Annotated in this window: 49 protein-coding genes (2 of these 49 only partly in view); 30 read left to right on the top strand and 19 right to left on the bottom strand. The window is 63.8% G+C overall.

The window, feature by feature from the left end; all coding sequences use genetic code 11:
* The 5 genes from L630_RS0106615 to L630_RS0106595 form a co-directional block, all read left to right on the top strand.
* Positions 1-852, top strand: partial view of a carnitine 3-dehydrogenase gene (locus L630_RS0106615; protein ID WP_024847485.1) — the 3' portion only. The gene continues 213 nt to the left of window position 1, outside the view; only the last 852 of its 1,065 coding nucleotides appear in the window; its start codon lies beyond the left edge, outside the window; the stop codon is at positions 850-852.
* A 3-nt stretch (positions 853-855) separates the two neighbouring features.
* Positions 856-2,019 (top strand): acyl-CoA dehydrogenase family protein, encoded by a 1,164-nt coding sequence (locus L630_RS0106610; RefSeq protein ID WP_024847484.1) that lies wholly within the window; start codon positions 856-858, stop codon positions 2,017-2,019.
* 16 nt (positions 2,020-2,035) lie between these two features.
* Complete coding sequence (locus L630_RS0106605; protein ID WP_024847483.1) at positions 2,036-4,111, top strand: acetate--CoA ligase family protein; 2,076 nt, start codon at positions 2,036-2,038, stop codon at positions 4,109-4,111.
* 2 nt (positions 4,112-4,113) lie between these two features.
* The gene (locus tag L630_RS0106600) at positions 4,114-4,896 is read left to right on the top strand and encodes a carnitinyl-CoA dehydratase (protein WP_024847482.1); all 783 of its coding nucleotides are present in this window, start codon (positions 4,114-4,116) and stop codon (positions 4,894-4,896) included.
* A gap of 83 nt (positions 4,897-4,979) precedes the next feature.
* On the top strand, positions 4,980-5,480 hold the full coding sequence (locus tag L630_RS0106595; protein WP_024847481.1) for a GNAT family N-acetyltransferase: 501 nt from the start codon (positions 4,980-4,982) through the stop codon (positions 5,478-5,480).
* Between the two features lie 3 nt (positions 5,481-5,483).
* On the opposite strand, the gene L630_RS0106590 is transcribed toward L630_RS0106595, so the two are convergent.
* The 7 genes from L630_RS0106590 to puuE form a co-directional block, all read right to left on the bottom strand.
* Entirely contained in the window at positions 5,484-7,142 is a 1,659-nt protein-coding gene (locus tag L630_RS0106590; RefSeq protein WP_024847480.1) for an ABC transporter ATP-binding protein, read from the bottom strand.
* On the bottom strand, positions 7,142-7,966 hold the full coding sequence (locus L630_RS0106585) for an ABC transporter permease (protein ID WP_024847479.1): 825 nt from the start codon (positions 7,964-7,966) through the stop codon (positions 7,142-7,144). The genes L630_RS0106590 and L630_RS0106585 overlap by 1 nt, the downstream gene beginning before the upstream one ends.
* 9 nt (positions 7,967-7,975) lie before the next feature.
* Positions 7,976-8,929, bottom strand: a complete 954-nt coding sequence (locus tag L630_RS0106580; RefSeq protein ID WP_024847478.1) for an ABC transporter permease — start codon at positions 8,927-8,929, stop codon at positions 7,976-7,978.
* Positions 8,930-8,936: 7 nt separating this feature from the next.
* A complete protein-coding gene (locus L630_RS0106575) occupies positions 8,937-10,529 on the bottom strand; it encodes an ABC transporter substrate-binding protein (RefSeq protein ID WP_024847477.1) in 1,593 nt (530 codons plus the stop codon).
* Between the two features lie 437 nt (positions 10,530-10,966).
* On the bottom strand, positions 10,967-11,467 hold the full coding sequence (locus L630_RS0106570) for an ureidoglycolate lyase (RefSeq protein WP_024847476.1): 501 nt from the start codon (positions 11,465-11,467) through the stop codon (positions 10,967-10,969).
* Positions 11,468-11,512: 45 nt separating this feature from the next.
* The gene (locus tag L630_RS0106565) at positions 11,513-12,340 is read right to left on the bottom strand and encodes a bifunctional allantoicase/(S)-ureidoglycine aminohydrolase (RefSeq protein WP_024847475.1); all 828 of its coding nucleotides are present in this window, start codon (positions 12,338-12,340) and stop codon (positions 11,513-11,515) included.
* Positions 12,341-12,352: 12 nt separating this feature from the next.
* Positions 12,353-13,786, bottom strand: coding sequence for an allantoinase PuuE (gene puuE, locus L630_RS0106560; protein WP_024847474.1), 1,434 nt, complete (start codon positions 13,784-13,786; stop codon positions 12,353-12,355).
* Between the two features lie 172 nt (positions 13,787-13,958).
* Between puuE and uraH the strand changes: the two genes are divergently transcribed.
* Genes uraH through xdhC form a run of 4 tightly spaced genes read left to right on the top strand, consistent with a single transcriptional unit; the run spans position 13,959 to position 18,989 of the window.
* Positions 13,959-14,324 (top strand): hydroxyisourate hydrolase, encoded by a 366-nt coding sequence (gene uraH, locus L630_RS0106555; RefSeq protein WP_024847473.1) that lies wholly within the window; start codon positions 13,959-13,961, stop codon positions 14,322-14,324.
* A 1-nt stretch (position 14,325) separates the two neighbouring features.
* On the top strand, positions 14,326-15,801 hold the full coding sequence (xdhA, locus tag L630_RS0106550) for a xanthine dehydrogenase small subunit (RefSeq protein ID WP_024847472.1): 1,476 nt from the start codon (positions 14,326-14,328) through the stop codon (positions 15,799-15,801).
* 1 nt (position 15,802) lies between these two features.
* Positions 15,803-18,160, top strand: coding sequence for a xanthine dehydrogenase molybdopterin binding subunit (xdhB, locus tag L630_RS0106545; protein WP_024847471.1), 2,358 nt, complete (start codon positions 15,803-15,805; stop codon positions 18,158-18,160).
* Between the two features lie 16 nt (positions 18,161-18,176).
* Complete coding sequence (xdhC, locus tag L630_RS0106540; protein ID WP_024847470.1) at positions 18,177-18,989, top strand: xanthine dehydrogenase accessory protein XdhC; 813 nt, start codon at positions 18,177-18,179, stop codon at positions 18,987-18,989.
* Between the two features lie 138 nt (positions 18,990-19,127).
* Here the strand turns inward: xdhC and L630_RS0106535 are convergent, their stop codons facing one another.
* On the bottom strand, positions 19,128-20,051 hold the full coding sequence (locus L630_RS0106535; RefSeq protein WP_024847469.1) for a LysR family transcriptional regulator: 924 nt from the start codon (positions 20,049-20,051) through the stop codon (positions 19,128-19,130).
* 146 nt (positions 20,052-20,197) lie between these two features.
* Between L630_RS0106535 and L630_RS0106530 the strand changes: the two genes are divergently transcribed.
* The 3 genes from L630_RS0106530 (at position 20,198) to L630_RS0106520 (ending at position 24,175) form a co-directional block, all read left to right on the top strand.
* Entirely contained in the window at positions 20,198-21,415 is a 1,218-nt protein-coding gene (locus L630_RS0106530; RefSeq protein ID WP_024847468.1) for a urate hydroxylase PuuD, read from the top strand.
* Positions 21,416-21,596: 181 nt separating this feature from the next.
* Complete coding sequence (gene guaD / locus L630_RS0106525) at positions 21,597-22,907, top strand: guanine deaminase (protein ID WP_024847467.1); 1,311 nt, start codon at positions 21,597-21,599, stop codon at positions 22,905-22,907.
* A complete protein-coding gene (locus tag L630_RS0106520; RefSeq protein ID WP_144708864.1) occupies positions 22,904-24,175 on the top strand; it encodes a glycerate kinase in 1,272 nt (423 codons plus the stop codon). The genes guaD and L630_RS0106520 overlap by 4 nt, the downstream gene beginning before the upstream one ends.
* Here L630_RS0106520 and L630_RS0106515 read toward each other — a convergent pair.
* From L630_RS0106515 to L630_RS0106500, 4 genes are all read right to left on the bottom strand, one after another.
* Positions 24,172-25,620, bottom strand: a complete 1,449-nt coding sequence (locus tag L630_RS0106515; protein WP_024847465.1) for a UdgX family uracil-DNA binding protein — start codon at positions 25,618-25,620, stop codon at positions 24,172-24,174. The genes L630_RS0106520 and L630_RS0106515 overlap by 4 nt on opposite strands.
* Positions 25,620-26,855, bottom strand: coding sequence for a putative DNA modification/repair radical SAM protein (locus tag L630_RS0106510; protein ID WP_024847464.1), 1,236 nt, complete (start codon positions 26,853-26,855; stop codon positions 25,620-25,622). The genes L630_RS0106515 and L630_RS0106510 overlap by 1 nt, the downstream gene beginning before the upstream one ends.
* A gap of 61 nt (positions 26,856-26,916) precedes the next feature.
* Positions 26,917-28,308 (bottom strand): glutamine synthetase family protein, encoded by a 1,392-nt coding sequence (locus tag L630_RS0106505; RefSeq protein ID WP_024847463.1) that lies wholly within the window; start codon positions 28,306-28,308, stop codon positions 26,917-26,919.
* A complete protein-coding gene (locus L630_RS0106500) occupies positions 28,305-29,669 on the bottom strand; it encodes an aspartate aminotransferase family protein (protein ID WP_034329570.1) in 1,365 nt (454 codons plus the stop codon). Before L630_RS0106500 ends, L630_RS0106505 begins: the two co-directional genes overlap by 4 nt.
* A gap of 109 nt (positions 29,670-29,778) precedes the next feature.
* On the opposite strand from L630_RS0106500, the gene L630_RS0106495 reads away from it, so the two are divergent.
* Positions 29,779-30,225 carry a hypothetical protein gene (locus L630_RS0106495; protein WP_024847461.1) on the top strand — a complete coding sequence of 149 codons (447 nt, stop codon included), beginning with the start codon at positions 29,779-29,781 and terminating at the stop codon, positions 30,223-30,225.
* 1 nt (position 30,226) lies between these two features.
* Here the strand turns inward: L630_RS0106495 and L630_RS0106490 are convergent, their stop codons facing one another.
* The 3 genes from L630_RS0106490 to L630_RS0106480 form a co-directional block, all read right to left on the bottom strand.
* Positions 30,227-31,201 (bottom strand): WD40 repeat domain-containing protein, encoded by a 975-nt coding sequence (locus L630_RS0106490; RefSeq protein ID WP_024847460.1) that lies wholly within the window; start codon positions 31,199-31,201, stop codon positions 30,227-30,229.
* Between the two features lie 127 nt (positions 31,202-31,328).
* Complete coding sequence (locus L630_RS0106485; protein WP_024847459.1) at positions 31,329-32,372, bottom strand: GTP-binding protein; 1,044 nt, start codon at positions 32,370-32,372, stop codon at positions 31,329-31,331.
* 69 nt (positions 32,373-32,441) lie between these two features.
* Positions 32,442-33,200: a creatininase family protein gene (locus tag L630_RS0106480; protein ID WP_024847458.1), complete on the bottom strand. Its 759-nt coding sequence runs from the start codon at positions 33,198-33,200 to the stop codon at positions 32,442-32,444.
* A 91-nt stretch (positions 33,201-33,291) separates the two neighbouring features.
* On the opposite strand from L630_RS0106480, the gene L630_RS0106475 reads away from it, so the two are divergent.
* The 5 genes from L630_RS0106475 to L630_RS0106455 all read left to right on the top strand — a co-directional run bounded on the left by L630_RS0106475 (position 33,292) and on the right by L630_RS0106455 (position 37,468).
* Positions 33,292-33,798 carry a MarR family transcriptional regulator gene (locus L630_RS0106475; protein WP_024847457.1) on the top strand — a complete coding sequence of 169 codons (507 nt, stop codon included), beginning with the start codon at positions 33,292-33,294 and terminating at the stop codon, positions 33,796-33,798.
* A 73-nt stretch (positions 33,799-33,871) separates the two neighbouring features.
* A complete protein-coding gene (locus L630_RS0106470; RefSeq protein ID WP_024847456.1) occupies positions 33,872-34,813 on the top strand; it encodes a DMT family transporter in 942 nt (313 codons plus the stop codon).
* 71 nt (positions 34,814-34,884) lie between these two features.
* Positions 34,885-35,904: a LacI family DNA-binding transcriptional regulator gene (locus L630_RS0106465; RefSeq protein WP_024847455.1), complete on the top strand. Its 1,020-nt coding sequence runs from the start codon at positions 34,885-34,887 to the stop codon at positions 35,902-35,904.
* A gap of 90 nt (positions 35,905-35,994) precedes the next feature.
* Entirely contained in the window at positions 35,995-36,981 is a 987-nt protein-coding gene (locus tag L630_RS0106460) for a 2-hydroxyacid dehydrogenase (RefSeq protein WP_024847454.1), read from the top strand.
* Between the two features lie 85 nt (positions 36,982-37,066).
* On the top strand, positions 37,067-37,468 hold the full coding sequence (locus L630_RS0106455) for a hypothetical protein (protein WP_024847453.1): 402 nt from the start codon (positions 37,067-37,069) through the stop codon (positions 37,466-37,468).
* 5 nt (positions 37,469-37,473) lie between these two features.
* Here L630_RS0106455 and L630_RS0106450 read toward each other — a convergent pair whose 3' ends face one another.
* Positions 37,474-38,244: a gamma-glutamyl-gamma-aminobutyrate hydrolase family protein gene (locus L630_RS0106450; RefSeq protein WP_024847452.1), complete on the bottom strand. Its 771-nt coding sequence runs from the start codon at positions 38,242-38,244 to the stop codon at positions 37,474-37,476.
* 269 nt (positions 38,245-38,513) lie between these two features.
* On the opposite strand from L630_RS0106450, the gene L630_RS0106445 reads away from it, so the two are divergent.
* Positions 38,514-39,614 carry a TRAP transporter substrate-binding protein gene (locus L630_RS0106445; RefSeq protein WP_024847451.1) on the top strand — a complete coding sequence of 367 codons (1,101 nt, stop codon included), beginning with the start codon at positions 38,514-38,516 and terminating at the stop codon, positions 39,612-39,614.
* A gap of 66 nt (positions 39,615-39,680) precedes the next feature.
* Here the strand turns inward: L630_RS0106445 and L630_RS0106440 are convergent, their stop codons facing one another.
* The 3 genes from L630_RS0106440 to L630_RS0106430 form a co-directional block, all read right to left on the bottom strand.
* Positions 39,681-40,319, bottom strand: coding sequence for an exopolysaccharide biosynthesis protein (locus L630_RS0106440; RefSeq protein WP_024847450.1), 639 nt, complete (start codon positions 40,317-40,319; stop codon positions 39,681-39,683).
* 77 nt (positions 40,320-40,396) lie between these two features.
* On the bottom strand, positions 40,397-41,788 hold the full coding sequence (locus L630_RS0106435) for a TRAP transporter large permease subunit (RefSeq protein ID WP_024847449.1): 1,392 nt from the start codon (positions 41,786-41,788) through the stop codon (positions 40,397-40,399).
* 7 nt (positions 41,789-41,795) lie between these two features.
* The gene (locus L630_RS0106430; protein ID WP_024847448.1) at positions 41,796-42,347 is read right to left on the bottom strand and encodes a TRAP transporter small permease subunit; all 552 of its coding nucleotides are present in this window, start codon (positions 42,345-42,347) and stop codon (positions 41,796-41,798) included.
* Positions 42,348-42,598: 251 nt separating this feature from the next.
* On the opposite strand from L630_RS0106430, the gene L630_RS0106425 reads away from it, so the two are divergent.
* The 11 genes from L630_RS0106425 to L630_RS0106375 form a co-directional block, all read left to right on the top strand.
* A complete protein-coding gene (locus L630_RS0106425) occupies positions 42,599-46,069 on the top strand; it encodes an indolepyruvate ferredoxin oxidoreductase family protein (RefSeq protein ID WP_024847447.1) in 3,471 nt (1,156 codons plus the stop codon).
* Positions 46,070-46,141: 72 nt separating this feature from the next.
* Entirely contained in the window at positions 46,142-48,454 is a 2,313-nt protein-coding gene (locus L630_RS0106420; protein WP_024847446.1) for an EAL domain-containing protein, read from the top strand.
* Positions 48,455-48,619: 165 nt separating this feature from the next.
* Positions 48,620-49,390 (top strand): hypothetical protein, encoded by a 771-nt coding sequence (locus L630_RS0106415; protein ID WP_024847445.1) that lies wholly within the window; start codon positions 48,620-48,622, stop codon positions 49,388-49,390.
* A 73-nt stretch (positions 49,391-49,463) separates the two neighbouring features.
* Entirely contained in the window at positions 49,464-50,138 is a 675-nt protein-coding gene (locus L630_RS0106410; RefSeq protein ID WP_024847444.1) for a Crp/Fnr family transcriptional regulator, read from the top strand.
* A 200-nt stretch (positions 50,139-50,338) separates the two neighbouring features.
* Positions 50,339-52,348: an AMP-binding protein gene (locus L630_RS0106405; RefSeq protein ID WP_186445305.1), complete on the top strand. Its 2,010-nt coding sequence runs from the start codon at positions 50,339-50,341 to the stop codon at positions 52,346-52,348.
* Complete coding sequence (locus L630_RS0106400) at positions 52,345-53,169, top strand: ABC transporter ATP-binding protein (RefSeq protein ID WP_024847442.1); 825 nt, start codon at positions 52,345-52,347, stop codon at positions 53,167-53,169. Before L630_RS0106405 ends, L630_RS0106400 begins: the two co-directional genes overlap by 4 nt.
* Positions 53,169-54,128: a branched-chain amino acid ABC transporter permease gene (locus tag L630_RS0106395; RefSeq protein ID WP_024847441.1), complete on the top strand. Its 960-nt coding sequence runs from the start codon at positions 53,169-53,171 to the stop codon at positions 54,126-54,128. Before L630_RS0106400 ends, L630_RS0106395 begins: the two co-directional genes overlap by 1 nt.
* A gap of 11 nt (positions 54,129-54,139) precedes the next feature.
* A complete protein-coding gene (locus L630_RS0106390; protein ID WP_024847440.1) occupies positions 54,140-55,216 on the top strand; it encodes a branched-chain amino acid ABC transporter permease in 1,077 nt (358 codons plus the stop codon).
* Positions 55,217-55,280: 64 nt separating this feature from the next.
* Positions 55,281-56,591, top strand: a complete 1,311-nt coding sequence (locus L630_RS0106385; RefSeq protein WP_024847439.1) for an ABC transporter substrate-binding protein — start codon at positions 55,281-55,283, stop codon at positions 56,589-56,591.
* Between the two features lie 52 nt (positions 56,592-56,643).
* On the top strand, positions 56,644-57,486 hold the full coding sequence (locus tag L630_RS0106380; RefSeq protein WP_024847438.1) for an ABC transporter ATP-binding protein: 843 nt from the start codon (positions 56,644-56,646) through the stop codon (positions 57,484-57,486).
* 103 nt (positions 57,487-57,589) lie between these two features.
* Positions 57,590-57,671, top strand: the 5' end (the start) of a protein-coding gene (locus tag L630_RS0106375) for an aa3-type cytochrome c oxidase subunit IV (protein WP_024847437.1). The gene runs 146 nt beyond the window's last position; the window shows 82 of its 228 coding nt (coding positions 1-82); it begins with the start codon at positions 57,590-57,592; its stop codon lies off the right edge, out of view.

The following is a 57,671-nucleotide window of genomic DNA, read 5'->3' as shown; positions in this document are numbered from 1 at the left end:
ATCGCCGAGGCGTTGGCCGATGCCGACCTCATTCAGGAGAGCGTGCCGGAACGGCTGGACCTCAAGCACAAGGTGCTGGCGGAAGTCGACCGGCATGCGAAGCCTGCCGCGATCATCGGCTCATCCACCTCCGGCATCAAGCCGACCGACATGCAGCCGGCCTTGGAGAAACATCCCGAGCGGCTGGTCGTCGGCCATCCCTTCAACCCGGTTTACCTGCTGCCGCTGGTCGAGATCGTCGGCGGCGAAAAGACATCGCCCGAAGCGATAGAGAAGGCGAAGAAACTTTATGCCTCGATCGGCATGAAGCCGGTGGTGATCCGCAAGGAGATCGACGCCTTCGTCGGCGACCGCCTGCTTGAGGCGCTGTGGCGCGAGGCGCTGTGGCTGATCAAGGACGGCATCTGCACCGTCGAGGAACTCGACGACATCATGCGCTACTCGTTCGGCCTCCGCTGGGCGCAGATGGGCCTGTTCCAGGTCTATCGCATCGCCGGCGGCGAGGCGGGCATGCGCCATTTCATGGCCCAGTTCGGGCCATGCCTTAAATGGCCGTGGACGAAGCTGATGGACGTGCCGGAGTTCAACGACGAGCTGGTCGAGCTGATCGCCACCCAATCCGACGAGCAGTCCGGTCGCTGGTCGATCCGCGAGCTGGAGCGGATCCGTGACGATAATCTCGTTGCGATTATGGAGGCGCTGGGCAGGCAGAACCGGGGCAGGGGCTGGGGCGCGGGCGAGCTGCACAACGGCTACGTGAAGCAGCTGTCCAAGCTAGCGGCTAAGCCGAAGCTGTCGCAGGCGGCGGAAAAGGCACGCGCGGCCAAGCCAAAACGACGGAAGGCGGCCTGAGTCATGGATTTCGGCCTGACGGAAGAACAGAAACTCATCGTCGAGACGACGCGGGCCTTCGTCGAGAACGAACTCTATCCGCACGAAGCGGAGGTCGAACGCACCGGCGTGCTGCGCCGCGAGTTGATCGAGGAGATCAAGGCGAAGGCAATCGAAGCTGGCCTCTACGCCGCCAACATGCCGGCGGAGGTCGGCGGCGCCGGTCTCGATACGCTAACCTGGCTGCTCTACGAGAAGGAGCTTGGCCGTGCCAATTACGCGCTGCACTGGACCTGTGTCGCGCGGCCCTCGAACATCCTGCTCGCCGGCACGCCCGAGCAGCGCGAAAAATATCTCTACCCTTGCATCCGCGGCGAGACCTGGGATTGCCTTGCTATGACCGAGCCGGGCGCGGGCTCGGACCTTCGCGGCATGAAGGCGTCGGCGCGGCAGGACGGCAACGACTGGATCCTCAACGGCACCAAGCATTTCATCAGCCACGCCGACATTGCCGGCTTTGCCATCGTCTTCATGGCGACCGGCGAGGAGGAGACTCCGCGAGGCAAGCGCAAGAAGATCACCGCCTTCTTCGTTGACAAGGGCACGCCTGGCTTCACGGTCCGCGACGGCTACAGGAACGTCTCGCACCGCGGCTACACCAACTCGGTGCTGGAGTTCGACGACTGCCGCATCCCGAAGGAACAGGTGCTCGGCGAGGTGCACAAGGGCTTCGAAGTGGCCAACCAGTGGCTGGGGGCGACGCGGCTGCAGGTGGCGGCGACCTGTCTCGGGCGCGCTGAGCGTGCGCTGGCGCATGCCATCGACTATGCCGCCACCCGCGAGCAGTTCGGCCAGCAGATCGGCAAGTTCCAGGGCGTGTCGTTCAAGCTCGCCGACATGGCGACGGAGCTGAAGGCGGCCGAGCTTATGGTGCTGGAGGCCGGCTGGAAATACGACGCCGGAACCGTCAGCGACCAGGACATGGCGATGGCCAAGCTCAAGGCCACCGAAATGCTCGCCTTCGTCGCCGACGAGGCGATCCAGATCCACGGCGGCATGGGCCTGATGGACGAGCTGCCTCTCGAACGTATCTGGCGCGACGCGCGGGTCGAGCGGATCTGGGAAGGCACCAGCGAGATCCAGCGGCACATCATCTCGCGTGCTCTGTTGCGGGCGGTCGGAGGGTAGCGGTGGGGGGGCATAGTTGAACCGGCTTGATCGGCTGCTGCGTCCCAAGACCATTGCCGTTGTCGGCGGGGGTGGATTTGCGCCGAAGGTCGTCAGGCAGTGCCTCAAGATGGGATTTGCTGGCGAAGTCTGGCCGGTGCATCCGTTGCGCGACGAGGTAGCGGGCGTCAGTGCCTTTGGCAGCGTTGCCGATCTTCCCGGGCCGCCCGATGCCGCCTTCATCGGCGTCAACCGGTACCTGACCATCGACATCGTTCGCGAACTCGCGGCACGCGGCGCGGGCGGCGCGGTGTGCTTTGCCGCCGGCTTTCTTGAAGCGGATGGCGATGATGCGGACGGTGCGCGGCTGCAGCGCGAGCTGGTGGAAGCGGCCGGTAACATGCCGATCATCGGCCCGAACTGCTACGGCCTGATCAACTATGCCGATGGGGCGCTGCTCTGGCCTGATCAGCATGGCGGCCAGCGTCTCGCCGAGGGCGGACGCGGCGTCGCGATCCTCACCCAGTCGTCCAACATCGCCATCAATATGACGATGCAGAAACGCGGGCTGCCGATCGCCTATGTGTTGACAGCTGGCAACCAGGCGCAGACGGGCCTCTCCCAAATGGCGCTCGGGCTGATCGAGGACGAGCGGGTCAGCGCGCTGGGCCTGCACATCGAGGCGTTCGACGACATCGCGGGCTTTGTCGAAGTGGGTCGCCGCGCCCGCGAACTCGGCAAGCCGGTCGTGGCGATGAAGGTTGGCCGCTCGGAGGCCGCGCGAACCGCCACCATATCGCACACGGCCTCGCTGGCGGGCTCAGATGCGGCATCCGATGCGTTCCTGCGCCGGCTCGGCATCGCACGTGTTAGCTCGATCCCGTCCTTCCTTGAGACGCTGAAACTGCTCCACGTGATCGGCCCGCTGAAAGGGCGGCGGCTGTCGTCGATGAGCTGTTCCGGCGGCGAAGCCTCGATCATGGCGGACGCGGCCGAAGGGCGGTGGGTGACGTTCCCGAAGCTCGACCCGGCACATGCCGAGCGGGTGCGCGCGACGCTCGGGCCGCTGGTCGCGATCGCCAACCCGCTCGACTACCACACCTTCATCTGGAACAACGAACCGGCGATGGCGGCGACCTTCACCGCCATGGTGTCGGGCCGCTTCGACCTCAACCTGCTGGTGCTCGATTTTCCCCGTGCCGACCGCTGCTCGGATGCCGACTGGTGGCCGACGGTGAACGCGTTCCAGACCGCGCTGAAAAGCAACGAGGCCAGAGGCGCCATCGTCGCCTCGATGCCGGAAAACCTGCCCGAGGAATACTGCGAGAAGCTGATCGCGTGCGGGATCGCGCCGCTGATGGGGATCGACGAAGCGCTCGATGCGGCCGAGGCCGCCGCCTTCATCGGCGAGGCCTGGGCGCGGGAGTGCGATTTTCAGCCGGCGGAGATCTTCACCGGGGCTTCAAACGGCCTGAATGGCAGCCATCCGGACGAGGCAGATACGAAGAAGCTGCTGCGCTCTGCCGGCCTGCCGGTGCCAGAAGGCATGCACGCCGCGAGCATCGCGGAAGCCGAGGAGGTTGCAACGCTGCTGGGCTATCCGGTCGCGGTCAAGGCGCTGGGCATCGCGCACAAGTCCGAGGCGGGCGCAGTGCGGCTCAACCTGCGCGATCCGGCGGCGGTGCGCACTGCCGCTGGCGACCTGCTGCCGCTCGGCACCGGGCTTTATGTCGAGCGGATGATCGAGGGTGCGGTGGCCGAACTCATCGTCGGCATCACGCGCGATCCGCTTTTCGGGCCGGTGATGACGGTTGGCATCGGCGGCCTGCTGGTCGAGCTCCTTAAGGACTCGGTCACGATCCTGCTACCGACTTCCTGCCGCGAAGTCGACGTTGCGCTGAAGGGCCTGCGCATGCACGCGCTGCTGGAAGGCTATCGCGGCCGCCCGGTCGCCGATCGCGAGGCGGCGGTCGCTGCCATCCTTGGCGTTGCCCGCTTTGCGCTCCAGAATGCCGGAACGCTCGAGGAACTCGACATCAATCCGCTGATCGTCTGCGAAAAGGGCAAGGGCGCCTGGATCGCGGACACGCTGCTGGTGACACGGAGGGAGTAAGCATGAGCGACGTGATCAAGACCCGCCGGGAGGGGGCGATCCTCGAAGTCACGCTCGACCGGCCGAAGGCGAATGCGATCGACCTCGCGACGAGCCGGCTGATGGGCAAGACCTTCGAAGCGTTCCGGGACGATCCGGAGCTGCGCGTCGCGATTGTGAAGACCGCCGGCGACAAGTTCTTCTCGGCCGGCTGGGATCTGAAGGCTGCGGCTGCCGGGGATGCGGTCGATGGCGACTATGGCGTCGGCGGATTTGGCGGGCTGCAGGAACTGCGCGACCTCAATAAGCCCGTAATCGCCTGCGTGCACGGCATGGCGGTGGGCGGCGGCTTTGAACTGGCGCTGTCCTGCGACCTCATCTACGCCTCGGACACTTCCTCTTTCGCGCTGCCTGAAATCAGGGCGGGAACGCTGGCGGATGCGGCGACCGTCAAGCTGCCCAAGCGCATTCCCTATCACGTGGCGATGGACCTGCTGCTGACCGGCCGCTGGATGGACGCGATGGAGGCGCATCGCTGGGGCCTCGTCAACGAGGTGCATCCGGCAAGCCAGCTGGAGGAACGCGTCTGGGACGTCGCGCGGCTGCTCGCGGCCGGCCCGCCGCTGGTTTTCGCCGCGATCAAGGAGGTCGTCCGCCGCGCCGAGGCGATGGAGTTCCAGGACGCGATGAACTGGATCACCAAGCGCAAGTTCCGCACGGTCGACGAGCTCTACGCGTCGGAAGACAATCTCGAGGGCTTCAAGGCGTTTGCCGAAAAGCGCGATCCGGTTTGGAAGGGGCGGTGAGGGCCCGCGACAGCCTGCAAAAAAGCGTGTGCCAGCGGTGACGGAGCGTTGACGGCGGCGGACGATCGGCTAGTGATCCGCGCATGTCTGATACTGCCCTTTCTCCCGTGCTGCCCGTCACTTCGGACGCGCTGCCTGCCATCCTCGAACTCAACAACGAGCACGCGTGTGAGCTCTCATGGCTCGAGCCGGAGCGGCTCGCGCATCTCGTCTCCGAGGCGTTCTGGACAGCGCGGGTGGGGGAGGCCGACGCCTTCCTGCTCACCTTCGATCAGGATGCCGACTACGACAGCCCGAACTTCCTGTGGTTCAGGGACCGCTATCCGCGCTTCGTCTATGTCGACCGGATCGTGGTGGCGAAGCATGCGCGTGGGCGCGGGCTGGCGCGAAAGCTTTACGAGCAGGTGTTCGCCAGGGCTCAGGCGGCGGGCCACTCCGTCGTCGGCTGCGAAGTCAACTTCAATCCGCCCAACCCAGAGTCGGACGCCTTTCACGCCGCGATGGGCTTCGAGGAAGCCGGCCTCGCCGACGTCTATGGCGGCGAGCGCACCGTACGCTATCTGATCCGCAGGCTCCAAGCCTGATCCTCAGTTGCCGGCGCTTGCCATGCGCCGGCCGGAAATCGCCCGCTCGAGCCAGCCCACCTCCATCTCTGGCACGGACGACAACAGCAGGTCCGTGTAGTCGTCGAAGGGCGGCGTCAGCACCTGCGACTTCGGCCCGTAGCGCACGACCTCGCCGCGATACATGACTGCGATGGAGTCGGCGATTGCTTTCACCGTTGCGAGGTCATGGGTGATGAAGAGGTAGGCGACGTCCTCTTCCGCCTGCAGGTCGAGCAGCAAGCGCAGGATGCCGTGCGCGACCAGCGGGTCGAGCGCCGAGGTGACCTCGTCGCAGATGATCAGCCTCGGCTTCGCCGCCAGCGCGCGGGCTATGCAGACGCGCTGCTTCTGCCCGCCCGAGAGCTCGGCGGGATAGCGGTCGGCAAAGCCCTTGCCCATCTCGATCTTATCGAGAAGCTCGGCAACTCGCGCATCGCGCTGGCGTCCGCGCATGCCGAAATAGAACTCAAGCGGCCGGCCGATGATCTCCGCCACCGTCTGGCGCGGGTTCATGGCGACGTCCGCCATCTGGTAGATCATCTGCAGCTCGCGCAGGTCTTCGCGCTGCCGGTCGGCAAGCCGGTTCGCCAGCGTCCGCCCGGCAAAGGTGATGGTGCCTTCCATCGGCGGGAGGAGGCCGGTGATGGCGCGGGCGAGCGTCGACTTGCCGGAGCCGGATTCGCCGACGACGGCCAGCGTCTGGCCCGGATGGATGTCGACTGAGACGTCCTTCAGCACCCTGATCGCGCCGTGTCCATAGGCGGCAGTCACGTTCTTCACTGACAGGATCGGGCTGCTGGTCGCCGGCTTTTCCTGGTGGTCTATCCTGTGCACCGAGACGAGCTGATTGGTGTATTCCTGTCGGGGCTCCTTGATGATCTGCTGCGTGTCGCCCCATTCGACCAGTTTGCCGTTGCGCAGGACAATGATCTCGTCCGCGATCTGGGCGACGACGGCGAGGTCGTGGGTGATGTATAGCGCGGCAACGCCGGTGTCGCGGATCGCGTCCTTGATTGCCGCGAGCACGTCGATCTGGGTGGTGACGTCGAGCGCGGTGGTCGGCTCGTCGAAGACGATGAGGTCGGGTTCCGAGCAAAGCGCCATGGCCGTCATCACGCGCTGGAGCTGGCCTCCCGAGACCTGGTGCGGGTAGCGGTTGCCGATATTGTCGGGATCGGGAAGGCTGAGCTTGCGAAACAGGGCCTTCGCCCGCTTTTCCGCCTCGGCGCGGCTGGCGGTTCCGTGCTGGAGTGCCGCCTCCACCACCTGATCCATCAGTTTGTGGGCGGGGTTGAAGGCGGCTGCCGCCGACTGGGCGACATAGCAGACCTCGCGGCCGCGTATCCTGCGGATGCCGCGTTTCCCCGCCTTGAGGATATCGCGGCCGTTGAGCAGAACCTCGCCGCCGGTAATGCGCACGCCACCGCGGCCATAGGCCATCGAGGAAAGGCCGATGGTGGACTTGCCGGCGCCGGACTCGCCGATGAGGCCGAGCACCTTGCCGCGTTCGAGCGTCAGCGACACGTCATGGACGATGGTGATGTTCTTCGGCGGCTCGCCGGGCGGATAGCTCGTCGCCTCGATTCTGAGGTTGCGGATCTCGAGGAGGCGGCCGTCGTGCTTCGGAGCGGGATTTGCCATCAGCCGCGCCCTCCCTTCAGGCTCGAGGTTCGGTTCAGCACCCAGTCGGCGACGAGATTGACCGAGATGGCGAGTGCAGCGATGGCCCCGGCCGGGATCAGCGCCGCCGGAATGCCGAAGACGATACCTTCCTTGTTCTCCTTCACCATGCCGCCCCAGTCCGCCTCCGGCGGCTGCACGCCAAGGCCGAGGAACGACAGCGCCGAGAGGAACAGTACGGCGTAGATGAAGCGAAGGCCGAGTTCCGAAACGAGCGGTGACAGCGCGTTGGGCAGGATCTCGCGGAAGATGATCCAGGCATTGCCTTCGCCTCGCAGCTTGGCCGCCTCGACGAAGTCCATGACGTTAATGTCGGCGGCGACCGCGCGCGACAGGCGATAGACGCGTGTCGAATCCAGGAGGCCCATGACGAGGATCAGGGTGATGATCGTCGAAGGCAGCACCGACAGCACCACCAGGCCGAAGATTAGCGTCGGGATCGACATCAAAAGGTCGATGAAGCGCGACATCAGCGTGTCGAACCAGCCGCCGACGACGGCTGCCGTGAAGCCGAGGATGGCGCCGAGCGAGAAGGATAGCGCCGTCGCTGCGGCGGCGATGAGCACGGTGGTGCGGGCGCCGTAGATCATGCGCGAGAGCAGGTCGCGGCCGAGATTGTCGGTACCGAGCAGAAACTGCTCGGACATCGGCTCCCACACCCCGCCGACGATCTCCGCCTTGCCGTAGGGCGCGATCCACGGCGCGAAAATCGCGCAAAACAGAAACAAAGCGGTGAAGAAGAGGCCGATCCAGGCGCTGACGGTGATGGTCTTGATGTCGAACATCCGCCGCTCCTACCGTGGGTGCCGCAGGCGCGGGTTGGAGACGATGGCCGCAATGTCCGCGATCATGTTGAGCGTGATGTAGACGGCCGCGAAGATCAGGCCGACGGCTTGCACCACCGGGACGTCGCGCTTGGTGACGTGGTCGACGAGATACTGGCCCATGCCGGGATAGACAAAGATCACCTCGATGACGACGACGCCGACAACGAGGAAGGCAAGGTTCAGCATCACCACGTTGACGATCGGGGCGATGGCGTTCGGGAAGGCGTGGCGGCGGATGATGTCGAACTGTGACAGGCCCTTGAGCTCCGCCGTCTCGATATAGGCCGACTGCATCACGTTCAGGATCGCAGCGCGCGTCATGCGCATCATGTGCGCCAGCACGACGAGGGTGAGCGCGGTGGCGGGCAGAGCGATCGCCTTCATGCGGTCACCGAACGACATCGCCTCATGCACAGTCGAGAAGCTCGGGAACCAGTTGAGCTTCACCGCGAAGAAGAAGATCAGCACGTAGCCGATGAAGAATTCGGGCAGCGAAGTCGAGGCGAGTGCGAAGCCTGAGATCGCCTTGTCGATCCAGCCGTTGCGGTAGCGCACGGCGAGCATGCCGAGGATGAGCGCGAGCGGCACCGACACGACCGCCGCCCAAAAGGCTAGGAACAGCGTGTTTTTCAGCCGCGGCCAGATTGAGGTCGCGATATCCATGCGATTGGAAAGGGCGGTGCCGAGGTCGCCGGTGAGCAGCCCGCCGAGCCAGGTGAAATAGCGGACGATGGCTGGTTCGTTGAGCCCGAGTTCACGGCGCAGGTTTTCGAGCGCCTGCGGCGTGGCCGACTGGCCGAGGATCGAGGCCGCGACGTCACCGGGCAGGATTTCGGTTCCCGCGAAGATCAGGACGGAGACGGCGAAAAGCAACAGGATGCCCAGCGCGATGCGCTGGGCTATGAGTTTCAGGATCTGCATTGGCCCGTCAGCCCTGCTGCAGCCAGACGCGGGTCGCCGCCCTCAGGTTCGAGGTTTCGTGGTTCGGGTCGCGGACCCAGCCCTGGACCTCCTCGCGACGGGCGTCGATGAAGTCGTTGAACATCGGCAGGATGAGGCCGCCGTCATCGCGCACCTTGAGCGCCGCCTCGCGATAGAGCTCGGCGCGCCGCTTCTGGTCGAGCTCGGCGCGGGCCTCAAGGATGATCTTGTCGAAGCCCTCGTCGAAGAAGCGGGTGTCGTTCCAGTCCGCGCCGGAGATGTAGGCGGTGGAGTACATCGAATCCTGCGTCGGTCGTCCGCCCCAGTAGGAGGCGCTGAAGGGCTGCTTGTTCCAAACCTCGGTCCAGTAACCGTCGCCAGGCTCGCGCTGGACCTGCAGTTCGATGCCGGCTTTGGCGGCCTGCTGCTGGAACAGCTGCGCCGCGTCGACCGCGCCGGGGAAGGCGACGTCCGAGGTGCGCAGCAGGATCGGGCCGCTGTGGCCGGACTTCTGGTAGTGGAACTTGGCCTTCTCCGGATCGTAGACGCGCTGCTCAATATCGGTTGGGAACAGGGCGTAGGACTCGTTGATCGGGAAGTCGTTTCCGATCGTGGCATGGCCCATCAGGATCTGGTTGACCATCTGCTCGCGGTCGATCGCGAGCTTCAGGGCCATGCGCAGGTCGTGGTTGTCGAACGGCGCCGTGTTGCAATGCATGATGAACACGTAGTGGCCCTTCGACGGGGTGCTCTCGATGTGCACGCCCGGCGCCCGCGACAGCAGCGCCACGGTGCGTGGCTCGACGCGGTTAATGATGTGCACCTGGCCCGACTGCAGCGCCGCCATGCGGGCGGTGGCGTCGTTCATCACGATCACCTCGACCGAGGCGACGTGGCCGACATCGTCGCGCCAGTAGCCGTCATATTTTGTGCTGACGTGGCGCACGCCCGGCTCGTTGACCTCGACCTTGTAGGGGCCGGTGCCGATGCCTTCGTCCGGTTTGTCGTAGCCGCCGTTCGGCTGGATCACGAGGTGGTAGTCGGTCAGGAGCAGCGGCAAATCCGCATTGCCATGTTCCAGCTTGAAGACGACATTGTCGCCGTCGACAGCAATGTCGCCGAGGCCGCGCAGGACGCCGAGCGCGGCGGACTCGGTCTTTTCGTCCGAATGGCGGCGGATGGTCTGGGCAACGTCTTCCGGCGTCAGCTCCTTGCCATTGTGGAAGGTCACGCCCTTGCGGATCTTGAAGCGCCATTCCTTGGCGTCATCGGACGCTTCCCAACTCTCGGCGAGGACCGGCTGCGGCGAGCCATCTTCAGGGGACTGGAGGACCAGCAGTTCGCCCCAGGTGGAGCCGAAGTTCTGCGGCACCTGAGTCAGCCACTTGGCGGGATCGAGGCTGTTTGTGGATTCGCCGCCCGTTAGCCCCATGCGCAGGTCGCCGCCCTTCTGTGGCCCCTGCGCCCTGACGGCGTTTGCGAGGAGCGAGTTCGCTACGGTAGCCGAGACGCCCAGCGCAGCAGCACGGCCGAGGAAATCCCGGCGGCTCAAACGACCCATGGCAACGTGACGGCTCAAGAAATCAAGTTCGCTGGACATGTAGTAATGCTCCTCACCCGATTGATCTGTCGGACCCATTGACTTGGGCTGCGTGAACCGCGCCTCGTTGCCGACATATTGGAGCCAAAATAGTCCGGGCCACAAGGCGTTGTGCGACACGTAATGGCGTATTTTTTAGTCGCCTAATGTCCGGAAATAGCTTTGGTGTATCGCGTAAGATTCAACTTAAGGATGATTTATACATATAATGTATAGATGTATAACTATGGCTGCCGATAGCGGATTGCCCCACTCCTAAGTCACCACCCTGCAAGGGAGAATCGTGCTGAAGTAGCGTCGGGTTCAGGGCTGCCGCCGCGACGCGGAGAAGAAATTCAACTGCAGCTGAAACGAATGACGTAACGTCAGGTTGCAACGAAATGCGACAATGACGCGCTTGTCCGGTGTCGCTTTCGGTAGCCGAAAAGTGGAAGAAGCTATTCCGGCAGCCTGATTTCCCAGGGCTCCTCGAAGAAATATTCCTCGAGGTTGCTGCCATCGCCGCCGCGGTCGACGACGACGAAGTCCTGTGGCGCACCGATCGGCGTCAGCACGCCGTGCCAGCGGTTGGCCGGGTAGTTCACGCCCTGGCCGGGCGAGGTGATGAACGCATGCGGCCGGCCGGGCCGGCCGTTCTCATCATGACAGACGATCACCAGGAAAGGTGCCGGCGACAGTGGCACGAATGCCTGGCTGCCAAGCGGATGGCGTTCGACCATGGTGAGCTTCAGCGGCAGGTCGTACGGCGTGCCCTTGAAGATCGACACCAGCACCCGCGCATTTTCGCCCAGCGCTTCGACCTTGCACAGATCGTGATAGCGCTCGCATTTGCCGCCATTGATCGGGTAGTGCGTGTCGCAGTCGGTGTCGATGACGTCGCCAAATTCGGCAAACGCCTCGCGCGTCAGCGGCCGGGCGGTGATGATGCGGTTGCTCATGCGGACGTCCTGCACGTTGAGATGGCGATATCCCCACCAACCATCCTACCTGAACGCCAGCTTGGCGTGGCGGTTGACGTCCTTGTAGAGGAGGTAGCGGAATTTTCCCGGACCGCCCGCGTAGCAGGCCTGCGGGCAGAAGGCGCGCAGCCACATGAAGTCGCCAGCCTCGACCTCGACCCAGTCGCGGTTGAGCTTGTAGACCGCCTTGCCCTCCAGCACGTAGAGGCCGTGCTCCATCACATGCGTTTCCTCGAACGGGATGACGCCGCCTGGCTCGAAGGTGACGATGGTCACATGCATGTCGTGGCGAAGATCTGCTGGATCGACGAAGCGTGTCGTTGCCCAGGCACCGTTGGTGTCGGGCATGATGGAAGGCGCAATATCCTTCTCGTTCAGAAACAGCGGGTCCGGGACGTCCAGCCCCTCGACGAAGTCGTAGGCCTTGCGGATCCAGTGGAAGCGCGCGGTCTCAGAGCGTTCGTTGCGGAGCGCCCAGCCGCTTGCAGGCGGCAGATAGGCATAGCCGCCGGGGATGAGCGCGTGCTTTTCGCCGTCGAGCGTAACGGTGATCTCGCCCTCGACCACAAACAGGACGCCCTCGGCATCCGCGTCGGGTTCAGGCTGGTCGCTGCCGCCGCCGGGAGCCACTTCCATGATGTATTGCGAGAAGGTCTCCGCGAAGCCGGAGAGAGGGCGCGAGATGATCCAGAGCCGGGTCTTGTCCCAGAAGGGTAGGTAGCTGGTGACGATGTCGCTCATCACGCCCTTTGGGATCACCGCATAAGCTTCGGTGAAGATCGCGCGGCCGGTGTGCAGCTCCGTCTGGGGCGGCAGGCCGCCGTGAGGGGCGTAGTAGCTTCTGTCACTCATCTGTCTCGTCCCTCAGGCTGGCAGGATGTCTCTCAGCCGCAGCTCAGCAATGCGCTCCACCTGCTTGCAGGCGGTAGCGAACTCGGTGTCGCGGTCGTTGTTGATGCGCGTCTGGAAGGCGGCAAGGATGCTTGCCTTGGTGTTGTCCTTGACGGCGATGATGAACGGGAAGCCGAATTTTTCGACATAGGCCGTGTTCAGCCGCGTGAAGGCCTCGCGCTCCTCATCGGTCAGCGCGTCGAGGCCGGCGGAGGCCTGCTCATTGGCTGATTCTGGCGTCAGGCGCTTTGCCTGCGCCAGCTTGCCGGCAAGGTCGGGATGTGCGCGCAGGACGCCGAGCCGTTCCTCCTCGCTTGCCGAACGGAAGATGCGCGCGAGCGCGTTGTGCAGGCCGCCGGCGGAATCGTGCGCGGGGCCAAGCTCGAGGTCGAAGGCGCGCTCGGCGATCCAGGCCGAGTGCTCGAAGATGCCGCCGAACTTTGCCACGAACTCTTCGCGCGACATGCGGCTCGGGCGCAGCGGGTGCGGCTTGTAGGGATGATGCTCGCGCCAATGGGCGGCGATCTGCCCGCGCGTCGGCAGCCACACCTTGTCGTGGCTCTTCACGTAGTCGATGAAGCGCTTGAGCGACGCGGCGCGGCCGGGGCGGCCGATCAGGCGGCAGTGCAGGCCGATGCTCATCATCGCCGGCCGGCCCGCCTTGCCCTCGGCATAGAGCGTGTCGAACGTGTCCTTGAGGTACGCGAAGAACTGGTCGCCGGAGTTGAAGCCCTGCGAGGTGGCAAAGCGCATGTCGTTGGCATCGAGCGTGTAGGGGATCACCAGCTGCGGCGGGATCGGATTGCCGTGACCGTCGTGGTCGAGCCAGTAGGGCAGGTCGTCGTCATAGGTATCGGAGATCCAGTCGAAACCGCCTTCGGCCGCCGACAGGCGCACGGTCCAGACAGAGGTGCGGCCGAGATACATGCCGCGCGGGCGCTCGCCGACCACCTCCGTGTGGAGGCGGATGGCCTCGAGAAGGTCATTGCGCTCGGATTCCTCGTCGTGATCGCGATAGTCGATCCAGCGCAGGCCGTGGCTGGCGATTTCCCAGCCCGCTTCCTTCATCGCCGCGACTTGGTCGGGCGAGCGGGCAAGGGCTGTGGCAACGCCGTAGACCGTGACCGGAACCTCGGCTTCCGTGAACATGCGATGCAGCCGCCAGAAGCCGGCGCGGGCACCGTATTCGTAGATCGACTCCATGTTCCAATGGCGCTTGCCGGGCCAGGGCGCCGCGCCGACCACTTCCGACAGGAACGCCTCGGACGCGGCGTCGCCGTGCAGGATATTGTTCTCGCCGCCTTCCTCGTAGTTGACCACGAACTGCACCGCGACATGGGCGCCGCCCGGCCACTTCGGGTCCGGCGGGTTCTGGCCGTAGCCGCGCATGTCTCTGGGATATCGCATTACCTTCAGTCCTCGTTTGTCCGCAGGATAATTGAACAAATGCAGGCGCATTCCCATCGGAAAATTTGAAAGTCTTTTTGGCGCTTTCGCCGCTGCCATTTGCATCCGATGCAATAGGTTGCGAAGATCGAAGGCAATCCCAACGCCGGAAGATGCGGGGCAGGAGAAAATTATGGCGCAGGCAGGGGCCGGGAGGCTTACAACCCACGTTCTCGATACCGCTTCGGGCAAGCCCGCGGCGGGTCTGAAGATCACGCTTTACCGGATCGAGGGCGAGACGCGGCAGAAGGTGAAGGACGTTGTCACCAACCATGACGGCCGCTGCGATGCGCCTGTGCTCGAGGGTGACGCCTTCCAGACCGGTGTCTACGAACTCGTCTTCCACGCCGGCGACTATCTGCGCGCGAGCGGCGCGAAGCTGCCTGACCCGCTGTTCCTCGACGAGATACCGATCCGCTTCGGTATGGCCGAGCGGGCCCACTATCATGTCCCGCTGCTGATCTCGCCGTTCGGCTACTCGACCTATAGGGGGAGCTGAGATGGCCCAGCCGGTTCGCCGCGAAATCCGCTTCATCCTCAACGGCGAGACGGTCACGCTCCCGGACGTCAAGCCGGACGAACTGCTGCTCGACTTCCTGCGCCTGCGCCGGTCGCTGCGTGGCAGCAAGGAAGGCTGCGCTGAGGGCGATTGCGGCGCCTGCACGGTGCTGGTCGGCCGGCTGACGGGCGGTGAGCTCGTCTATGAATCCGTCAACGCCTGCATCCGCTTCCTCGGCTCGCTCGATGGCTGCCACGTCGTGACGGTCGAGCACCTTCGCGGCGAGAATGGCGGGCTGCATCCGGTGCAGCAGGCGCTGGTCGATTTTCATGGCTCGCAGTGCGGCTTCTGCACGCCGGGCTTCGTCATGTCGCTCTATGTGCTGTGGATGCGAGAGCCGAGCCCGTCTGATGCGCGGATCGAGAAGGCGCTGCAGGGCAATCTCTGCCGCTGCACTGGATACGAGTCGATCATGCGCGCGGCCCGCGCGATCTCGTCCTATGGCGAGGCTGGTCGCGATCTGCTGGCGAAGGAGCGAACGGACATTGCCGCCCGGCTTGCCGCGCTCAAGGATGGCGCGCGCGTCGAGATTGGGTCGGGCAAGAACCGGCTGATCGTTCCGGCTTCGGTCGACGATTTCGCCGAGATCTACGCCGCCGAGCCGGCGGCGACTGTCGTCGCGGGATCAACCGACGTTGGCCTGTCGGTGACCAAGCAAATGCGCGACATCTCGCCGGTCATCTTCATCGGCGGGCTGGAGGAGCTACAGACCATCACCGAACACCAGGACGGCATCCGCATCGGCGCCGGTGTCAGCTATACGCAGGCGCGAGATTTCCTGGCGGCTCGCGTCCCGGCGCTGGGCGCGCTGGTCGACCGCATCGGTGGCGAGCAGGTGCGCAACATGGGCACGATCGGCGGCAATATCGCCAATGGTTCCCCGATCGGCGATACGCCGCCGCCGCTGATCGCACTAGGCGCATCGGTCACGCTGCGGCACGGGAATGTCCGCCGCTGCATCCCGCTCGAAGATTTCTTCATCGCCTATGGCAAGCAGGACCGGGCTCCCGGCGAGTTCGTGGAGTCGGTCCATGTGCCGCTTCCGGCGCCAGACGCGCATTTTGCCGTCCACAAGATCTCCAAGCGCCGCGACGAGGACATCACGGCAGCGCTGGGCGCCTTCAATGTGCAGGTGCGCGAGGGCAGGGTGGCCGCCGCACGGATTGCCTATGGCGGCATGGCCGCGACGCCGAAGCGGGCAAGGGCGGTGGAGCAGGCGCTGATTGGCCAGCCGTGGACCGAGGAAACGATCGTGGCGGCGCAGGCGGCATATGCGACCGACTACACGCCGCTCACCGACATGCGCGCGACGGCGGAGTACCGCCTGCTGGCAGCGAAAAACCTGCTGTTGCGGTTCTATCTCGAAACCACCAGTGCGGCGAAGCCGTTCAGGGTCAAGCGCTACGAGGAGGCGTGAGATGGGCAATCATCCAGTCCAGGACCTCAAGGCGACCCGCATCAAGGGCGGCGTCCATGCGCCCGAGCGGCACGATTCCGCGCACAAGCATGTTTCCGGCACCGCCATCTACATCGACGACATGCCGGAGCCGGCGGGCACGCTACATGCGGGGCTGGGGCTTGCCGGCGTCGCGCATGGCATCATCAAGTCGATGGACCTTTCGGCGGTGCGGAGCGCGCCGGGCGTGGTCGCTGTGCTGACCGCGAAGGACATTCCGGGCACTAACGACATCTCGCCGTCCGGCATGAACGACGATCCGATCCTTGCCGACGGCAAGGTCGAGTTCCACGGCCAGCCGATCTTCTGCGTGATCGCCGAAACGCGCGCGCAGGCACGCCGCGCCGCGCGGCTCGCCAAGGTCGAGTACGAGGAGCTGCCGGGCGTCTTCGACATCAGGGACCTCGACTTCGACAGCCACCCGCAGGTGTTTCCGCCGCTGACGCTGAAGCGCGGCGAGGCGACAGAGGCGATTGCGCAGGCGCCGCGGCGGGTGAAGGGTCGGATGCTGCTTGGCGGGCAGGATCATTTCTACCTCGAGGGGCAGGTGTCGATGGCCGTCCCCGGCGAGGATGACGAGGTGACGGTCTACTGCTCGACACAGGGGCCAAGCGAAACACAGCACATGGTGGCGCATGCGCTGGGCATTGCCTCGCATGCCGTCACTGTCGAGGTACGGCGCATGGGCGGCGGCTTCGGCGGCAAGGAAACGCAGGCGAACCAGTGGGCGGTGCTGGCGGCAATCGCGGCCAAGAAGCTCGGCCGGCCGGTGAAAATTCGCCTCGACCGCGATGAGGACATGGCCGCGACCGGCAAGCGGCACGACTTCGCCATCGACTATGAGGTCGGCTTCGACGAGGAAGGCCGCATCCTCGGCGTCGACTACATCTTTGCGCTCAGGGCCGGCTTCTCGGCCGACCTGTCGGGCCCGGTGGGCGACCGCGCCCTGTTTCACTGCGACAACGCCTATTTCTTCCCGCATGTGCATGCGAAGTCGGCGCTCTTGAAGACCAACACCGTCTCCAACACAGCCTTTCGCGGCTTCGGCGGCCCGCAGGGCATGGTGGGTGCCGAGCGCGTGATCGAGGAAGTGGCGTTTGCGGTCGGCAAGGATCCGCTCGAGATCCGCAAGCTCAACTTCTACGACCCAATGGGCAGCGACGGCGGGCGCAACCTCACGCCCTATCACCAGAAGGTTGAGGACTGCATCATCCAGCAGATCGTCGCCGAGCTGGAGGAACGCGCCGACTATGCTGGCCGCCGCCGCGAGATCGCCGCGTTCAATGCCAACAGCCGCGTCATCAAGCGCGGCATTGCGCTGACGCCGGTCAAGTTCGGCATCTCGTTCACCAAGACCGAGTCCAACCAGGCCGGTGCGCTGGTGCATATCTATGCCGACGGTTCGGTGCACATGAACCACGGCGGCACCGAGATGGGGCAAGGGCTGCATCTCAAGGTGGCGCAAGTGGTGGCCGAGGAACTGCAGATCGACCTCGACCGGGTGCGCATCACCGCCACCACGACTGGCAAGGTGCCGAACACCTCGCCGACGGCGGCCTCATCGGGCGCCGACCTCAACGGCATGGCGGCGCAGGACGCAGCGCGGCAGATCAAGAAGCGGCTGATCGATTTTGCGGCGGAAAAGTACGGCGTGCCGAAGGAACAGGTCGTGTTCCTGCCAAACCGCGTTCGGGTCGGCAACCAAGAGATCCCGTTCAACGAGATCGTGCGCCAGGCCTATGTCGCGCGTGTGCAGCTGTCGGCGGCGGGCTTCTACAAGACGCCGAAGATCCACTGGGACCGCTCAGCCGGCAAGGGCCACGCCTTCTACTACTTCGCCTATGGCGCGGCATGCTCGGAAGTGTCGGTCGACACGCTGACCGGCGAGTACGTTCTGGAACGCACCGATATCCTGCACGACGTCGGCCGCTCGCTGAACCCGGCGATCGACCAAGGACAGGTCGAGGGGGGCTTCATCCAGGGCGCCGGCTGGCTGACCACGGAAGAACTGGTCTGGGACGAGAAGGGCCGGCTGCGCACGCACGCGCCTTCGACTTACAAGATCCCGCTCGCCTCCGACCGCCCAAAGATTTTCAATGTGGCGCTGACCGACTGGTCGCAGGCTTACGAGCCGACGATCCACCGCTCGAAGGCGGTCGGCGAGCCGCCGCTGCCGCTCGGCATTTCGGTACTGCACGCGCTGTCGGACGCGGTGGCGAGCGTCGCGGATCACAAGATCTGCCCGCGGCTCGATGCGCCGGCGACGCCGGAGCGCGTGCTGATGGCGATCGAGCGGCTGAAGGCCGAGTCCGGACGATAGAACGGTGGCGCAGGGCATGACCCCGCAGGCGCGACAGCTTCACGACTTCCTTGCCGCGTCGCCCGGCCTCGCGCTGGTCGAGATCAGCGAGGCGAAAGGCTCGACGCCGCGCGAGGTGGCTACCTGGATGCTGGTCTCGCCGACCGGCATCTTTGGCACCATCGGCGGCGGCCAGCTCGAATTCATGGCGGTCGCCCGCGCCCGTGAGATGATCGCTCAGAGGATCGGTACGGCGAAGCTCGACGTTCCGCTCGGCCCGGAGATCGGCCAGTGCTGCGGCGGGCGGGTGACGATCGACCTTGCGCTGGTTGATGACGAACTCAGGCAGACGTTTCCCGCCCGCATCGCGGTCGAGGAGGAGACCCAGCCGAATGTCTTTCTGTTCGGCGGCGGGCATGTCGGGCATGCGCTTGCCAATGCCCTGTCCCTCCTGCCGCTGACGACGACGCTGGTGGAGACGCGGCCGGAGGAACTTGAGGGTGTCCCCGAAGGCATCAGGACCATCGGAACCGCGGTGCCGGAAGAGGTCGTGCGCGACGCGCGGCCGGACTCGGCCTTCGTGGTGCTCACCCACGACCATTCGCTGGATTTTCTGATCGTCGCCGAGGCGCTGGCGCGCGGCGATGCTGCTTATGTCGGCATGATCGGTTCGAAGACGAAGAAGGCGACCTTCCGCAGCTGGTATCTTCGCGAGGCGGGCGGAACCGAAGAGAGGTTCAGCAGGCTGATCTGCCCGATCGGCGGCACCGAGGTGAAGGACAAGCGGCCCGCCGTCATTGCCGCGCTGGTGACGGCCGAGCTCCTGCGCTACCTTCCCTCAAGAGGCTGAAGAAGCCCGGCGGAACCGTTTTACCCCTCAGGGTGTTTCTTTCACGAAACAAACTGAGGGAAGTACCATGAACAGCATCATCTATATCGTCGGCCTGGTGGTCATCGTCGTTGCCATCCTGTCGTTCCTTGGCATCGGCTAGGCCTTGCCGGACAGGATCTCGCGGATCATTCGCTGGCAACGCTCCGCCATGAAGTCGAGCAGCAGGCGGACCTTGGGATCCTGAAACTTCTTATGCGGGAAAACTGCGGCAAGCTGCACCGGCGGCGGCGGATTGTCCGGCAGGACGATTTTCAGCCTGCCATCCCGCAGGAATGGCTCGATGTCGAAGCGCGGCTTGTTGATGATCCCGCGACCCGCGAGCGCCCAGCCGGTAATCACGTCACCATCATCTGAATCAAACGGCCCGCGGACCTCGACCCTTCGCGGGCCTTCCGGCGTCTTGAGTGTCCACACGAACTCCTGCGCGCCCGGAAAGCGCAGTAGAAGGCAGTCGTGCCTGTCATTGACGAGGTCCTGCGGCGTCTTCGGCTCGCCCCGGCGCTCCAGATAGGACGGAGCCGCGGCCAGCACGCGCTCGCAGTCCATGATCCCGCGCATCCTGAGGCTGGAATCCTCCAGGTGTCCAAGACGGAAGGCGACGTCGATGCCTTCCTTCATGATGTCGACATGACGGTCGGAAAGGCGCAGTCGCACCTCGATGTCGGGATAACGGTCGTGGAATTCCGGAATGCCGGACGCGATCAGCCGGCGGCCGATGCCAAGCGGAGCGGTGACGCGGATCGTGCCGCGCGGCTGGCCTGAAAGAGCGGTCACCGCCGCATCGGCTTCGGCCACGGCATCCAGTACTTTGCGCGCGCCTTCGTAAAAGACACGGCCGTGCTCGGTCGGTGAAAGCTGACGCGTTGTGCGGTTGAACAGGCGCACACCGAGGTACTTTTCCAGCTCCTTGATGCGGTTGGAAGCAACAGCGGGGGAAATGCGCAGGTCCCGCCCGGCAGCCGAGAGATTGCCAAGCTCGACCACCCGCACGAAGACGGCGATGTTGTCCAGATAGGCCATGTTGCTCGCTCCCCTGTCGGTCTTGAGCTACCATTTTCGCGATTTTTTTGAAAGTCATCGTGGCTCTTCCCTCTTTCGGATTGAACCACTTCCCGTAAGCTGCGCAGTGACAAGAATGCTGGGCGCACCAGCTATCGGGGACAAAGATGAACGACTACGCGATTTTCTGGGAATGGCTATCGTTTGGCGTGCGCTGGCTGCACGTCATCACCGCGATCGCCTGGATCGGCTCGTCCTTCTACTTCATCGCACTCGACCTCGGCCTCGTGAAGCGGGAGGGCATGCCGGAAGGCGCGCATGGCGAGGAGTGGCAGGTCCACGGCGGCGGCTTCTACCACATCCAGAAATATCTGGTCGCGCCGGCGCGAATGCCTGAGCACCTGACCTGGTTCAAGTGGGAGTCCTACTTCACGTGGATGTCGGGCTTCTTCCTGCTCGCCATCGTCTACTACGCGGGCGCGGACCTTTACCTGATCGATCCGAACGTCCTCGACGTGTCGCAGCCAGTGGCGATCCTGATCTCGATGGGTTCGCTGGTGCTCGGCTGGCTGATCTACGACCAGCTCTGCCGCTCGAAGCTCGCGAACAACGACACGCTGCTGATGCTGGTACTGTTCCCGATCCTGGTTCTGATCGCCTGGGGCTACACGCACCTCTTCACCGGCCGCGCGGCTTTCCTGCATCTCGGCGCGTTCACCGCGACGATCATGTCGGCGAATGTGTTCCTGATCATCATTCCGAACCAGAAGATCGTGGTGGCCGACCTGATCGCCGGCCGAAAGCCCGACCCGAAGTACGGCAAGATCGCCAAGACCCGGTCGCTGCACAACAACTACCTGACGCTGCCGGTCATCTTCCTGATGCTGTCGAACCACTACCCGCTGGCCTACGCCACCGAGTTCAACTGGGTAATCGCATCGCTGGTATTCCTGATCGGCGTGCTGATCCGGCACTACTTCAACACGGTCCACGCACGGAAGGGCAACCCGCACTGGACCTGGGGCGCGGCGGCGGTGCTGTTCGTTATCATCATGTGGCTGTCGACGGTGCCGTCCGCGCTCACCGGCAAAGAGAAGCCGTCGCCGTCAGCTGAGCGCTTCATGCAGTCGACCCATTTTGCGGCCGTGCGCGACACCGTCATGGGCCGCTGCTCGATGTGCCACGCGGCCGAGCCTGCCTGGGACGGCATCCACTTCACGCCGAAGGGCGTGCGGCTCGACACCGACGTCGCTGTCGCCGAGCATGCCCGCGAGATCTACCTGCAGGCCGGCCGCAGCCATGCCATGCCGCCCGCCAATGTCTCCGGCATAACGAAGGAAGAACGCGCGCTGATCGTCGCCTGGTTCGAAGAGGCGGTGAAGTGAAGGATTTAGGCGTTGGGCGCTGCCCCTCATCCGCCCTTCGGGCACCTTCTCCCCGTGAACGGGGAGAAGGGAAGGCGGAACGGTCGCGGCAGTCGTTCCTCTCCCCGCTTGCGGGGAGAGGATGCCGGCAGGCAGGTGAGGGGCAATGCCAACGCTTCGCCTCGCAAGAAGGACACCACCGATGACCGAACGCCTGCTTCGCGGCCGCACTCTTTCGTTTCGTTCCAAGCCAGAATCCGTCGATGACCGCGCCTCCTACGTCTATGAAGAAGACGGAGGGATCCTCGTCCGTGACGGCAAGATCGCCGCGATCGGCCCCTACGCGCTGGTCGGGGAAAAGGCCGGTGACGTTCCGGTCGAGGACCATCGTCCGCACCTGATCCTGCCCGGCTTTATCGATGCGCATGTGCATGTGCCGCAGATGCAGGTGATCGCGTCCTACGGCGCCGAGCTGCTCGACTGGCTCAACACCTACACCTTCCCGGAGGAGACAAAGTTCATCGACGCGCAGCACGGCCGCCGCATCGCGCGGCTGTTCTGCGACGAGATCATCCGCAACGGTACGACGACGGTTGCCGCCTATTGCTCAGTGCACCGCCAGAGCGTCGATGCCTTCTTCGCCGAGGCGCTGTCGCGCGACATGCTGGTGATTGCGGGCAAGGTGATGATGGACCGCAACGCGCCGGACGGCCTGCGCGACACCGCGCAGTCTGGCTATGACGACACCAAGGCGCTGATCGCCGAGTGGCACGGAAAGGGCCGGCTGCGCTATGCGGTCACGCCCCGATTTGCCATCACCTCGACGCCGGAACAAATGGAGCTGGCTGGCGCGCTGATGCGCGAGCATCCGGACCTCCACATGCAGACGCATCTTTCGGAGAACAAGGCGGAGATCGCCTTCACGCAAGAGCTCTATCCCGCCTCCACAGACTACACCGACGTCTATGCCCGTTACGGTCTGCTCGGCCCGAAGGCGCTGTTCGGCCACTGCATCCACCTGTCGGACCGCGAGGCGGATGCGCTGTCGGAAAGCGGCTCGGTCGCCGTGTTCTGCCCGACCTCCAACCTCTTCCTTGGCTCCGGCCTGTTCGACTGGCAGGGCTATTCGAAGCGCTCAAAGCCGGTGCGAATCGCGGCAGCGACCGATGTCGGCGGCGGCACCTCCTATTCGATGCTGCGGACGATGGACGAGGCCTACAAGGTCGTGGCGCTGCAGGGGGAGAAGATGAACCCGTTCGCGGCCTTCTGGCAGATGACGCTCGGCAACGCCAAGGCGCTGTCGCTGGATGAGCGCATTGGCACGCTGGATGTGGGCACCGATGCCGACCTCGTCGTGCTGGACGCGACGGCGACGCCGGCGATGGCGCTGCGCATGGAAACCGTAAAATCGCTTGCCGAGGAACTGTTCGTGCTGCAAACGCTGGGCGATGATCGTGCCGTGAGGGAAACCTACGTTGCCGGTCGCCCCCTGAAGCGCGAACTGACGGCCTGAAAGTGATTACTGATCCACGCGAATTCTTCACCGCGCTGTTCAACGCGGCGGTTGCTGCCGCCGACCCGGAAAAGGCGATCCGCCAGTTCCTGCCCGCAAAGCCGAAAGGCCGCACCATCGTCATTGGGGCCGGCAAGGGCTCGGCGCAGATGGCTGCTACCTTCGAAAAGGCCTGGGACGGGCCGATCGACGGCCTTGTCGTCACCCGCTACGGCTATGGCTGCGCGTGCGAGCGGATCGAAGTGATCGAGGCGGCGCATCCGGTGCCGGACGAGGCTGGTCTCGTTGCCTCGAAGCGGCTGTTCGAGAAGCTCGAGGGGCTGACGAGCGATGACCTGGTCGTCGCGCTGATTTCGGGCGGCGGCTCGGCGCTGCTGCCTTCGCCGCCAGAAGGTATGACCCTTGCCGACGAGATCGCGGTCAACGAGGCGCTGCTTGCCTCCGGCGCGCCGATCTCGGCGATGAACACGGTGCGCAAGCATCTTTCGACCATCAAGGGCGGGCGGCTGGCGCTGGCGGCGCATCCGGCAAAGGTCGTTTCGCTCCTCGTCTCGGACATTCCCGGCGACAACCCTGCCTTCGTGGCGTCGGGCCCGACGGTCCCTGATTGTGCGACCCGGCAGGATGCGCTGGCGATTGTCAATGCCTACCGGCTGAAGCTGCCGGAGGCTGCGATGCGGCATCTTGAGACGGATGCTGCGAACGCGCCCATGCCCGACGATCCGCGGTTTGCGGGCAACGAGGTTCACGTCATTGCCTCTGCCGCACGCTCGCTCGAAGCGGCGGCTGCAGAGGCTGAAAAGCGCGGGATCAAAGCGGTGATCCTGTCTGACTCGATGGAAGGCGAGGCGCGCGAGGTGGCGGGCGTTCACGCGGCGATGGCGCGCGAGATCGCGACGCGGGGGCGGCCATTTGAAAAGCCAGTGCTGCTGCTGTCGGGCGGCGAAACAACCGTGACGATCCGCGAAAAGGGCGGCAAGGGCGGACGCAACAGCGAGTTCCTGCTTGCGTTCGCGTTAGGAGTCGAGGGTGTCGAAGGGGTTCATGCCTTTGCTGCCGATACCGACGGCATCGACGGTTCCGAGAACAATGCCGGCGCTTTCGCCGACTACACCTCGGCCGGCCGCATGCGGGCGGCCGGCGCGGACCCCAAGGCGGCGCTGATGCGCAACGATGCCTGGACGGCGTTTTCGGCGGTCAATGACCTGTTCGTGCCGGGCCCCACCGGGACCAATGTCAACGACCTGCGGGCGATCCTGATCGTTTAGGCGGCGAGCTTCGCCACCGCCTGCATGTCCTTGAGGAAGCGGCCGCGCTCTGCGCGCGCCTCTTCTTTCTCGCGGATGCGCAGGATGAAGGACGGGTGGATGGTAAGAAACACCTTCAGCCCGTCCTCCCGCGTAACGGTTTGGCCGCGCATGCGGGTGATGGGAACCGCCTTGCCGAGCAGGGACTGGGCAGCCGTCGCGCCCATCGCCACCACCAGCTCTGGCCTGATCATCTTCAGCTCGTTGTCGATCCACCAGCGGCAGGCGCTGACTTCACCCGCATTCGGCTTCTGGTGCAGGCGGCGCTTGCCGCGCGGCACGAACTTGAAGTGTTTCACCGCATTGGTGACGTAAAGCTTCTCGCGGTCGATCCCTGCCTGTTCGATCACCTCGTCGAACACGCGGCCGGCCGGACCGACGAAGGGGCGTCCCGCCAGATCCTCCTGGTCGCCCGGCTGCTCACCCACGAAGACGATCTTCGCGTTTTCAGGTCCTTCGCCGAAAACGGTCTGGGTGGCGTCGCGCCAGAGCGGGCAGCGGCGGCAGCCGTCAGCCTGCGCGCGCAGCTCGGCAAGGTTGCTGGCGACCTCGGGGACCTCTTCCTCCGAAGCCTTCTTCCAGACGCGTTCCTGGATCTTCGCATGGTGGGGAGCCGGCATGGTCGGCATCGTCTCCAGCATCTTGCGGGCAGCGGCGTCCGCGCCCTTTATCAGATCCGGAATAAGCGAAGCCTCCGGAAGGTTCCGCCAGTACTTCTTCGGCATCTCGGCCTGCATCGCCTTCACCTTGAGACGGGCCGGGTTGAAGATGCTGGAGAAATAGGTGCGCCAGAGCTCGTTGGAGGTATCCTCGCGCGGAACGTCGCTGCGGGTGGCACCGGGGCCGATCGACAGCTTTTCGCCATCCCAGTCGGCGGAGGCGTGCGGCGTGAAGATCGTCCAGCGCATGCCGGTAAAGCGGCGGATGAAGAATGGCGCGTTGCGCTCAACGATGTAGTGCTCCGGCTCGAACCAGGCGACGTAGCGCTCGTCCTCGCCTTCGCCGATGCGCACGAAACGGACGAAGGCGCGCATCTTGTGGATGTCGCGGCGAACCGACTTTGCCATCTCGCGCAGCACGGCGACGTCCGGGTCGGAGGCAATCTTGAGAAGGTGCGGCTCGTCGCGCATGCGCCAGAGCAGCCGGTAGAGAAGGGCAAACCGCGCAGGGTCGCGATGGCAGATGACGCCCTCGGCGATGTCGACGAACTCGCGAGGCACGTTGAGGATTTTGCCGTCCGGCAATTCCGGCAGGGGAACGCCGCCAGCGCCGAACAGGTCGGCGGAGGCTTGCGTCTGCCAGACGATGTCCTGCGGCTGAACGTCGTTCAGCACCAGCCTGCGGGCGGCATCGCGCCAGCCAGCAAAGTCCGTCTCCCCTGCGAGCGTAACCGAATAGCTGACCATCAGAATAGCGACAGCTGCTTGGGTTGGGGCGCAAGCCGCTGGCGCAGGTTCAGCGCATCGGTCGACCCGCCGGGGCTCCAGCCGTCCGCGATGATGAAGGGTCTTACCTTGGCGATCGACACGCACAGGCGGCCGACGTCTTCCAGTCTGAGCCTTCGGTAGCGCCTGATGTCGAGGATGCGCTTGACCACCTTCGAGCCGATGCCGGGAATTCGCAGCAGCATTTCGCGGGGGGCGCGGTTGACGTCGACCGGGAAGACGTGGCGGTTGGCGAGCGCCCAGGCAAGCTTGGGGTCGATCTCGAGGTCGAGCATCCCGTTCGGCTGCGCGGCCACGATCTCGTCCTTTTCGAAGCCGTAGAAGCGCATCAGCCAGTCGGCCTGGTAGAGCCGGTGCTCGCGCATCAGCGGCGGACGGATCAGGGGAAGCGCGGAGGACGAATCCGGGATCGGGCTGAACGCCGAATAGTAGACGCGGCGGAGTTTGTAGCCGGAATAAAGTCGCGAAGAAGTCGTCAGGATCTCCGCGTCGGTGGTGGCGTCAGCGCCGACGATCATCTGCGTCGACTGCCCGCCCGGCGCGAAGCGCTGCTTGCGCTTCGTCTGCAGGGTCGGCTCAGCCTTCTCCTCGATCTTGAGGCGCAGGTTCGCCATCGAGACGCGGATCGTCTCCGGTTTCTTCTGCGGGGCCAGGCGCTTCACGCCCTCGTCAGTCGGCAGCTCGACATTGATCGACAGGCGGTCGGCGTATAGCCCGGCCTGCTCGATCAGTTCGTCGCTCGCCTCAGGGATCGTCTTGAGGTGGATGTAGCCCTGGAAAGAATGATCGATGCGCAGACGCCGGGCGATCTCGACCATCTCGGCCATCGTCTCGTCAGGTGAGCGGATGACACCGGAGGAGAGGAACAGGCCCTCGATATAGTTACGCTTGTAGAAGTCGAGCGTGAGCCTCACCACCTCGTCGACGGAGAAGCGGGCGCGGCGCACGTTGGATGACGAACGGTTGATGCAGTAGGCGCAGTCGTAGATGCAGAAATTCGTCAGCAGGATTTTTAGGAGCGAGATGCAGCGCCCGTCGGGGGCGTAGGAGTGGCAGATGCCGCTCCCTTCGGTCGAGCCGATGCCTTTGGACTTGAGCGAGTTGCGGCCGGCGGCACCGGAAGACGCGCAGGACGCATCGTACTTCGCAGCGTCGGCGAGGATGCTGAGCTTTTCACGGAGGGACAGACCAGACATATGTTCTACATATGTTCCGGACGAACTTCCGTCCAATCACGATTTTCGTAAAGTGCGAAACTCAGACCTCGTGCAGGTAGAGGTGGTAGTCGAGCTCGCTCACCGTGCGGGCAACGCGCAAGTACTCTGCGCGCTTGATGGCCGTGAAGGTGCGGTGCATGTCCTCGCCCAGCGCTTCTTTAAGAAAGCTGGAGGCCTCCGCCGCCTTGATTGCCGACAGCCAGTCGGCCGGCATCTCCGCACCATTGGCGCGCTCGCATTCGTAGCCGTTGCCGGTCGTCTCAGCGCCGGGGTCGAGCTTTTCGTCGAGGCCCTTCGCTATGCCTGCAAGAACCGTGGCCGCAACGAGATACGGGTTCGCATCGACGCCGGACGGGCGGTGCTCGATGCGGCGGGCAGACTTCGAGCCTGCCGGCACGCGCAAGGCGACCGAACGGTTGTTGACGCCCCAGGTCGGTGCGACTGGCGCATATGACTGGGAGACAAAACGGCGCCAGGAGTTCGCGTGCGGCGCAAAGACCAGCATCGACTCCGCCATGGTGGCGGTGAGTCCGCCGAGCGCATGCAGCAGCGTCGGGGACCACTCGCCGTCGCGCTCCTCGGTGAAGACGTTTCGGCCCTCGCCATCCTGCATCGAGACGTGCAGGTGCATTCCCGAGCCAGCATAGCGCTCGATGGGCTTTGCCATGAAGCAGGCGGTGACGCCGTGGCGGCGCGCCTGCATGCGCACGAGGCGCTTGAGCATCAAAAGGTCGTCGGCTGCGCGCAGGATGTCCTTGCGGTAGTTGAGCGTCAGCTCGTACTGGCCGGGAGCGTATTCCGAGATGACTGTCTCGGCGGGAATGCCTTGCGCGGCTGCGGCCTTGTAGATGTCCGAGAACAGCGGCTCCATGCCGTGCAGGTGATCGACCGAATAGACCTCGGTCTTGTTGCTGGCCCGGCCGTCGAGCACCGCACGGGCAGGCTGGACGCGGCCCTCGCTGTCGCGCTCATTGGAAAGCAGGAAGAACTCGAGCTCGAACGCGCCGGCTGGATAGAGGCCGCGCGCGGCAAACGCGTCGACCTCGCGCTTCAGCGCATGGCGGGGGTCGCTGGTCATCGGATTGCCGTCGAGGTCGTACATCGACAGGAGCACCTGCCCGCGCGGCGGGTTAGTGCCGTGCAACGGCACCAGAGAGCCGGGGATCGGCCAGGCCCGCAGATCGCCATCGCCGGCGTCCCAGATCAGGCCCGTCTCGTGAACATCCTCGCCGACGATATCGAGGCCAAGGATCGAGATCGGCAGGTGGCGGCCGTTCTCATAAACGCCCTGCAGCTCGTGGCGGCGGATGATCTTCCCACGGCCGATGCCATTGGCATCCGTCAGGACGATGTCAAAGGCTTCGATTTCAGGATGGGCATCGAGGAAGGACAGCGCTTCCTCGACGCTCGAACCGGATGGGGAAAGGGTCACTCTGCCAGCTCCGAGACGATATCGTCGAACGCCTCAATGAGGCGGTCTACATGCTTTTCCTTTGTCGCCGGCGAGACCAGCGTCATGTTGTGGAACGGCGCGATCAGGCAGCCGCGGTTGACGAGACCGAGGTGGATGGCCGCCTCCAGTTCCGGCGCGTGGGCAGCGGCGGCCTCGGTGCCGTTGGCGAGCGGGCCCGGCGCGCAGATGAACTCGACGCGGGCGCCGACGCGGACGACGTGCCAGCCGAGCTCGTTGTCGTCGATGGCTTCGGCAAGGCCCTGCTGCAGGCGGTCGGCGAGCTCTTCCATGTGCTCGTAGGCTTCCTCGGTCATCACATCTTCCAGCATCGCGCGCATGGCGGCGAACTGGAGCGGGTTGGCCGAGAGCGTCGTGCCCATGCCGGAATAGCCGGGCTCCTTGGTCTCGAGATAGGCCTGCCAGCGTGCGGCGACTTCTTCCGTCATGCCCCAGACGCTGGCGGGGACGCCGCCGGCGATGGGCTTGCCGAGGACGAAGAGGTCAGGCTCCAGCCCGTAGCCGCGCGTGTAGCCGCCGGGCCCCGTCGAGATGGTGTGGGTCTCGTCGATGAGGAGCAGCGTGCCGTATTTGCGGGTGACCTCGCGCAGCTGCTCGTGGAAGCCGGGCTCGGGCAGCACCATACAGGAATTGGTCATCACCGGCTCGGTAATGACGCAGGCGATGTCCCTTTCGGCAAGCGCGCGCTCGACCGCCTCGATGTCGTTAAACTCGACCACGACCGCGCCGCGGGTGAGGTCGCGGAACTCGCCTGCCAGCCCTGCCTTGTTGACCTGCCAGCCATGGCGCAGCTGCACGAAGGTCTCGTCGACCGAGCCATGATAGCAGCCGTTGAAGACGAGGATCTTCGGGCGGTTGGTGACGGCGCGCGCAACGCGCAGCGCAAAGCGGTTGGCGTCGGTGGCGGTGGTCGCGATCTGCCAGTAGGGCAGGCCGAAGCGTTCAACCAGCAACTCACCAACCATCAGCGCGTCATCGCTCGGCAGCATGTAGGTGAGGCCGCGCTTGCTCTGGCGCTTAATTGCCTCAACCACCGGCTCTGGCGAATGGCCGAACATAGAGCCGGTATCGCCGAGGCAGAAGTCGGCGAGCTTGTTGCCGTCGATGTCCTTGATCTTCGCGCCTTCGGCCTTCTTGACGATGAAGGGGAACGGCATCGGCCAGTCTTGCATCCAGTGCATCGGCACGCCACCGAGATAACCTGCCGCTCCCTGGCCGATCAGTGCCTTCGACTGCGGGCGCGCCGCTGCATAAATCTCCGCCTCGCGCTCCCTGAAGGCGGTGATGCGGGCGCGGCTGATGCCGCCGATGGTCCCAGTCATGTCGTCCACGCAATTTCCTCCAAACGCCTGCAAGTTCCTAGCCTTGCCGCAAAGGAGCCGCAACCACCCAGCACAAACAAGGTTGACGCGATTCGCAGGAGGTTCGGGAATGCGGCTAGGGGTGGCAATGGTGATGGCCGTGCTGGCGAGTGGGCCAGCCATGGCGTCCGGAGGCATCTCGTGCGAGGCGGATTACGGAAACGCGCGCATCAGCATCAGCGGCGGCGTGTCGCGGGGCATGGGCAGCGCGCTGTTCAGCCTCGACGGTTCACTCGAGGTGAACGATCCTGAGATCACGGAAGACCTGCGCAAGGTCGAGTTCGCTCGCGAGCACGTCGCCCAGTATTGGCTCGATGGTGACGGATTGAAGCTGAAGCTCTATCGCGAGCGGGAGGGCGATGCTCCGCACGGCTATGTCGAGGCGACGATCTTGAGCGCGACGTCAGGCGAAGACACGGGCTCGTTCCGGATCGAGGTCTACGACATGACGGACGTGACCGACGGCGAGGCGAAGACCGCCTCGCTCAGCGGCAAGATCAGCTGTTTCGCCGAATAGCTCAGCCCGCGACGTCGATGACGCCGCAGTCTCCAGCTTCGCTGCCGAAGGCGAGGCGGCGGCCTTCACCGTCCCAGGTCATCGAGGTGATTGCGCCCTTGCCCGGCCGGCGCAAAAGGATTTCCTTCTGGTCCGCCACGCGCGCCGCCATGATCATGCCGTCGGCATAGCCGATGGCGAGGATCTCGTCGGTGGTGTGGAAGGCGACCGAGGTGACCAGGGTGTCGCCGCGCGTGCCGAGCTCAAGCGGTGCCTTGCCGATCGGGCCGTCTTTGGTCAGGAATGGCCACACGATGGCAGCCGGAGCGCCGGAGCTTGCGAGCCAGCGGCCCTTGTTGCTCCAAGACAGGCTCTTCACCTTGGCCGGGTAGCCGGCCATTCGCATGTGCTTGCCGTCGGACAGCTTCCAGCCGTGCAGGGCGTTTTCCTGCATCGCGGTGACGAGGAAATTGCCGTCGGGCGAGAAGGTGACCATGGTGTGCGCGCCGGCCCATTCAAGCTCCACCGGCTTGCCGGCGGCTGCGGGGAAGTGCAGCGTCGCGCCATTGTAGCGGGCGACGGCGATGCGCAGGCCCTTGGGCGCGAAGGCAATGCCCTCGACGGAGCGCTGGTGCTGGAAATCATTGACCGTGCCATCAGGCAGGCGGACATGGGCAACGCGGCCAGCGCCGAAGGCGATCGCGCCGCGCGGCCCAGCCGCAACCGTGTTCACCCACTTGCGGCCGATATTGGCGACCTCGGTGACGGTGCCGTCCGCGGCGATCGAGCATACGCGGCCGTCCTCGCCGCCAGTGACCAGCGCCTTGCCATCGAGGGCCGGGACTGCACAGAGCAGGCCGTCATGCGCCTCGGTCGTCTGCTGGCCATGGTCCAGTCGGTGCACAGTGCCGTCCGCCAGCGCGAAGAACGGCACGCCGTCCAGCCAGCACGCGGTGATGCAGTGTCCGTCGAGATCAATGGGAGCGACAGTTGGCACGGGTCAGAATTCCTCGGATTGCGGCGCGCGAAGCGCAGTCATCGTGAGCCCCGGAATACGTGGGCAAGCGCGTCACGTAAAGACGCCGGACGCACGAGGCGCCCGGCGGGCATTTTTTACTTGGCAATCAAGCGGCCTGGCAGGCCTCGAAGGTGCGCTTGAGGCGCTCGGCATCGAGCTCGCGGCCGATGAAGACGAGACGGCTTTCGCGCTTCTCGTCATCCTTCCACGGACGCTGGTGGTCGCCTTCGAGGATCATGTGCACGCCCTGGACGACATAGCGGTCCGGATCGTCCTTGATGGCGATGATGCCCTTGAGACGAAGGATGTTCGGGCCGTCCATCTGCGTGGTCTTCTCGAGCCACGGGAAGAACTTCTTCGGGTCCATCTCGCTGGCGCGCAACGAGATCGAGGTCACGCCAACATTATGGATCGGGGAGACGCCATGATGGTGGTGGTGATCATGGTGATGGTGATCGTGGTCACAATCCGGGCCGCAGACGTGATCGTGGTCATGCTCGTCCGCGTCGAGGAAGTGCGGATCGCTCTCCAGCACGCGCGACAGGTCGAACGCGCCGCGATCGAGAACTTCCTTCAGATCAACGGCCGAGCGCTGCGTCTTGTGGATCCGAGCGGTCGGGTTGATCGCACGGACGGCAGCTTCAACGTCACGCAGCTCGTCCTCGCTGACGAGGTCGGTCTTGTTGAGAATGACGACGTCGGCGAACGCGATCTGGTCTTCCGCTTCCTTCGAATCCTTGAGGCGAAGCGGCAGGTGCTTTGCGTCGACCAGTGCCACGACTGCGTCGAGCTTGGTCTTGGCGCGGACGTCATCGTCCATGAAGAAGGTCTGCGCGACCGGGGCGGGGTCGGCAAGGCCGGTGGTCTCGACAAGGATGGCGTCGAAGCGGCCGGGGCGGCGCATCAGGCCCTCGACGGTGCGGATCAGGTCACCGCGCACCGTGCAGCAGATGCAGCCATTGTTCATCTCGTAGATTTCCTCGTCGGATTCCACGATCAGGTCGTTGTCGATGCCGATCTCGCCAAATTCGTTGACGATGACGGCGTAGCGCTTGCCGTGGTCCTCAGTGAGGATGCGGTTCAAAAGGGTGGTCTTGCCGGAGCCGAGATAGCCGGTGAGCACCGTCACCGGAATTTGCGCCTGCGTCATGTCCTAGCCTCTGGGCTGAATTTGATTGGTGAAGAGCATATAGGACGGCGGAACCGCGATTGCACGTCTCTAGCGCAAGCTGTTGAGGTCAAACTTCGCGACATCCACCAGCAGTTCGACGAAACCGCGCCCAGCGTGATCCAGCATGTCGTTGCCGGCCTCCGCATTTGCGGCTGCCGCATTGCCGACAACGCCCTCTGGCGACAGGTCGCTCATCTTCCAGCCAAAGGCATGCGGGCCATACGCGCGCAGGTGCTTGAATTCCTGTTCGAAGCGGGACTGTGCCGATTCAAAGTCGCGTGCCTTCGCCATGTCCACGAGGTCCGGGCGCAGCGCCAGCATCACGCTTGTCTCGATGAAGCCGCCGTGGATGCCGCGTGCCTTCTCTTCCGGTGACACCCATTTCGAGGGATAGCCGAAACGGGTCCAGCTTGAGGCAACTGCCAGCATCGAGTGGCGCACCCGAAGTTCGGTGGTGACGATCGTCATCAGCGGCGAGTTGCCGCCATGCGCGTTGAGGAAGACGAGGCGGCGGATGCCGCGCGCCTTGACCTGTTCGCCGATCCCGATCCAGCGGTTGATCGCTTCGTCGAAGGTGAGGGTCTTCGTTCCGTCGACATCCATGTGCTCGGGCGAATAGCCGACCGGTTCGACCGGCAGGAATTCGACCTCGAGGCTTTCGGGGAGCATTGCCTCGACGCGCCTGGCCACGCCTTCGGCGATGATGGTGTCGGTCTCGAAGGGCAGGTGCGGGCCGTGCTGCTCGGTGGCACCGAGAGGCAGGACGGCTATCGCAGCGTCGCCTCGAAAAACTTCGTTGGCTGTCATGTTTCTGTTATTGGGCTCTGCGATGGGGGAGTAAGCCGGCACGCTATCCCCGGGGCACGGCGTGGGCAATCCCGTATCGCAGGAGGACAGGATGTCGAAAGCGAACAGATCGGCAGTGATGGCCAAGCTGCAGGCAACGGCCAGGCTGTCGCGCACCGCGCTTGCCGCCCGCTTGCTGGCGCACGGGTTCTATGCTGGGCAGGACCAGATCATGATCGCGCTGGATCGCGAGGACGGCCTGACCCCTGGGCAGCTCGCGGCGCGGCTGGGCGTGCGGCCACCGACCATCACCAAGGCTATCAACCGGCTCCAGTCGCAAGGTTTCGTCGAGAAGCGCGCCTCGGCGACGGACGCCCGGCAAGCGCACATCTTCCTCACCGAGGAAGGCCGCAACGCGATCCGCGAGATCGAGAAGGCGGTGCGCAAGAACGAGAAGCGCGCGCTGAAGGGCCTCGACAAGAAAGAGCAGAAAACGCTGATGAAGCTGCTCAGCCGGATCGAGGATAACCTGTCGTCGACGAAGCAGCTCGACCGGGCGGTGCAGGCGGCGGAAGAACGGGACGATGAGCCGGAGCCCGAAGAGACGGAAGACGCCTGAAGATTTCCCTTGCGTCCGGCCGGACCTTGGCAGAATTGTCATTTCACATGACATCTGATTTTCGGTCCTCGACTTGACCCCAAACAATACCGATACCGAGGCTGCGACACCCGCCGCTGCGATCCTCGTCGTGTTCGCGGCGTGCTTCCTGTTTTCGTTCCTTGATACGAGCGCGAAATATCTGGTGACGCACGGCATGGCCGCTCCGTTCGTGGCATGGATGCGCTTTTCCGTGCACCTCGTGCTGACGCTGATCCTGTTCAGGGGGTGGAGGAACCCGATCCTCTACCGGACGCACAACATTCCGGCGCAGGTGCTGCGCGGCGTCTTCTTGGTCGGCTCGACAATCTTCAATTTCCTCGCGCTGCGCACGCTGCAGCTTGCCGAAACCATCTCGATCTACTTCTTCGCGCCGATGATCATCACGGCGCTGGCCGGGCCGCTGCTCGGAGAAACGGTCGGCTGGCGGCGCTGGGTGGCCGTGCTCGTCGGCTTCCTCGGCGTGCTGGTCATCACTCGGCCGGGCTTTGGCACCTTCGGCGTCGGCCATGTGCTGTCGATCTGCTCGATGCTGAGCTACAGCTTCTACGTGCTGATGACGCGCAAGATGGGCGCGACCGAGACAACGGAAAGCCTGATCTTCTATTCGGCGCTGGCGCCGACCGTGCTGATGTTTCCGGTGGTGCCGCTTTACGGCTCGCTGCCGAGCGACGGCCTTCAGTGGCTGCTGCTCCTGATCCTCGGGCCACTCGGTGGCTACGGGCACTATCTGCTGATCAAGGCCTACAAGATGGCCTCAACCTCGGCACTCGCACCTTATCCGTACTCGCAGATGCTCTGGATGATCCTGCTCGGCTGGATCGTCTTTGCCGATCTTCCGGATCTCTGGACGCTGACGGGCGCTGCGATCATCGTATCCTCAGGCCTCTACATCATCCACCGCGAGCACACGCTCAGAAAACGCAGCAGAACAACTCCCGGCTGCGACGCAAGCGATCTGGCAAAAAAGCTTTGAACTCCCGGCTGGGGATGGCATAACCACATTTAAACAGTTTAAGCATGAAGACTGTCTCTCGGAGGGGTTCCCTGGCTCAGAAGATCAAGCTGTCGACGATCGCTGAGGCGCTCGGCGTCTCCACGGCGACCGTTTCGCTGGCACTGCGCGACAGTCCGCTGGTCGCCGACTCCACCCGCGATCGCATCAAGGAATATGCCCGCGAAATCGGCTACATCTACAACCGCCGGGCAGCATCGTTGCGTACTTCTCGCTCGGGCATCGTCGGTGTCGTCGTGCACGACATCATGAACCCATTCTTTGCGGAGATCCTGCGCTCGATCGAGACCGAGCTCGACCGGAGCCGCCAGACCTTCCTTCTGTCGAACCACTATGACAAGCTCGATAAGCAGCGCACCTTCCTCGACACCCTACTGCAGCTTGGCGCCGATGGCGTGATCATGTCGCCGGCGATCGGAACGCCGGCCGAAGACATCCGCATGGTGGAAGAGAACGGCCTGCCGGCCGTGCTGATCGCGCGCTCTGTGCCAGGGGCGGACGTGCCCGTGTTCCGCGGCGACGACACTTTTGGCACGGCGCTCGCCACCAACCACCTGATCTCGCTCGGCCATCGCCGCATTGTCATGATCGGCGGCACCGACCAGACCTCGACCGGCCGCGACCGTTATCAGGGCTATCTCAACGCCATGCAGAATGCAGGGCTGGAGGTGCGTCCTGACTGGCGTATTCCGGGCCCGCGCACCAAGCAGGCCGGCTTTGAAGCCTCGCAGCAGTTTCTGGCGCATAAGGACAAGCCTACCGCTGCCGTGTGCTGGAACGATCTCGTTGCGATCGGTCTGATGAACGGTATCTATCGCGCCGGACTCGTTCCGGGCGTCGATATTTCCGTCACCGGGTACGACGATCTCGAGGAAGCGGCGATTGCAACGCCGGCGCTGACGACCGTGTGGAACGGGCAGCGCGAGGTCGGCCGCCGCGCGGCGCGAACGCTGCTTGACCGGCTCAACGGGATTGAGGTGCATGGCGGGCAAGAGCTGATCCGGCCCGAGTTGCACGTCCGCCAGTCTACCGGCAAGCCAGTCGAACGCTAAGTTTCAACTCTCGCGCCGGCCGGTTGCGTGCGAGCGCCAGCCTGCGTAGGTTCACCATCAAATTCAAGACAACTGCAAGGAGCCGGCGCTTTGGCCGATACACACGACATCACGGTCCTCATCCCCGTTAAGCTGCATCAGCATGCGGTCGATCGCATCCACGGCGCGTTCAAGGTGTTCGTCACCGAGACCCCGGATGCGTCCCTGCTGAGCGAGGAAGAACGCGCGCAGGTGCGTGCGCTGGCGGTTTCGACCGTCGCCAACGCACCGATCGACGCGACGTACATCGACGCGTTCCCGAACCTCGAAATCATCTCGAGCTTCGGTGTCGGCTACAACCACGTCGACTCTGGCTATGCAGGCAAGAAGGGCGTCGTCGTCACCAACACGCCGGACGTGCTGACCGAGGAAGTCGCCGACACCGCGATCGGCCTTCTCCTCAACACGGTTCGCGAACTCCCGAAGGCCGAGGCCTGGCTGCGCGAGGGCAAGTGGACATCCGTTGGCGACTATCCGCTGACGCGCGGCACGCTGCGCGGCCGCAAGGTCGGCATCTTCGGCCTCGGCCGCATCGGCAAGGCCATCGCCCGCCGCCTAGAGGCCTTCGGCCTGCCGATCAGCTACCACAACCGCCGCCCGGTCGAGGGCGTGAGCTACACCTACTATCCGACGCTGGTCGAGCTGGCCGGCGCCGTCGACACGCTGATCTGCATCGCGCCCGGCGGCGCGTCGACCGACAAGGCGATCAACGCGGAAGTACTGGCGGCGCTTGGTTCGGATGGCATCTTCATCAATATCGGCCGCGGCACCTCGGTCGACGAGGACGCACTGGCGCAGGCGCTGGCGAACGGCGTCATCATGGCGGCCGGCCTCGACGTCTTCGCCAATGAGCCCCACGTGCCGGAGGCCCTGCTGAAGCTGGAAAACACCTCGCTGCTGCCGCATGTCGGCTCGGGAACGATCCACACCCGCCAGGCGATGGCCGACCTCGTGGTCGACAACCTGCTGTCGTGGTTCACGGAAGGCCGCGCGATTTCGCCCACGCCCGAGACGGAACATCTCAACCCGAAAGGTTGACCTGTAGCCCTCAATAATATTAGCAATTGATTAACCATACGGGCGGCATGATTTGCCGCTCGTCAGGTCAATCGAGGGACTACCGATGAAGATGGTCTATGCGGGCATCGTGGCCGCAATTGCCGCGCTTGCGTACCAGCAAGATTTCTTCGCCCAGGATGCCGGGATTGATCCGGTCACCGTCTCGTCGATCAAGAACGGTCTCGTCGGCGGCGAGAAGTTCTTCCTCGTTGCCGGCGGCGTGAAAAGCGATTGCGTCATCACGGCTGTTGGCGAAGGGCCGAAGAAGGACCTTACCGTGACGCCTGACTGCTCGCAGCAGCTGCCCGCGCTGGCCAAGGTGAAGTGGTGGATCGACCGCGATGACGGCTCGGTCGCCTTTGTCAGCTCCAGCGGCGACGTGGCGGCAGAGTTTGCCGCAGGCGACGGCGCGGCGCTCGAATCGTTCGCGCCGCGTGAACCGCTGCTCGCCCTGTTTGCAATGTAGCTGACTTATTCGGCCGCGGTGCGCAGGGCGCGCGACGCGGCATGCTCGCGTACGGCATCGCCGAATGCGCGGAAGATGCGCGCCGACGCATCGTCGCTCTTGGCCCAATATTCCGGATGCCACTGAACACCGACGGCGAACGCCCGGCTGCCGATCACGGAAATAGCTTCAACGGTGCCGTCAGGGGCAACCGCCTCAACCTGCAGCCGCTCACCCAGCTTTTCGACCGCCTGGCGGTGGACGGAGTTGATCATGATCTCGCCGGCGCCGAAGACATTTGCGAGGCACGAACCTTCCTTGATCTGAACCGGCTGGCGGATCGCGAAGCGCTCATCCTGATTGTCGCTGACGGGGGCGCGGTGATCCCACACGCCCTCGCGCTCCTGGATCTCGGTCGCCAGCGTGCCGCCAAGCGCCACGTTCATCTCCTGGATGCCGCGGCAGATGGCAAGCAGCGGCACCCCGCGCTCGATAGCGCGGCGAATCAGCGGGATCGAGGTCGAGTCACGCGCCGGATCGTAAGGCCCGTTCTCCTCAGTCGCCTCGCCGCCATAGAGCTCCGGATTCACGTTGGAGCGCGAGCCGGTGATCAGCACGCCGTCGACATTGTCGAGGACGGAGTCGAGATCGATGCGATCGCCGAAGGAGGGAACCAGCACCGGAAGGACGCCAGCAACGGCCACCGCGGCCTCGAGATATTGCTGCGGCGCCGCATGCCACGTGTAGTTTTCGAACTGGCGTGTGTCGGTCGATACGGCGACAAGTGGCTGGCGCATGATTGGATCCTGAAAGCTCCTCGCGGTTGGACATATCTAATCTTGTTTGTGAGCCTTTCCAAGCGGTTGTGGCCTTACCGCATCAGCTAGAACTTCACAGGTTAAGGGAAGACTAGATGGTGGAATAACCGGAGTTGGACAGCTAGACACACGCCATAACGCGTGTATTGATACGCGCGGGTTGCTGGGGGAGGAAGAACTGCATCGGCGAATCCTGCCCCCTCGAAGTCCATTTCGCATTTCTATCGAGATCACTTGGGAGGACATTCATGGATCGTCGATCGTTCTTCAAGAAGGCCGGCGTAGCCGGTGCCGGCGCGGTCGCAGCCGCTTCTACCCTGGCTGCACCGGCAATTGCTCAGGGCAATCAGACCTGGCGCATGGTTACCACGTGGCCAAAGAATTTTCCGGGCATGGGCGTTGGCGCGCAGCGTCTCGCAGATCGTATCACCGCCGCTTCGGGCGGTCGTCTGACGGTTCAGGTTTATTCGGCTGGCGAACTGGTTCCGGGTCTTCAGGCTCTCGACGCCGTCATCGATGGCAATGCTGAAATGAGCCACGGCGCTGCCTACTACTGGCAGAACAAGTCGACCGGCCTGTCGTTCTTCACCGGCGTTCCCTACGGCATGACCTCGCGCGAGCTCACCGGCTGGGTTCGTTATCTCGGCGGCCAGGAAATCTGGGATGAGATCTACGATCAGTTCGGCGTTCAGGGCTTTCTGTCGGGCGATACGGGCACGCAGGCTGGTGGCTGGTTCCGCAATGAGATCACCGGGGTCAAGGACATTCAGGGCCTTCGCTTCCGTACCCCGGGTCTCGGTGGACAGGTATGGCAGAAGCTTGGCGCATCGGTGACCAACCTTGCTGCTGGCGAAATCTTCCAGGCGCTGCAGTCGGGCACGCTCGACGCGGCTGAGTTCGTTGGCCCGTACAACGACCTTGCGCTCGGTTTCTACCAGATCGCGAAGAACTACTACTTCCCGAGCTTCATTGAGCCGGGCCTCGCAACCGAACTCGTCGTCGACAAGGCCAAGTATCAGGCGCTTCCGGCTGACCTGCAGGCGATCATCAAGGACGTTTGCCAGGCCGAGTACGACGCTGTCGCCGCCGATTTTGCCGCTAACGACCCGCGCGCGCTGCAGACGCTGGTCAACGACCACGGCGTTCAGGTCCGCCAGTTCCCGGATGAAATTCTGGAAGCTGGCGCAAAGGCTGCAAAGGAAATCATGGACGAGCTGCTCGCCTCAAGCGATCCGCTGACCAAGAAGACCGCAGAGAGCTTCATGAACGCGTTCAAGATCGTCCGTCAGAAGACCGACGGCACCGACTCGCTGTTCATCCAGGCTCGCGAGAAGTACCTCAAGATCTAAGCGACTACAGTTCGCTAAAGAGGGGCCCGGAGCGATCCGGGCCTTTTTCGTTGGGAGCCGATTGCGTCAGCCCGAGCCGAGCAGGGCGGCGAGGCCGCGTCCCGCGGCAATCGCAGCATAGGCGAGAACCGAGAAGTAGATCACGGTTGCCACCAGCATCGCGTAGCCGCCGATCACCAGCACGCCGTCGCGTTGTGACATGCCGATGCAAAACAGGATGATGGCGAGCGCCGGCAGCGTGTTGGAGAAGGGCACGAGCCCGAGCGGCAGCATCAGCAGCACAGCGCCGGCGATGATCGCGAGGCCGTTGATGCGGCTGGCCATCGCCCCGCTGGTGAGAAAGCCGAGGCGCGGGCGGATCACCGCTTCCACACGTGCGACGATGTCGATGCCGCGCCGCAGCACGCCGCCGAGCTTTTCGGCGTTGATATTGCGGTCCATGATCTGGCGCGGCAGCCACGGCATGCGGTTGAGCGTGATGCCAACCCCAAGCAGCAGCACGGCGAGCCCGAACACCGTGCTGACGCCGGGAATCGAAACCGGGATCATGAACGGCACGCATAGTACGGCGCAGAGGATCAGCGGGCCGTGGTCGCCGACTTCGGCAAGTATCTCGCGCAGGGTGACGCTCGGTCCTGGCATATCGGCGGCGCGCTTCAGCGCCTCTTGCAAGGTGTCGGAGCGTTCTTGGTAGGCGAGATCCACTATGCTTCTCCCTAAACAAAGATGCCGGCAGAGAGACATCCGCCGGCACCGGTATCGTCGTCAAGTGTATGGCGCTATCAGCTGTAAATCCAGCGCGGCAGCCACGTCGCCAGTCCGGGGAACGTGTAGATCAGCAACACCGCAACCACCTGGATCGCGACGAACGGGATGATGCCCTTGTAGATCATACCGGTCGACACGTTATTGGGCGCCACCCCGCGCAGGTAGAACAGGGCGAAGCCGAACGGCGGCGTCATGAACGAGGTCTGCAGGTTCACGCCGATCATCACGCCCAGCCAGACCGGGTCGACGCCGAGATTCAAGAGCACCGGGGCAGTGATCGGGACCACGATGAAGATGATCTCGAACGTGTCGAGGATGAAGCCCAGCAGGAACATCAGGAACATCACGACGAAAATCGCGCCGCCGATACCGCCCGGCAGGTTCGACAGGAACTCGTGCACCAGGTTCTCGCCGCCCATCAGGCGGAAGACGATCGAGAAGACCGATGCGCCGAACAGGATGATGAACACCATCGAGGTGATCGAGGCTGTCGACATTGTCGCCTCGCGGAGCACCGCGAAATTCAGGCGGCCGCGAAGAGCTGCCAGGATCATCGCGCCGACCGCGCCCACCGAAGACGCTTCCGTCGGGGTGGCGATGCCGCCAAGGATCGAGCCGAGCACCGCGACGATGAGCGCGAGCGGCGGAACCAGGGCGACGACGACTTCCTTGAGAAGGCCCTTCCTTTCTTCCGGCGGAACCGGCGTTGCCGGGCAGGACTGCGGGTCGACGATCGACTTGAAGATGATCCAGCCGAGGTAGAGGGCCACCAGCAGCATCGACGGGATGATCGCGCCGGCGAAGAGGTCGCCAACCGACACCGGGACCGGAGCGAAGTTGCCTTTGGCCATCTGAACCTGCGCGTTGATGCCGGTCAGAATGTCACCCATGAAGATGAGCACGGTCGACGGCGGCACAATCTGGCCCAGGGTGCCGGACGCGCAGATAACGCCGCAGGCGATGCGTGGATCGTAGCCCGAGCGCAGCATCGCTGGCAGCGAGATCAGGCCCATGGTGACCACGGTGGCGCCAACGACGCCGGTCGACGCCGCGAGCAGCGCGCCCACGACGATGACCGAGATGCCGAGACCGCCGCTCATGTTGCCGAAGAGCTTGCCCATGGTGATGAGCAGTTGTTCGGCGATGCGCGAACGCTCAAGGAGCACGCCCATGAAGATGAAGAGCGGCACGGCGACCAGCACTTCGTTGGTCATGGTGCCGATGTAGCGGTTGGCAAGCGATCCGAAGTTCGACGGATCGAAGACGCCGAAATACATGCCCACCGCGCCGAAGCCGAGCGACACACCGGCCAGCGAGAACGCGACCGGGAACCCGAGCATGAGGAAGCCGATGATGCCAAAGAACATCAGCCCGGCGAGAAGCTCGCCGATAAGTACCGTATCCATCTAGCGATTACTCCTGATGCACCGGGTAGCGGTATTGGCTCGGCAACAGGTGTTCCTGCCCCCGCAGAACGAGGATCGAGCGCAGGACCCAAGCGATGCCCTGCAGCGCGACCACCACCACAAAAACCAGAATGAAGCTCTTCAGAATGAAAAGGCCCGGCATGCCGCCGACGTTGCCTGATGCCTCATAGAGCCGCCATGAACGCCCGATGTAGTTCCAGCTGTACCTCGTGACGATCCAGCAGAACGGCAGCAGGAAGAAGATGACGCCGATGAGGTCGATGATCGCCTTCGTCCGAATCGATGCCGGCCGGTAAAAGATGTCGACGCGGACATGATCGTCGCGCAACAACGCGAAACCGGCAACCGCGGTGAACATGGCACCGTTCAGCCAGACGTAGAGGTCCTGCATCCACAGGACAGTGAAGCCAAGAGCATAACGCTGGATCACCACCGTGAAGCAGATGAGGACCATGGCCAGCGCTAGCCAGGAAAATACATTTCCAATTAACTTGTTCATCGCGCCGATCGCGCGAATGACGGCGACAAAGAAATTCATGGGTTCATCCTTCGAACCACTTTTCCGGTAAAGCCGCAAAGCGGCGCTCCTCCTCTGGCGCTCCAGAAGAGCGCCAAGAACTTCCCCCTGTTGCTGTCGATTTTCGAGAAGAACCGACGCATCGCGAATATCATTCCCAATGCGGTTTTGAAAAGCACAACCGCAATTTAGTTTGACGGAATCGCACCTGTCGGGAAGACTGTGTACAGGAACGCCGCCTTCACGGACGGATACCTGCCGGGAGAGTACGAATGTCGCTGCATGATGTGTCGCTTAACGACAAATACGATCTGTCGAAGCAACGCATCTTCGTCTCAGGCGCGCAGGCAATTGTACGCATGCTGATGATGCAGCGCGCGCTGGACCAGCGCGCGGGGCTTTCCACCGCTGGTTTTGTTTCAGGTTATCGCGGCTCTCCGCTCGGCGGACTCGACCAGCAGTTGTGGAAGGCCAAGAAGCAGCTCGAATCAGCCGAGATCGTCTTCCAGCCGGGCCTCAACGAGGAACTCGCCGCCACCGCGTGCTGGGGCACGCAGCAGGCGGAGCTGCTCGGCGACGGCAAGTATGACGGCGTCTTCGCGCTCTGGTACGGCAAGGGACCGGGCGTTGACCGCTCCGGCGACGTGTTTCGCCACGGCAATCTTGCCGGTTCGTCGAAGCATGGCGGCGTGCTCGTCCTGATGGGCGACGATCACACGGCAGAGTCCTCAACCAACGCTCACGCGACGGAATACGCGTTCGTCGACGTGATGATGCCGATCTTCCACCCGGCGGGCGTGCAGGAACTGATCGACTACGGCCTTTACGGTTATGCGCTGTCGCGTTTTTCCGGCACCTGGGCGGCGATCAAGTGCGTCAAGGACAACATCGAGTCCACCGCCTCGGTGGACGTGTCGCTCGACCGGCTGAACGTCGTTTATCCCGAAATCGACCTGCCGCCGGGCGGGCTGAACATCCGCAATGAGCTCGACCAGCTCGGGCAGGAAAAGCGCTTGCACGAATACAAGCGCGCGGCGGTCAGCAAGTTCATCCAGGCTAACGGCCTCAACAAGATCATCTATTCGGGCGGCAGCACCCCGAAGCTTGGCATCATCACGGTCGGCAAGAGCTATCTCGACGTACGCCAGGCGCTCGACGACGTCGGCATCGACGAGGAGACGGCGAACCGCATTGGCTTGCGCCTCTTCAAGGTCGCGTGCCCGTGGCCGCTAGATTACGAACACGTTGCTGAGTTCGTGCAGGGCCTCGAGATGGTCGTCGTCGTCGAGGAAAAGCGCTCGTTGATCGAGGCGCAGCTGCGCGAGAGCCTTTACGGCAAACCCCACCAGCCGGTGATCGTGGGTAAGAAGGATGAGCGCGGGGAGACGCTGTTCCAGCCTTCTGGGGCGCTGGATCCGAACGACATTGCGATCGCGCTTGGCGAGCGCGTGCTCAAGGTTCTCGGCTATTCGGAAGAGGTCGCCGCACGTGTCACGCGGCTCCGGCAGTTCCAGGCGATGCTCGCCGAGACGAAGGACGTCGCGGCGCGCATCCCCCATTTCTGCTCGGGCTGCCCGCACAATTCTTCGACCAAGGTGCCGGAAGGCTCGATCGCGGCCGCTGGCATCGGCTGCCACTTCATGGCGCTGTGGATGGACCGCTCGACCCACGGCTTCACCGCCATGGGCGGGGAGGGCGCGCAGTGGGTTGGTCAGGCGCCGTTCACAAAGCGCGAGCACATCTTCCAGAACCTCGGCGACGGCACCTACAACCACTCGGGCTCGCTTGCCCTGCGCTTCGCGATCGCAAGCGGGGCGAACATCACCTACAAGGTGCTCTACAACGACGCGGTCGCCATGACCGGCGGCCAGCCGCACGAGGGGAACCTGACGCTTGAGATGATCGCGGCGCAGATCCGCGCCGAGGGTGTCGAGCGCATCGCGGTCGTCACCGACGAGCCGGACAAATATTCGGGCGTCATCTCTTTCCCCTCGGGAACGACCATCCATCACCGCGACGAGCTCGATGCCGTGCAGCGCGAACTGCGCGAGGTGAAGGGCGTCTCGGTCCTGCTCTATGACCAGACCTGCGCGGCGGAAAAGCGCCGTCGCCGCAAGATCGGCACCTTCCCCGATCCCAACAAGCGCGTGTTCATCAACGAGCTGGTGTGTGAAGGCTGCGGCGACTGCAGCGTCGCATCCAACTGCGTTTCCGTGCAGCCGCTTGAGACCGAGTTTGGCCGCAAGCGGCGCATCGACCAGTCGTCGTGCAACAAGGATTTCTCCTGCGTCAACGGCTTCTGCCCGTCATTTGTCACTGTCCATGGCGCAAAGTTGCGCCGTGCCACCGGCACCGCCGGCAATCTCGATCCGCTTGAGGGCGTGCCAAAGCCGGCGGCATTCGGGCTCGATCAGCGCGGCTGGGCGGGCATTGTCGATGGCATTGGCGGCACTGGGGTTGTCACGATCGGCGCAGTGCTTGGCATGGCGGCGCACCTTGAAGGCAAGGGCTGTGGCATCATCGACATGGCTGGCCTTGCGCAGAAGGGCGGGGCGGTGTTCAGCCACATCCGCATCGCGCGCACCCCCGAGCAGATCCACGCGATCCGCGTCTCGGCAGGCAAGGCGGACCTGATCCTCGGCTGCGATCTCGTCGTCTCGGGCAACAAAAAGATCCTGTCGGCGGTGCGCGAGGGCGAGACGCTGTTCGTCGCCAACACCGCCGAGGTTATGCCGGGCGATTTCACCCGCAACGCCGACTTCTCGCTGCCGAGCGAGCGACTGAAGAAGGCGATCCGCGCGGCGGCCGGCCCCGACAGGGCGCATTTCTTCGACGCGAGCAACGCGGCGACCGCGCTGTTCGGAAACTCGCTCGCTGCCAACATGTTCATGCTGGGCTTTGCCTACCAGCTTGGTGGCTTGCCGCTCAGCGCCGACGCGATCGAAAAGGCGATCGAGCTCAACGGCCAGGCGGTGCGCATGAACATCGACGCCTTCCGCTGGGGCCGTCGTGCGGCACATGATCCGGAGTTCGTGCGTAAGCTGATCGGCAATCAGAAGGCATCGGCTGACCTGCCGCCAAGCCTGGACGACCTGATCGAGCGCCGCGCGAGGTTCCTGGCCGCCTATCAGAATGCGGCCTATGCCGATCGCTACCGCCAGCAGATTGCCACGATCCGGGAGGCTGAGGAGCGCGCATCGCCGGGCTCAACTGCGGTAACCGAGGCGGCGGCGAAGAGCCTGTTCAAGCTGATGGCGATCAAGGACGAGTATGAGGTCGGCCGGCTCTACAGTGACGGCAACTTCCGCCGCCAGCTGTCCGACCAGTTCGAGGACTGGTCCAGCCTCGAATTTCACCTCGCACCGCCGATCCTTGGCCGCAAGGGGCCGGACGGCAAGGCCCGCAAGACCAGCTTCGGCCCGTGGATGATGAAGGGCTTTGTCATCCTCGCCGCGCTACGCGGCCTGCGCGGCACGGCATTCGACATCTTCGGCTACACCCATGAGCGGCGCATGGAGCGCAAGCTGCTCAGCGACTTCGAGTCTGATCTCGCTCTCATCAGGAAGCGGTTGACAGCTGCCAACCTGGAGGCCGCGACCGCGCTCGCCAGTATTCCTTTGACAATCAGGGGCTACGGTCATGTGAAGGAGGCAAATGCCCGCAAGGCGCAGGCGGAGCGCGAACGGATGATCGCGCGCTTTACCGCCTCTGCCCACGACAGGCTGCTCGCCGCGGCCGAGTGATGCACGTCGTTGTGCCCTAAGCCTTTTTTAAGGCGGCGATGGCATCCTTCCGGTTCATTTGGTTTGCCCGGTATGCCAAGCAAGAAGAACGACGAGCTTCCGCTCGACATATACATACCGTTCGTTCAGACGCTGTTTCGCGACAGTGTCACCCTTGCCATTGGCTTTGCTGCCCAGCTCCTGCTCGTAGGCCTCGTCTACATCGACTCCGGCGACCGTATCTATCTCGGACTGGCGCCAGCCCTTGCGATCCTCGCGGTACTACGCCTGCGCAGCGTTCGCCAATATTCGCGCAAACCGGTTCCCACCACTCGCGAGGAAGCCAAGGATTGGGAACGAACCTATATCATCTACGGGGGCATGCACGGCTTCCTGCTGGGCCTGTTCTGCTTCCTGACGATCTACTGGGCGCCTGACTCGTTCGGCGAGAAGGCGTCAGTCTGCGTCACGCTGGCTTCGGTGACGTCGATCGCCGGCCGCAATTACGGCTCGCCGCGGATGGTCATGGTCTTCATCATGACGATGACCTGGCCGATTTCGGCCGCGTTCCTGCTGCACGGCGACATCTACCATATTATCCTCGGCTGCCTGGTGATCCCGTTCTTCTTCGCGATTCGCACCTTCGCGGACAACGTGCGCGAGGTGCTTTTTGCCGCGCTGCATGCGGAAAAGACGGCAAACCGTCTCGCCCAGCGCTTCGACAAGGCGCTGAACACCATGACCTCCGGCCTGATCATGCTTGGCTCCGACGGCAAGGTGGTGGTGGCCAACGCGGAAGCTGCGGCGCTGATGCGCACCGACGAGCCCGACCAGCTGCTTGGTCGCTCGCTGCGGGGCCTTTTGATGCGCGGCGTTGCCGGCGGCATGCTCAGCCGCGAGGATGCCAGCTATGCCGAGTCGCAGCTCACGCGCGCGCTGACCGAGGGCAAGGACAGGAAGGTCCTGATCAACCTCAATGACGGCCGCTACTTCGAGTTCTCGGCGCGTGAAAGCCGCGACGAACTCCGCGTATTGACCTTCGAGGAGGTTACCGCACGCATCGAGGCGGAAGAACGCATCCGTCACATGGCGCGCTACGACAGCCTGACCGGTCTGCCGAACCGCGCCTACTTCAACGAGCTCGTTGCAGAGCGCCTCAGCACGGGCGATCCGAACCGCCGGGTCGCCCTTGTTGTTTTCGATCTCGACGACTTCAAGAGCGTCAACGACACGCTCGGCCATCCCGTCGGCGACGGCCTGATCTATGTGGTCGGCGAGAAGCTGCTCCCGTTCGCGAATGATGACGTGATCGTCAGCCGGTTCGGCGGTGACGAGTTCATGATCTTCTTCGACCATGTGAAGGGCGCCGAGGACTTCCGCGCCACGCTCGATGAGATCTTCAGCAAGCTCAAGGGCGAAGTCGACGTCGCCGGGCACATGCTGCGCATTCAGGCGAGTGCCGGCGCGTTTCTCACAGTCGCCCAGGGTGCCGACGTCGATACGATGACGGTCAAGGCCGACCTTGCGCTCTACAAGGTCAAGGAAACCGGCAAGAACGGCTGGCAGCTGTTCGAAAGCGTCATGGACCAGGCGTTCCGCAACAAGCAGCTGCTCAAGGCGGACCTGCGCGAGGCGGTAGATGCGCGGCGGTTGCGCGTCGTCTACCAGCCGATCGTGTCGATGCAGACGATGCGGATCGCCAACTGCGAGGCGCTGTGCCGCTGGGATCATCCGGAAATAGGACCGATCTCGCCGGCCGTATTCATCCCGCTCGCGGAAGAGATGGGCATCATCTCCGAAATCAGCGCGTTCATGCTCGAAAGCGCGACGCAGGAGTGCATGAACTGGCCCGAGCCGATCGGCGTGTCGGTCAATCTCTCGGCCAAGGATTTCCGCTCTGACGCCATCATCACGACCGTCAGGCGGGCGCTGGCCATGTCCGGCCTGGAGCCGAGCCGGCTCGAGATCGAGGTCACCGAGACGGCGCTGCTCGACGATAAGGCGCAGACCCGCAAGTTCATCGAGGAGCTCAAGCGGCTCGGGGTGCGCGTTGCACTCGACGACTTCGGCACCGGCTATTCGAGCCTCAGCTACCTGCACACGCTGCCGCTCGACAAGGTCAAGATCGACCGCTCCTTCGTGCAGGACGTGACCCGCAACACGCGCTCGCTCGAACTGCTGCGCGGCATCGTCAACCTGTCGCGCCCGCTCGGGCTCGAAGTCGCCATCGAGGGCATCGAGACCTTCGAGCAGCTTAAGCTGCTCGCGCTGGAAGCGAAGCCCGATCTCGTCCAGGGCTTCCTGTTCGGCTCGGCGCTGACCGCCTCGGGCATAGCCACGATGTACAACACGACGTGGCCTTTCGCGCAGCAGATCCGCTCCGCCAACGCCAGCTGCGGCGGCTGATCCCTCCCCAGTTCCAAAAGTTAACACCGGGAGGCGCCTGCGCCTGTCGGTTAACGATTTGTTAACCTTAACAACAGGTTAACAGCATCTCCGGCATTTTCGCCTTTACTCATACGGCCTCTCCAATAACCTGACGGCCGGTGGGATTTAGATGCGGGGGATGTCATGTCCAGCAACGTGACGACGCTGCGGGGAGCAGCTAACGAGCAGCACGGTTCAGCGTCCGAAGCACAATCGGCTTTTGTAGCGAACATCTTTTCAGCGCTTGAGCGCACCGAGTATCGGCGGTGTGAGAGCGGGGAGGACCTCGAGGATATCTACCGGCTGCGCTACAAGGCGTACCGGCGCACCGACATGGTGGGCGATATCAGCGAAGGCCAGATTCATGACGCGCTCGATGAGCAGGAAAACTGCCATCGTTTCGGGGTCTATATCGACGGAGTGCTGGTGAGTACGCTGCGGCTGCACCTCGTGACGGCGGAACATTCGCGCTCGCCGTCGACGATCGTCTACCCGGACATCCTGATGCCGCGCCTGGAGGCGGGGGAGACCTTCATCGACCCGAGCCGTTTCGCGGCCGATCCGGACTGGACGAAGACCTTTCCGCAGATACCGTACATAACGCTGCGGCTCGCGGGTATGGCCTGCATGCATTTCGCGACGCCATACTGCCTGTCGACCATCCGGCCCGACCACGGCGGCTTCTATCGGAGGATCTATCACTCCGAGCAGATTGGCGAGCTGCGCGACTATCCGGGTCTCAATTACCAGGTCGTGCTCTACCAGGCGGACGTCAATGCGATCCGGACGCGCTCTTTCGCGCGGTTCCCGTTCTTCCGCTCGACGCCGATGGAACAGAGGCTGATGTTCGGCGAAACCCGGATCGGTGAGCCGAAGCCGCTGACCATCCTGCCGACGGCGCGCTACGCGGCCTGACTTCTTGTCATCGGGGCGCCTCGCGTCCTAACTTAGCACTGATGCAACCTTAGGCGTTGCGTCCCGAGGACACATGACTGCGCGCGAGGAAATTGCGAGATCCTGCATCTGGGCTGCGGAGCTCACGGAAGACGAAATCGAGCGCGCCAGCCGGGGCCTGATCGAGCGGAAATATTCGAAGGGGTCCTACATCTGCCACAAAGGCGACCGGCTGGACCACTGGACCGGCGTCCTGAGCGGGCTGGTCAAGATCAGTTCGATCGCCCGCAACGGCAAGGCGATGACCTTTGCCGGCGCCGCCGATGGCGGTTGGTTCGGAGAGGGCTCCGTGCTCAAGGACGAGCCCCGCAAATACGACCTCGTCGCCATTCGCGGCACGCGGCTCGCCATGATGCAGCGGTCGACCTTCATGTGGCTCTACGAGAATTCGACCGGCTTCAACCGCTTCCTTGTGCGCCAGCTCAACGAGCGGATGGGCCAGTTCATCGCCACCATCGAATACGACCGTATCCTTGGCCCGAAGGCGCGGGTGGCGCGCAACCTCTCCTGGTTCTTCAACAAGGTGCTTTACCCGAATGCGGGACCGGCCATCGAGATCAGCCAGGAGGAACTGGGGCTGCTCGTCGGCGTTTCGCGGCAGGTGGTCAACCGCAGCCTGCAGGAGCTGGAGGAAGAGGGGCTGGTGAAGCTGGAGCACGGCCGCATCACGCCGCTCAACATTCAGGCGTTGATCACCTACGACGCCTGAGTGCGCCAACAAGGCCAGCGGCAGTAAAAGCAGGACGTTGTTGAGGAAATGAGCGCCTACACGTGCGCCCATTGAACAGACAATCTGCCGCCCTGTCTGTCAAGCGGGGTGTTGCACAGACAAGTTGTTTCGTGGAATTCTCCGCACAACAATCAAGGTTCCGGTGAGGCGGGAGGGGCCAACTCGGAGCCGGACGCAAAATGAGCGCGTCCATCTGGAGGAGGAACGGGTTGGCGCACACTGCGACCGCACTCGATACATTTCCCAAATACCTGCTTCGCAATGCGGAGCAATTTGGCAGTCGCCCGGCCATGCGTCACAAGGACTATGGCATCTGGCAGACTTGGACCTGGCGACAGCAACTCGATGAAATCCGCGCCTTTGCGCTCGGCCTGCTCGAACTCGGCTTCGAGCGCGGCGACAAGGTGGCGGTGGTGGGCGCCAACCGCCCGCGGCTCTACTGGACGTTCACTGCGGTGCAGTCGCTCGGCGGCATTCCGGTGCCGGTCTATGCCGACGCGGTGGCCGAGGAAATGGCCTACGTGCTCGATCATGCCGGCGTGCGATTTGCCGTCGCGCAGGACCAGGAGCAGGTCGACAAGCTGCTCTCCTTTGCCGATCAGATCCCGGCGCTGACCGACATCATCTACGACGAGAAGCGTGGCCTGCGCGACTATCGCTCCGAAGCGCTGCACGACTTCGAGGAGGTGCAGGCAAAGGGCCGGGCGCTGATCGAGCGCGATCCGTCTGCGGCCAAAAACTGGGAGGACGGCATCCGTTCGGCGAGCGGCGATGACGTCTCGGTCATGCTCTATACCTCCGGCACGACGGGACGCTCGAAGGGCGTGATGATCCGGGCGGCATCGGCGGTGCAGGCTGCGTTTGACACGGTGAAGTTCGACGACCTCACCGAGCGGGACAGCGTATTGGCCTACCTGCCGCTCGCCTGGGTTGGCGACCATTACCTCAACTACGCGCAGGGCTATGTTGCGGGCTTCTGCATGAACTGCCCTGAAAGCCAGCAGACCGTACCGCAGGACCTGCGCGAGATCGGGCCGACCTTCTATTTCGCGCCGCCGCGCGTCTTCGAGGGACTGCTGACCAGCGTTACGATCCGAATGGAGGATGCTGGCCGGTTCAAGAAGTGGATTTTCCGCACCTTCACCGAGGTCGCCCGCAAGTATGGTGAGGCGATTCTTGAAAAGCGGCCGGTGCCGCTCACTGGACGTCTTGCCTATGCGCTTGGCGAAATCCTGCTCTATGGGCCGCTCAAGAATGTGCTGGGCCTGTCAAAAATCCGCGTGGCTTATACCGCCGGCGAGGCGATCGGCGCCGATCTGTTCTCGTTCTTCCGCTCGCTCGGCATCAACCTGAAGCAGCTCTACGGACAGACCGAGGCGTTCCTGTACGTGACCTGCCAGAAGGATGGCGAGGTGCGCTCCGATACGGTCGGGCCGCCGGCACCGAATGTCGATATCCGGATCAGCGAGGGTGGCGAGGTTCAGTTCCGTTCTCCCGGCATGTTCGTCGGCTACTACAAGGAGCCGGAGAAGACCGCCGAGGCGATGACACCGGATGGCTACGTGAAGACGGGCGATGCCGGCTTCTTCGACACCGACGGGCAGCTCAAGATCATCGACCGCGCCAAGGATGTCGGCAAGCTGCGTGATGGCTCGCTGTTCGCGCCGAAATACATCGAGAACACGCTGAAATTCTTCCCGAACATCAAGGAGGCGGTGGCCTTCGGCGACGGGCGAGACTTCGCGGCGGTGTTCATCAACATCGACCTCACGGCAGTGGGCAACTGGGCAGAGCGAAACAACATCGCCTACGCTTCCTATCAGGAGCTCGCCGGCCATCCGCGCGTCTACGAGATGATCGCCCGCAACGTTGACGAGACCAACCGGCGCCTGTCGCAGGAGCCGGCCATGGCGGGCGCGCAGATCCGGCGCTTCCTGATCCTGCACAAGGAGCTCGACGCCGACGATGGCGAGCTCACGCGCACGCAGAAGGTGCGCCGGTCGTTCATCGCCGAGCGCTATGGTGAGCTGATCGAGGCTCTCTATGACGGCTCGAGCGAGAAGTTTGTGTCGACGGAGGTCACCTTCGAAGACGGCCGCAAGGGACGCATCAGCGCGACGGTGAAAATCGCAGAAGCAAACATTTATGGCGGCGCGCATGCGTCGCCGGTGCGGGAGGCAGCAGAATGAATCCGCGTCCTTCGCCGGCTCAGTTCGCGGGTGCCGACGACGGCATTGCCAAGGGTGACGTTCTCCTCAAGGTCGACAACGTCTCGCTTTCGTTTGGCGGCGTGAAGGCGATCACCGACATCTCCTTCGACATCCGCAAGGGCGAGATCCGCGCCATCATCGGGCCGAACGGCGCGGGCAAGACGTCGATGCTCAATGTCATCAACGGCTTCTACACGCCGCAGGTGGGCACCATCACCTTCCGCGGGGAGGAGCGTCGGGCGATGAAGCCGCACCACGCGGTGCGCCAGGGGATCGCGCGTACCTTCCAGAACGTCGCGCTGTTCAAGGGCATGACGACGCTCGAGAACATCATGGCGGGCCGTTCGGTCCTGATGAAGCGCAACATCTTCTGGCAGATGCTGTGGCATGGCCCGGCGCTCAAGGAAGAGATCGAGCATCGCGAGAAGGTCGAGGAAATCATCGACTTCCTCGAGATCGAACACATTCGACGCACGCCGGTGGGCAAGCTGCCCTACGGGCTGCAGAAGCGGGTCGAGCTTGGGCGGGCGCTCGCCATGGAGCCGTCGCTTCTCCTCCTCGACGAGCCCATGGCGGGCATGAATCTGGAAGAAAAAGAGGACATGAGCCGGTTCATCATCGACGTGAACCAGCAGCGCGGCACCACCATTGCCCTGATCGAGCACGACATGGGCGTGGTGATGGACCTGTCCGACCGCGTCGTCGTCCTCGACTACGGCAAGAAGATCGCTGACGGCGTGCCCGACGTGGTCAAGAACGACCAGGCGGTTATCGACGCTTATCTGGGAGTGGCGCACTGATGGACTTCATTCACTCGATCCTCATCCAGCCATTCCTGGACATGGCCGATGCCCCGGACTTCCTGATCCAGGTGCTGTGGGAGGGCATCGTCTCCGGCGTGCTCTACGCACTGATCGCGCTCGGCTTCGTGCTGATCTTCAAGTCGTCGCGCATCTTCAATTTTGCGCAGGGGATTATGGTCGTGTTCGCGGCGCTAACGCTCGTCGGGCTGCACCAGAAGGGCATACCGGCGTGGCTGGCGCTGCCGATGACGCTGGGCGTGATGCTGCTGCTTGCGATCGCCATCGAGCGGGTCGTGCTGCGCCCGCTGGTCAACCAGCCGGACATCATCCTGTTCATGGCAACCATCGGCATCACACTGTTCCTGATCGGCCTCGGCGAGACGATCTTCGGCGGCGAGAACAAGCGCATGATCACCGAGGAACTCGGCATCCCGACCGACAGCTACATCTTCGAGCCGTTCGGCGGACTGGTGATGATCGAGCAGCGCGACATCACCGCCGTGGTGGGCGCGGTGGTGCTGGTGGTCTGCCTGCTGCTCTTCCTCAACAAGTCGAAGATGGGCCGCGCGATACGCGCGCTCGGCGACGACCATCAGGCGGCGCTGTCTGTCGGCATCTCGCTCTCGACGATCTGGGTGCTGGTCTGGTTCATCGCCGGCATGATTGCGCTGGCGACCGGCATCGTCTGGGGCGCGCGTGCCGGCGTGTCGTTCGCGCTCGAGGTCATCGCGCTCAAGGCGCTGCCGGTGCTTATGCTGGGGGGGCTTGAATCCGTCAGCGGCGCCATCATCGGCGGGCTGATGATCGGCATCCTCGAAAAGCTGTTCGAGATCTACTGGGGCCAGCCGCTGCTCGGCGGCAACACCGAGTCCTGGTTTGCCTACATGCTGGCGCTGGTCGTGCTGCTGTTCCGCCCGCAGGGCCTTTTCGGCGAACGCATCATCGAGCGGGTTTGAGGGAAGACTGAATGCTCTATCGCGTCGCAGGACAGTACAAGACCAGCTACAAGGCAGACTACGCGCTGTTTCCGGTGAAGCAGGACGCGTGGCTGCTGGGCGTCATCCTTCTCTTCGCCTTCGTGATCCTGCCGCTGATGGCGAACGAGTTCACCTTCCGTGCGCTGCTCATTCCGGTGCTGATCTATTCGCTGGCAGCTCTCGGCCTCAACATCCTGACAGGATATGCCGGACAGTTGTCGCTCGGTACCGGTGCCTTCATGGGCGTCGGCGCCTATGCATGCTTCAAGCTGGCGACGATCTTCCCTGAGCTCAATATCGTTATCGTACTGGCGCTGTCAGGCTTTTTCTCGGCGGCCATCGGCATGGCGTTCGGTCTTCCGTCCTTGCGTATCAAGGGCTTCTATCTCGCCATCGCGACGCTTGCGGCGCAGTTCTTCCTCGTCTGGCTGTTCCAGAAGTGGGCGTGGCTCTACAACTACTCGGCATCGGGCGCGATCCAGGCGCCGAACATCCAGATGTTCGGCGTAACCGTCGCCGGCGCCAGGGCTTCGGCGATGACGCAGTACTATTTCGTGCTGTGCGTGGTGGCCGTCGTCACCTTCTGCGCCATCAACATCACCCGCGGGCGCATCGGCCGCATCTGGAAGTCGGTGCGCGACATGGACATCGCCGCCGAGCTCGTCGGCATCAACCTGATGAAGGCGAAGCTGCTGGCCTTCTTCGTCTCGTCCTACATCGTCGGCATTGCGGGCGCGCTGTTCGTGTTCTTCTGGCGCGGGGCAGCCGAAGCGGAACTGTTCGACATCCAGCTGTCGTTCCGCGTGCTGTTCATCGCCATTATCGGCGGTCTCGGTTCGATCCTCGGCAACTACCTCGGCGCGATCCTGATCGTGGCGCTGCCTGTCATCATCGGCGCCGTGCCGAGCGCGCTCGGGCTGCCCATCAGCCCTTCGATGGTCGAGCATCTCAATGTCATGATCATTGGTCTGCTCATCATCGGTTTTCTGATCCTCGAGCCGCACGGTCTGGCGCGGCTGTGGGCCATCATCCGGGAGAAACTGATTATCTGGCCGTTCCCGCACTGACCTGCGAGGCCGGCAACCAAGGGAGGAGGACCCGCAGAAAACGGGTCAAAGTGGAGGAACAGGCATGACAGCACAGATCAAGGCAACGCTTCTTGCAACCGTATTTGCGCTGGGCCTTGCGGCACCAGTTGCGGCGCAGGAGGCCCTCAAGCTTCCGAACATGTCCTACCGTACCGGTCCGTTCGCGGCGACCGGCACACCCCACATGAACGGCCAGCTCGACTACATGACCATGCTCAACGAGCGCGACGGCGGCATCAACGGCGTCAAGATCGCGTTTGACGAGTGCGAGACCGGCTACAACACCGAAAAGGGCGTGGAGTGCTACGAGAAGACCAAAGCCGACGGCGCGCTGGTGACGCAGCCGTGGTCGACCGGCATCACCCTGCAGGTGCTGCCGCGCGCCGGCGTTGACGAGATCCCGATGTACGCGCCGGGCTACGGCTTCTCGGCGATGCAGGACGGCAAGACCTTCAAGTGGGCCTTCAACCCGCCGACCTCCTACTGGGACGGTGCGTCGATGATCCTGCAGGGCATTTCCGACGGCAACCTAGACAACCTCAACGGTAAGAAGATTGCCTTCCTGCACCTCGACCATCCGTACGGCAAGGAGCCGATCCCGCTGCTCGAGTCGCTTGCTTCGAAGCATGGCTTCACCTTGCTGCCGATCCCGGTCGGCCTCACCGAGATGCAGAACCAGTCGGCGCAGTGGCTTCAGATCCGCCGCGAGAAGCCGGACTTCGTCGTCATGTGGGGCTGGGGCGCAATGAACGGCAGCGCGATCTCCGAGGCGGTGAAGACGCGCTATCCAATGAACCAGTTCGTCAGCGTCTGGTGGGGCGCGCATGAGCCGGACCTCAAGCTCGTCGGCGAGCAGGGCAAGGGCTATCGCGCGCTGTCCTGGAACTTCGCGGACTCCGAGTCCAAGCTGATGCAGGACGTTAAAAAGTACGTGGTCGACGCCGGCAAGTCGCAGATCAACGCCGAAGCAGGGGAGTTTGATTCCACCGCCTATCAGCGCGGCATCCTGATGTCGGTGATCCTTGCCGAGGCGGTAAAGGCCGCGCAGGACAAGGCCGGCACGCCGAACATCAACCGTGAACAGCTGCGTGTCGGTCTGGAGAACGTCAATATCGACGCCGCACGTCTCGCGGAACTCGGCGCGGAGAACATGATGGCTCCGTTCGCGATGAGTTGCTCCAACCATACGGGCCACGCCAGTGCCTGGATGGTCGAGTGGGACGGCAGCAAGTTCGTGAAGGTCTCCGATCTGCTCACTGCCGACCGCTCGGTTATCGACCCGCTGGTCGAGAAAGCCGCCGCTGACTACGCGGCCGCAAACCAGCCGTGGTCGATGAACGACGAGTGCAAGTAACCGGAAAAAGCCGGCCCGGCGTCACGCCGGGCCGTCACTCTCCCGAGGGACGATGATGACGACAGCCAGCACCGAACCCGTCAGCCAGCCCGGCGATGCGATCCTCTCGGTCAACAACATCGAGGTGATCTACGACCACGTCATCCTGGTGCTCAAGGGCGTGTCGCTGTCGGTGCCGCGCGGCGGCATCACCGCACTCCTCGGTGCCAACGGCGCTGGCAAGACGACGACGCTCAAGGCCATCTCGAACCTGCTGCATGCCGAGCGCGGCGAGGTCACCAAGGGCACGATCGTGTTTAAGGGCGAGGAGGTGCAGGCTCTGTCGCCGAATGAACTGGTGCGGCGCGGCTGCATCCAGGTAATGGAGGGCCGGCACTGCTTCGGCCACCTTTCGGTCGAAGATAATTTGCTCACCGGCGCCTTCACACGCCGCGATGGGAAGGCGGCGATCCGCGATGACCTCGAGCTCGTCTACCAATATTTTCCTCGCCTGAAGGTTCGCCGCACCAGTCAGGCCGGCTACACGTCCGGCGGCGAGCAGCAGATGGTTGCGATAGGGCGGGCGCTGATGAGCCGGCCGAAGATGATCCTGCTTGACGAACCGTCGATGGGCCTTGCGCCGCAACTGGTGGAGGAAATCTTCGAGATCGTGAAGAAGCTCAATGAGGAGCAGGGTGTGTCTTTCCTCCTTGCCGAGCAGAACACCAATATCGCGCTGCGCTACGCCAAGTACGGTTACATCCTCGAATCGGGCCGCGTGGTTCTCGATGGCGACGCGCAATCGCTGCGGGAAAACGAGGACGTGAAGGAATTTTACCTCGGCGTCGGCGGCGAGGGACGGAAATCGTTCCGCGACGTGAAACATTACAAGCGCCGCAAGCGCTGGCTCGCCTGAATTCACAAGCAGCTCGTCGATCAGGGCGCGACATTACTCCCATTGCCCCGATGCACTGTTTTCGCTATCAGCGATGCATCTGTTTTACGGAGGGGATACTGAAATGGCTGACCACACTCCGACGGGTCCTGTCGAACTCGGCGCCGAGATGGACTATCGGGAGCACGAGAAGAGCTACGCGCTGT

Origin of the sequence: Aminobacter sp. J41 (assembly GCF_000526635.1) — a bacterium.
Classification (GTDB): domain Bacteria; phylum Pseudomonadota; class Alphaproteobacteria; order Rhizobiales; family Rhizobiaceae; genus Aerobium.
This window is presented reverse-complemented; position numbering and strand designations above follow the sequence as displayed.

Coding starts and splice junctions, on each gene's coding strand:
- L630_RS0106510 (WP_024847464.1), bottom strand. CDS start 26,855: ATGTCTGGTCTGTCCCTCCGTGAAAAGCTCAGCATCCTCGCCGACGCT.
- L630_RS0106495 (WP_024847461.1), top strand. CDS start 29,779: ATGCGGCTAGGGGTGGCAATGGTGATGGCCGTGCTGGCGAGTGGGCCA.
- L630_RS0106580 (WP_024847478.1), bottom strand. CDS start 8,929: ATGCAGATCCTGAAACTCATAGCCCAGCGCATCGCGCTGGGCATCCTG.
- L630_RS0106575 (WP_024847477.1), bottom strand. CDS start 10,529: ATGTCCAGCGAACTTGATTTCTTGAGCCGTCACGTTGCCATGGGTCGT.
- L630_RS0106565 (WP_024847475.1), bottom strand. CDS start 12,340: ATGAGTGACAGAAGCTACTACGCCCCTCACGGCGGCCTGCCGCCCCAG.
- L630_RS0106610 (WP_024847484.1), top strand. CDS start 856: ATGGATTTCGGCCTGACGGAAGAACAGAAACTCATCGTCGAGACGACG.
- L630_RS0106570 (WP_024847476.1), bottom strand. CDS start 11,467: ATGAGCAACCGCATCATCACCGCCCGGCCGCTGACGCGCGAGGCGTTT.
- L630_RS0106445 (WP_024847451.1), top strand. CDS start 38,514: ATGGATCGTCGATCGTTCTTCAAGAAGGCCGGCGTAGCCGGTGCCGGC.
- L630_RS0106535 (WP_024847469.1), bottom strand. CDS start 20,051: ATGGCCTATCTGGACAACATCGCCGTCTTCGTGCGGGTGGTCGAGCTT.
- L630_RS0106500 (WP_034329570.1), bottom strand. CDS start 29,669: ATGACTGGGACCATCGGCGGCATCAGCCGCGCCCGCATCACCGCCTTC.
- L630_RS0106480 (WP_024847458.1), bottom strand. CDS start 33,200: ATGACAGCCAACGAAGTTTTTCGAGGCGACGCTGCGATAGCCGTCCTG.
- guaD (WP_024847467.1), top strand. CDS start 21,597: ATGACCGAACGCCTGCTTCGCGGCCGCACTCTTTCGTTTCGTTCCAAG.
- L630_RS0106435 (WP_024847449.1), bottom strand. CDS start 41,788: ATGGATACGGTACTTATCGGCGAGCTTCTCGCCGGGCTGATGTTCTTT.
- xdhA (WP_024847472.1), top strand. CDS start 14,326: ATGGCCCAGCCGGTTCGCCGCGAAATCCGCTTCATCCTCAACGGCGAG.
- L630_RS0106455 (WP_024847453.1), top strand. CDS start 37,067: ATGAAGATGGTCTATGCGGGCATCGTGGCCGCAATTGCCGCGCTTGCG.
- L630_RS0106485 (WP_024847459.1), bottom strand. CDS start 32,372: ATGACGCAGGCGCAAATTCCGGTGACGGTGCTCACCGGCTATCTCGGC.
- L630_RS0106395 (WP_024847441.1), top strand. CDS start 53,169: ATGGACTTCATTCACTCGATCCTCATCCAGCCATTCCTGGACATGGCC.
- L630_RS0106425 (WP_024847447.1), top strand. CDS start 42,599: ATGTCGCTGCATGATGTGTCGCTTAACGACAAATACGATCTGTCGAAG.
- uraH (WP_024847473.1), top strand. CDS start 13,959: ATGGCGCAGGCAGGGGCCGGGAGGCTTACAACCCACGTTCTCGATACC.
- L630_RS0106420 (WP_024847446.1), top strand. CDS start 46,142: ATGCCAAGCAAGAAGAACGACGAGCTTCCGCTCGACATATACATACCG.
- puuE (WP_024847474.1), bottom strand. CDS start 13,786: ATGCGATATCCCAGAGACATGCGCGGCTACGGCCAGAACCCGCCGGAC.
- xdhC (WP_024847470.1), top strand. CDS start 18,177: ATGACCCCGCAGGCGCGACAGCTTCACGACTTCCTTGCCGCGTCGCCC.
- L630_RS0106530 (WP_024847468.1), top strand. CDS start 20,198: ATGAACGACTACGCGATTTTCTGGGAATGGCTATCGTTTGGCGTGCGC.
- L630_RS0106475 (WP_024847457.1), top strand. CDS start 33,292: ATGTCGAAAGCGAACAGATCGGCAGTGATGGCCAAGCTGCAGGCAACG.
- L630_RS0106600 (WP_024847482.1), top strand. CDS start 4,114: ATGAGCGACGTGATCAAGACCCGCCGGGAGGGGGCGATCCTCGAAGTC.
- L630_RS0106430 (WP_024847448.1), bottom strand. CDS start 42,347: ATGAATTTCTTTGTCGCCGTCATTCGCGCGATCGGCGCGATGAACAAG.
- L630_RS0106405 (WP_186445305.1), top strand. CDS start 50,339: ATGAGCGCGTCCATCTGGAGGAGGAACGGGTTGGCGCACACTGCGACC.
- xdhB (WP_024847471.1), top strand. CDS start 15,803: ATGGGCAATCATCCAGTCCAGGACCTCAAGGCGACCCGCATCAAGGGC.
- L630_RS0106585 (WP_024847479.1), bottom strand. CDS start 7,966: ATGTTCGACATCAAGACCATCACCGTCAGCGCCTGGATCGGCCTCTTC.
- L630_RS0106450 (WP_024847452.1), bottom strand. CDS start 38,244: ATGCGCCAGCCACTTGTCGCCGTATCGACCGACACACGCCAGTTCGAA.
- L630_RS0106590 (WP_024847480.1), bottom strand. CDS start 7,142: ATGGCAAATCCCGCTCCGAAGCACGACGGCCGCCTCCTCGAGATCCGC.
- L630_RS0106415 (WP_024847445.1), top strand. CDS start 48,620: ATGTCCAGCAACGTGACGACGCTGCGGGGAGCAGCTAACGAGCAGCAC.
- L630_RS0106380 (WP_024847438.1), top strand. CDS start 56,644: ATGATGACGACAGCCAGCACCGAACCCGTCAGCCAGCCCGGCGATGCG.
- L630_RS0106400 (WP_024847442.1), top strand. CDS start 52,345: ATGAATCCGCGTCCTTCGCCGGCTCAGTTCGCGGGTGCCGACGACGGC.
- L630_RS0106385 (WP_024847439.1), top strand. CDS start 55,281: ATGACAGCACAGATCAAGGCAACGCTTCTTGCAACCGTATTTGCGCTG.
- L630_RS0106410 (WP_024847444.1), top strand. CDS start 49,464: ATGACTGCGCGCGAGGAAATTGCGAGATCCTGCATCTGGGCTGCGGAG.
- L630_RS0106515 (WP_024847465.1), bottom strand. CDS start 25,620: ATGGTCAGCTATTCGGTTACGCTCGCAGGGGAGACGGACTTTGCTGGC.
- L630_RS0106390 (WP_024847440.1), top strand. CDS start 54,140: ATGCTCTATCGCGTCGCAGGACAGTACAAGACCAGCTACAAGGCAGAC.
- L630_RS0106595 (WP_024847481.1), top strand. CDS start 4,980: ATGTCTGATACTGCCCTTTCTCCCGTGCTGCCCGTCACTTCGGACGCG.